We start from the raw sequence: 56,738 nt of genomic DNA, 5'->3' as shown, positions 1-56,738 counted from the left end.
CTCGATGCGGCTTTCGCAACCCGCTGGGCGCTGACCTTGGCCGTCATGGTCGGGCTTGTCCCGACCATCCACGTCTTCTTCCGGGCGGGCCTTCACGACGTAGATGCTCGCCACAAGGGCGAGCATGACGGAGAGGGATCGCCCTTGCCGCTCACTTCTGGGGCAGCGGCTCCAGCCCGGTCTTCTTGATCACCGGCGCGGCCTCCGGCGAACCCAGGCAGGCGATCAGCTGCTTCGCCGCTTCCGGCTCCTTCGACCCTGCCGCCAGCCCCGCCGAGAAGACCGTCACGCGCTGGACCTCCTCGGGCAGCGTGCCGACGAAATCCAGCCCGTCGATCGTGACCAGCTCGCTGACCTGCTGGAAGCCGAGCTCGGCCTCGCCGCGCACCACCACCGTGCCGACGCGCTCGCTGAAGATCTTCTTCGACTTGGCCATGACCTGGCCGCTGGGGTCGAGCTTGGGGAACAGCTCCTCGGAGAGATAGGTTCCGCTGGCGCTGGCGGAATAGGCGATCGACTTCGCCTCCAGCAGCGTCTTCTTCAGCGCCTCCACCGTCGAGATGTCGGGCTTGGGCGCGCCGGCCTTGACCGAGAGGCCGATCGCTGAGCGCACGAGATCGACCCGGCTGCCGGGCATGCCCTTGCCGTCCTTGACCAGCTTGTCGAAGGCGTCGCTGGCCAGAATGACGATATCGGCGGGTTCGCCGCGTGCCAGCCGGTTGGGAATGGCGTCGGGAGCGGCCCCCATCGAGGCGCCATAGGCGCTGACAACCTTCTGGCCGATCTTCACCTCGCAGCCGGCGACGAGTTCCTTATAAGCTGCGGTGAAGCCGCCGGAGCTGATGACATGGACCTCCGCCGAGGCCGGCGAGGTGAGAGCGAAGGGCGAGGCTGTGAGGCTCAGAGCGAGCAGGGCGCTGGCAAGCGGTTTCTTGTTCATGGCAAGCGGTTTCTTGTTCATGGATGGTCCTCCTGCCGCATGATTGCGAAAGCTCGGCGCGATGCAACAGGGATCAATTGCGATCTTATGCGGTATCTGGATACCTTTTGCCGCATGTCGTTTGAAAACATGAGTTTTCCCGGCTGTTCGCGCTGACGGATTGCCTTGACATAGCCGCGGCAGCCCCTTAACCACCGCCTCACATCGCCGCCGGGTTCCCGGCGGCTTGTCCTTTTTTCAAGCTAACCGAAGGGGTGCTGCGATGAAGACCATGTCGCTGAAGCCCGCCGACGTCGAAAAAAAGTGGGTTGTGATCGATGCCTCCGGGCTGGTCGTCGGCCGTCTCGCCACCATCGTGGCGATGCGCCTGCGCGGCAAGCACAAGGCCAATTACACCCCGCATGTCGACTGCGGCGACAATATCGTGATCGTCAACGCCGATAAGGTGGTTCTGACCGGGCGCAAGCTCGACCAGAAGGTCTATTACCACCACACCGGCTATGCCGGCGGCATCAAGGAGCGTTCGGCCAAGTTCATTCTCGAAGGCCGCTTCCCTGAGCGTATCGTCGAGAAGGCCGTCGAGCGCATGCTCCCGCGCGGCCCGCTCTTCCGCCAGATCCTCGGCAACCTGCGCGTCTACAAGGGCGCTGAGCATCCTCACGCCGCCCAGTCGCCGGAGACGCTCGACGTCGCTGCGCTCAACCGCAAGAATGCGAGGGTCTGATCATGGCCGAGGTTCTTCAGTCTCTCGAGCAGCTCGGCCAGGTCGCGAAGTCGACCCAGCCCGACGCTCCCGTCCACGTCAAGAAGATCGACGCCCAGGGCCGCGCCTATGCCACCGGCAAGCGCAAGAACGCGATTGCCCGCGTCTGGATCAAGCCCGGCTCGGGCAAGATCACGGTCAACACGCGTGACCAGGAGGTCTACTTCGCCCGCCCGGTGCTGCGCATGGTCCTGCAGCAGCCGCTGCAGCATGTCGATCGCCTGACCCAGTACGACGTCGTCGTCACGGTCAAGGGCGGCGGCCTCTCCGGCCAGGCCGGCGCGGTGCGCCACGGCATCTCCAAGGCCCTGACCTTCTACGAGCCCGAGCTTCGCGGCCCGCTCAAGAAGGAAGGCTTCCTGACCCGCGATTCGCGTGTCGTCGAGCGTAAGAAGTTCGGTAAGGCCAAGGCCCGCCGCAGCTTCCAGTTCTCGAAGCGCTGATCGTTTTACGACGGTCCGGTATGTGGAAGGGCGGCTCGCAAGAGCCGCCCTTTTCGTTTCTATTGCCCTCCCGCAGCCCTCATCCTGAGGAGCGTCGTCAGGCTTAGTCTCGAAGGATGTTCCAGTGCGCTCTGAAGCATCCTTCGAGACGCGAGCCCCTGGCTCGCTCCTCAGGATGAGGGCTGCGGGTGTTTCATTGAAAAGGAGCCTCCCATGAACCGCCCCGTCCTTCTCGTCACCGGCGGCAGCCGTGGCATCGGCGCCGCGACCGCGATCATGGCGGCCAAGCGCGGCTATGATGTCGCGGTGAACTATCAGAGCAACGCCGATGCAGCCGCCGAGGTCGTCGCGGCCTGCGAGGCCGCCGGGGCCAGGGCCGTGGCGCTCCAGGGCGACATGGCGAGCGCGACCGACATCATCCGCGTCTTCGCCGAAGCGAAGGCGGCGCTGGGGCCGCTCAGCCATGTCGTCAACAATGCCGGCATTACCGGCAAGGCGAGCTCGCTCGCCGAGGCCGATACGGGCGTGATCCGTGCCTGCATCGACGTGAACGTCACCGGCGCGATCCTGGTCGCGCGTGAGGCTGCCCGCGCGCTCGGAGCCAATGCCGAGGCGAAGGGAAGGGCGATCGTCAACATCTCCTCAGCGGCGGTCACGCTCGGCTCGCCCGGCGAATTCGTCTGGTACGCCGCCTCCAAGGGCGCGATCGACTCCCTCACCATCGGACTCGCCAAAGAGCTGGCTCCGGCCGGCATCCGGGTCAACGCGGTCGCGCCGGGCATGACGGAAACCGATATCCATGCGATGTCCTCCGGCGAGCCCGGCCGCGTCGCGCGCATCGCGCCGACGATCCCGCTCAAGCGCGTCGCGACGCCCGACGAGATCGCGGAATCGATCCTGTTCCTGCTCTCGGAGGCCTCGGCCTACACGACGGGCGTGATCCTGCGCGTGGCGGGCGGGCGCTAATCGATTCTAAAAGTTGAGAGCATTGCTCATGCGAAAAACCGGTCCCCACTTTTTCGCGCAATGCTCCCGGACGAACGGCCCTCAGCCGATCATGCCACGGCGCTTCAGGAACAGCATGACGGCCCAGGCGGCCGCCAGGCACATCAGCGTGACATAGCTGAAGCCCGCGGCGTCATCGGCCCAGGGCACGCCCTTGGCGTTCACGCCGAAGAGCCCGGTGATGAAGGTCGCCGGCAGGAAGACGGCGGTCAGGATCGAGAGCACATAGAGCTGCTGGTTCGTCCGGTTGGCCGAGCGGGCGGCGATCTCGTCCTGCAGCAGGCGGGCGCGCTCCTGCACGGAATGGACGTCGTGGTGCAAGCTGTCGACCCGCTGCAGCAGGCGCCCGGCGCAGGCCTTTACGGTTTCCGGCGCGGCGCGGCCCGAGCCGGTCTCGGCGAAGCGCCGGAACAGCAGATGCAGGCCGTTGAGCTGCCGGTGCAATCGCACGGAGGTGCGCCGCACCGCGCCGACGCGCTGCGGGCCGTCGCGGAGGCGGTCGCTCAGGACATGGTCCTCGACGCTGTCGATCTCATCGGTGAGGCGGATGACGGCGTCGGTCACGTCGTCGATGATGTATTCGACGATGTGTTCGAACAGGGAGGAGGGCGAGGCGATGGTCTCGCCCTGGTCCAGCGCCTCGACCGTCATGCGGATCGACTGCAGGGCGCCGCGCCGGCCGGTCAGCAGGAAGCGCTCGCCAATGATCCAGTGCAGCGCGCCGACGCTCTCGGACTTGTCGGCGATGTCGCGGATCAGATCGTGCGAGATGCCCCAGGCGAGCTCGGGCGAATGGTCGAGGCGCTGATGGTTGTCATGCGACAGGAACATCGCCTGCGCCGGCAGTGGCAAGGCGGGCTGCTCATCCAGCCAGGCCGCTATGCGGGTGTGGACGAGATCGAGATGAATCCAGACGAAGCCGGTGGCCGGCGAGGCGAGGCCGGGGAGTTCGTCGCGCGAGATCAGGCCAGGATTTCCCGCCTCGTCGAAGCGATAGGCCCAGACGATGCCGGAGCCGGATTGAAGATCGGCATGGGTGGCCAGTGCGATGTTCATGCGGGGCCTGCCCCATCCAATTGCGCTTGAAATGCAAACCGGCGCCGCGAGCGTTGCCGCCGCGGCGCCGGCCTTACGCTCGGCCTCAGAACACCTGACGCAACACCACGAACAGCGTGCCGGAGATCAGGATGGCGCAGGGCAGGGTCAGCACCCAGGCCATCAGCATGTTGCGCACGGTCGACATCTGCAGGCCCGACTTGTTGGCCGCCATCGTGCCGGCAACGCCCGAGGACAGGATGTGCGTGGTCGAGACCGGCAGGCCATAGACGTCGGCGGCTGCGATCGTGGCGGCGGCGACGAGCTCGGCTGACGCTCCCTGGGCATAGGTCAGGTGCGACTTGCCGATCTTCTCGCCGACGGTGACGACGATGCGCTTCCAGCCGACCATCGTGCCGAGCCCGAGCGCCAGCGCCACCACGACCTTGACCCAGAACGGGATGAACCGGGTCGCGTCGTCGAGTGAGGCCTTGTAGGCGGTCATCACCTTGAGGTCCTCGGCCGTGAAGATCTTCTCTTCCTTCTTGTCGGCCTTGAAGATGTGCTTCATCGCCTCGGAGGCGAGATACATGTCGTTGCGGGCGTTACCGACGATCGCGGCCGGGTACTTGGACGGATGGCCAAAGGTCTCGATCTGCTTGACGATCTCCTTGTTCAGCGCCGAGAGCGCCGGGAAGGTCGAGTCGTCGATCGTCCGATTGGAGACATAGCGCGTCACGTTCTGGCGGGGATCGCCGATGATGGAGTAGCCCAGCGCCTTCTGGTCGATCACGGCGCTGGCGGCGATGGCGGTCTTGCGGAAGGTGTCGACATCGCCGGCGGGAATGGCGCGATTCAGCGCATAGGCCGTGGGCGCGCAGCCGATCAGGATCAGCATGATCAGGCCCATGCCCTTCTGGCCGTCATTCGAGCCATGGGCGAAGGAGACGCCGGTGCAGGTCGCGATCAGAACGGCGCGGATCCACAGCGGCGGCGGCTTGTTGCCCTTCGGCTCGGCATAGAGCTCGGGGCTTTTCACCAGGATCTTCAGCGTCAGGAAGACGAGCGCCGCGGCGATGAAGCCGAATACCGGCGAGATCAGCAGCGACTGGCCGATCTCGATCGCCTTGGACCAGTCGACGCCCGAGGTGCCGCTGTTCGAATTGTAGAGCTGGTTGGCGAGGCCGACGCCGATGATCGAGCCGATCAGCGTATGCGAGGAGGAGGCCGGCAGGCCGAGCGCCCAGGTGCCGAGATTCCAGATGATCGCCGCGATCAGCAGGGCGAACACCATGGCGAAGCCCGCCCCGGAGCCGACATTGAGGATGAGCTCGACCGGCAGCAGCGAGATGATGCCGAAGGCAACCGCGCCGCTCGCCATCATCACGCCGAGGAAGTTGAAGAAGCCGGACCAGACGACGGCGACATTGGCCGGCATGGCATGGGTATAGATCACGGTCGCGACCGCATTGGCGGTATCGTGGAAGCCGTTGACGAACTCGAAGCCGAGCGCGATCAGCATGGCCACGCCGAGCAGGATGAAGGGCAGCCAGGTCGTGGCCGGCGTGCCGGCGGACGAGATGTCCTGATAGAGCGAGAACGCCATATAGGCGAGGCCGGCAGTCATCACGCCGGCGAAGAAGGCGAGGGCGCCGATGCCCTTGGGCGCGTCCAGTTTAGGTTTGCCGGCATCGGGAGCGTGGCCCGTGCTGCTGTCCAGCGTCATACTCGTCATCGTACTGCTCCCCGGAGCCCTGTTAAGGTTTCAGGAAGCTGGGCGATTTTGCCGACAATCTGATGACGGAATACGCTGCGATACCAAACTTAGCGTAGCTTTGTTTTGTAGATCAAAGATTTAGATTTACGACTAAAGTCGTACGACTAAGTTGAATCGCATTGCATTTTGGCGGCGATTACTGCGACTGGCCTAGATCGATGCGCGCCGCCATTGATTTGAGGATCCTTGTATCGCTGCCGGTGAGTGGCCGCGGCGGTACCATGCGGGGCGGCGCACCGGCGGCGGCCTTGGACGCTTTCGCGCCAGCGGAGGTCGCGGGCGGCGTGGTCCTCGCCACTTTCGGCTCGCCGCCATGCCATTTCCGCGCGCCGATGTCGAAGCGGCCGGTGCGCCAGGCGGCGAATTCCTGCTCGCTGCCGAAGAAGGCGTTGCGATCGACATCGCCGGGGACGCCGGGGACCTGGCCTGTCGTGGTGAACTGCCAGAACTCCCATTTCTCGCGGTTGTAGCGATGCTTCAGCGGCGCGGCAGTCGAGCGCAGCCAGTAGGGATAGTCGTTGAACTCGCCTTCGAGCACGTCCTCATGGAAGTTGATGTCGGTGTAGATGATCGGCTTCTTGCCGGTATGGGCCTGCAGCGCCACCAGCATCTCGCGGATCTTGGCGAGGGCCTGATCGCGGGAGATCTTGCGGGTGCATTGCGAGCCGTTCTGCCATTCGACGTCGAGCACGGGCGGCAGGGCGTCGGCATCGCGCGGGATGTGCTTCTTGAACCAGCGCACCTGGTCCTTTGCCGAGCGGCACCACCAGACGAAATGATAGGCGCCACGCGGGATGCCGTGCTTCTTCGCCTCGGCCCAGTTGCGCTTGAAGCTCGGGTCGAGATGGTCGCCGCCCTCGGTCGCCTTGATGAAGGCGAAGCGGGTATCGGCGTCCTTGACCTTGGCCCAGTCGATCTCGCCCTGCCAGCGCGAGATGTCGATGCCCTGGATCGCCTTGCGCCTTGCGTCGCGCACGCCAAGATGCGGATCACTGTCGCCCTTCTTCGGGTAGAGCGCGGCGGCGGGCACGGCTGCGCCTATGAGCAGGCCGAGCGTGGCGAGCACAGCGAAGAGGGTTCGTCCAAAAATCGTCGCTCGCGCGGGCATCCACTTCTCCATTAGCCTTTCCAGATGAGAGCGACGTGGTTAAGGCCCGGTTAGAACTTGCTCGCATCCGAATGGCTTGTTTCAGCTTTGGTTAACCGGGGAGGAGCGGCGGTGGAGCCGGAGCCAGGCAGGCAGGGGCGCGCTACGGGGTTGCGCAGGGCGCTGGCCTATGGCGTCCATGTCTTCACGGCGCTGGGCGCGGCGCTCGGGCTGCTCTCGCTGCAGGCCGTGATCGCGGGCGATCTGGCGCAGGCCTTCGGTTGGCTGGCAGTAGCGCTGCTGGTCGATGCGCTCGACGGGCCGCTGGCGCGCAGGCTCGAGGTCAAGGAGCTGGCCAGGCGCTATGACGGGGCGCAGCTCGACCTCGTCGTCGATTTCATCACCTATGTCTTCGTGCCCGCCGCGATGCTGCTGCGCGCCGATGTGATGACGCAGCCCTGGGGGCTGCTCTGCGGCGTCGTCGTCACGCTGACGAGCGCGCTCTATTTCGCCGATACCGGTATGAAGACCGATGATTGGTGGTTCCGCGGCTTTCCGGCGGTGTGGAACATCGTGGTGTTCTACATCGTCGCCTTCGCACCGCCGGTCTGGCTGGCGCTCGCGGTGGTCCTGATCGCGACGGTGCTGATGTTTGCGCCGGTGGTCTTCGTCCATCCGGTCAGGGTGCGGCGCTGGCGCGGGCTGACGCTCACCGTCTTGGTTTTATGGGGCGGGGCGGCTTTGTGGACGCTCTGGCGGGAGATGCGGCCGGACCTGCCGGCAAAAGGCATCCTGCTGATCGCGGTCGCCTATTTCGTTCTGCTCGGCCTGGGGCGTGCCTGGGAAAGGCGCCGTGGGGCCCGGGTTTGATGACCGGGCGGCGACAACGCTCGTCAGCTCCGCTTGGCCCCGTCAGTTCCGCTTGCCGGTGTTCCTTGCCGGAATATGCAACGAGGAGGGCACCGGCTCGATCGCGCCCGGCACGGTCGCGACGGGGGCGTCCTCGGGTTCGACCGGCTCGGGCATTGAGGGCTGGAGCGAGGGAGCGGGCGCCGGCGGCTCGTTGACGATGCTCGGGCTCGGCTGCGCCGGCGACTGGCGGCGCCTGGCCCAGCTGCGCGTGCCGATATCGAACTCGCCGTTGATCCAGCCGATGAACTGCTCTTCGCTGCCGAAGAAGGCGTTGCGGTCGACATCGCCCCTGATGCCCGGCACGCGGCCCGTGGTGGTGAACTGCCAGAACGCCCAGGGCCGGTTGGCGTAGCGCGTCTCGGGCAGAGCCGCTGTTGAGCGGATCCAGTAGGGGTAGTCGTTGAACTGGCCTTCCAGCACATCCTTGTGGAAGGTGATGTCGGTGTAGATCACCGGCTTCTTGCCCGTGAGCTGTTCCAGCTCGGTCAGCATGAGCTGGATTTTCTCCAGCGCCAGCGCGCGGTCGATCTTCTGCGGGCAAGTCCGGGAATGGCCGTTCCATTCGACATCGAGCACCGGCGGCAGCGCGTCGGGGTCGTTGGGGATCTGCTGCTTGAACCAGATCGCCTGCTCATGGGCCGGGCGGCACCAATAGACGAAATGATAGGCGCCGCGCCGCACGCCGGCCCGGCGCGCTGCCTCCCAGTTGCGCTGGAAGGCAGGGTCGACATGGTCGCCGCCTTCGGTCGCCTTCATGTAGACGAAGCGCGTTCCCGCGCCTTTCACCGCAGCCCAGTCGATCTCGCCCTGCCAACGCGAGATGTCGATGCCTTGCACGGCATAGCGATGCGCGGCGGCGACGCCGGGGTGAGGCCGGTTGTCGCCTTTGAGCGGGTAGTTGCCTTCCATCGCGACGCAGCCGCCCAGCACCGCGAGCGCGGTGGCGACAAGGAGGGAGATGGGTTTGCGGCTGAGCATATGGTGCAGGGTCATCTCCCTGAAAATTGAGGAGAAAGCTTGACGTCCGGTTTACGTTACCGGCTTTTCTCAGGCCTTAGCCTAGATCACGTCGCATCCGGACGGAAACGTCCGAATGCGACGTGATCGATTCCAAGAGTTTAGAGCATTGCTCGTGCGAAAAACCGGTACCCCACTTTTTCGCGCAAGGCTCTAACCCAGGCCGAGCCATAATGTCGCGATCCCGAGGAATGCGAAGAAGCCGACGACATCCGTCACGGTGGTGACGAAGGTTCCCGATGCGATCGCGGGATCGATATCGAACCGGTCGAGCAGGACGGGAATCGCGACGCCGGCGCCGGCGGCAGCGATCAGGTTGACGATCATCGCGATGCCGATGACCACGCCCAGTCCCGTGCTCGAGAACCAGATCGCGGCGACGACGCCGGTGATCAGCGCGAAGCCGACGCCGTTCAGCAGGCCCACGATCATTTCGCGGGTGAAGAAACGGCGCAGGTTCCAGGCGCCGAGTTCCTGCGTCGCCAGCGCGCGCACCGCCACCGTCATCGTCTGGGTCGCCGCGTTGCCGCCCTGGCTTGCGACGATCGGGGCCAGGATTGCCAGCGCCACGAGCTGGGTCATCTGCGCTTCGAACAGGCTCATCACGGCTGCCGCGAGGAAGGAGGTCAGCAGATTGATGAAGAGCCAGCGGAAGCGGCTCTTGGCGATCTGCCGGACGGGGTCTGACAGCTCCTCGTCGGCGTCGACGCCGCCGAGCTGCTTGACGTCGTCGTCGGCCGCTTCCTCGATGACGTCGACGATATCGTCGATCGTCATCACGCCGACGAGCCGGCCGGCCTCGTCGATCACGGGTGCGGCGACGAGGTTGTAGCGCTGGAACATCCGCGCGACATCCTCGACGTCGTCGGTCGCCTTGACGACGCGGTTCTCCTCCCCGACCAGCTCGGCGACCGGCACTGGCCGCTTGGTCCGCAGCAGGCGGTCGAGCTGGACGGTTCCGACGAAATGATGCGCGGGGTCGGCGATGAAGATCTCGAAGAAGCGCTCCGGCACATCCTCCGTCTCGCGCAGATAGTCGATGGTCTGGCCGACGGTCCAGAACGGCGGCACCGCCACGACCTCGCTCTGCATGCGCCGGCCGGCGCTGCCTTCGGGATAGTCGAGGCCCTGCTGCAGCGCGATGCGCTCGGAGGGCGTCAGCTTGCCGAGAACCTCCTGCTTGTCCGCCTCGTTGAGGTCCTCGAGGATGTAGACCGCGTCGTCGGTGTCGAGATCGCGCACGCCCTCGGCGACGGTCTGTGCCGACAACTCCTCGAGAATCTCCTCGCGGACGGCGTCGTCGACCTCGGTCAGGGCTGTGAAGTCGAAATCGGCGCCGAGCAGCGAGATCAGGCGCGGGCGCTCCTCGGGATCGAGCGCTTCCAGCACGGCGCCGAGATCGGCCTCGTGCATGTCGGCGACGACGGCGCGCAGCGTCGTCAGGTCCGAGAGCAGGACGGCTTGCGAGATCTGCTCGATCAGCGCTGGGTCGATCGCGCCGTCCTCATCGCGAATCGGGCGCTCGAGCACCGCGTCCTGAGCCGTTTGCGTGTCCGCCATCGGTCCGGCTCCATGGTCTGAGGAATGGTTTGGATTCGAGGGAAGGGCGGCTGCTCTTGTGTCAGTGCCCTCACGCTCTTGCAATGCAGCATGGCGGTTTCACGGCACATTGCTAGCGCTACGGCATCGGCTTGTCCCGAAAACCGGTTCCCACTTTTCGGCTCTCACCAAAGAGTTGGAGCAGGATCGATGCGAAAAACCGGTTCCCACTTTTTCGCATCCTGCTCCAGGCCGGAAACGCAAACGGCGACCCGCGAGGGTCGCCGTTTGTGGGGCTCTCGCCCAAATCTGGTGCGGTCAAGAGGACTCGAACCTCCACGGGTCTCCCCGCTACCACCTCAAGGTAGTGCGTCTACCAATTCCGCCATGACCGCAGCGGCTCGAAAACTGCCGTGTGAACGCGGCAACTCAGGAACGGCGCGGGTCTAGCAAATCGAATCCGCCGCCACAAGAGCGTTTCGTCAAGAATACGTCACGGTCCGGTTTATCCACCTGTTGCTCCCATCGCGAGGAGCGCTCCCCAGAGGCCAGGCTGAGATGAAACGAGCGGTATCAAGGGCCTCGGATCGCTCGATTCATTTCGCGCCAGGCACCTCAGGATGAAGGCTGTGGCGATCAGGAGAATAGTGCAGCCGCTCAGGCCGCCTCTGCCACGCTCTGCAGCGAGTAGACCGTCGGGCGCTTCAGCATCTGGGTGATCTCGACCGAGATCTTGGAGCCGCTGACCACGACATTGCCTTTGGCGAAGGGGTGGTTGTTGGCGAGAATCTGGACTTCCTCGGTCTCGGTCGCGTTGAGCTCGATGATGGCGCCGCGGCCCATGCGCAGCAATTTGTAGATCGGCATCTGGGTCTGGCCCAGCACGACGGTGAGAACGACAGGAACGAGATCAAGATCAGCCTTCAAGTCCTGCCTCCGAAACCCTACTTCAGAATTCTACCAACGAAACTTGCCAGCAGAGCTTGCCTGAGGGCTATTTTCGAGCGCAAGAGGCGCCTGCCGCTTCCGATGAATGAACGTTGAACAAACAGGGTTAAGGCGAAGTGAAGACGCGCGAGGCGCTGGCGGTTTTGTTTGGGGCAGAGGGCGAGGCCGGCCCGGTCGAATGGGTCGTGGCTGAGGGCCTGACCGGTTATGAGGCTGCCGTCGCCGAGATGGAGGCGCGTGTCGCGCTGATCGCCGACGGGCTTGCGCCCGAGCGCGTCTGGCTGGTCGAGCATCCGCCGCTCTACACCGCCGGCACCTCGGCCAAGGATGAGGATCTGATCGCGCCGGAGCGCTTTCCGGTGCATCGCAGCGGCCGGGGCGGGCAGTTCACCTATCACGGCCCGGGCCAGCGCGTGGCCTATGTGATGCTCGACCTGAAGCGCCGCGACCCCGATCTCAGGCGCTTCGTGGCGGCGCTAGAGGCCTGGCTGATCGGCACGCTCGACGCCTTCAATGTCAGGGGCGAGCGGCGCGAGGACCGCGTCGGCGTCTGGGTGCGTCGGCCCGAGAAGCAGGCGAAGTCTGGAGCGGAGAGCGCGGAGGACAAGATCGCCGCGATCGGCATCCGGGTCCGGCGCTGGGTCTCGTTCCACGGCATCGCGCTGAATGTCGAGCCGGAGCTCACGCATTTCGACGGCATCGTGCCCTGCGGCGTCAGCGACCAAGGCGTGACCTCGCTGGTCGATCTCGGCCTGCCCGTGACGATGCCGGAGGTCGATTCGACCTTGCGCGCACAATTCGAGCGCATCTTTGGGCCGACCATCTTGGCATGACGCCCCGTTGGCAGCACCCGCATAGCCGTTCATAAGGCTGATCCCAAGAACTGACGAGGGAGCGCGACGTGCCGGTCATCGAGAGCAAGGTCGATCTGGATTCGGCCGAGACGCGCGCCAATGCCGAGAACTGGGCCGCCCTGCGCGGCGAATTGCAGGAACGCCGCATGACGGCCGCGCTCGGCGGCAACGCCAAATCGCGCGAGCGTCATACGGCGCGGGGAAAGCTGCTTCCGAGAGAACGTGTGCTGCGCCTGCTCGATCCCGGTTCCGCCTTCCTCGAGATCGGGGCGCTCGCCGCTTTCGAGATGTATGACAAGGAGATCCATGGCGCCGGCATGATCGCCGGCATCGGGCGCGTCTCCGGCCGCGAATGCATGATCGTCTGCAACGACGCGACGATCAAAGGCGGCACCTATTATCCGATGACGGTGAAGAAGCATCTGCGTGCCCAGGAGATCGCGCGCGAGAACCGGCTTCCTTGCATCTATCTGGTCGATTCCGGCGGCGCCAACCTGCCGCACCAGACCGAGGTCTTTCCCGACCGCGAGCATTTCGGCCGGATCTTCTACAACCAGGCAACGCTCTCGGCCGAAGGCATTCCTCAGGTCGCGGTGGTGATGGGCTCCTGCACCGCCGGCGGCGCCTATGTGCCGGCGATGTCGAACGAGACGATCATCGTCAAGAACCAGGGCACGATCTTCCTCGGCGGCCCGCCTTTGGTGAAGGCCGCGACCGGCGAGGTCGTCTCGGCGGAAGACCTCGGCGGCGCCGATGTCCATGCCCGCCTCTCGGGCGTCGCCGACCATTATGCCGGCGACGACACCCATGCACTCGCCATCGCGCGCCGCATCGCCAGCAATCTCAATAGCGTCAAGCGGCCCGATCTCGACATCGCCGAGTCGGTCGAGCCGCTCTATCCTGTCGAGGAGCTGGAAGCCGTCGTCCCGACCGATCTCAAGAAGCAATACGACATCCGCGAGGTCATCGCCCGGCTCGTCGACGGCTCCGAGTTCGACGAGTTCAAGAAGCTCTACGGCACGACGCTGATCACCGGCTTTGCCCGCATCCACGGCATCCCCGTCGGCATCATCGCCAATAACGGCATCCTTTTCTCGGAGAGCGCGTTGAAGGGCGCGCATTTCATCGAACTCTGCTGCCAGCGCCGGATTCCGCTGCTCTTCCTGCAGAACATCACCGGCTTCATGGTCGGCCGCGATTTCGAGACGCGCGGTATCGCCAAGGACGGGGCCAAGCTCGTGACGGCGGTGGCCTCGGCGAAGGTGCCGAAGATCACCGTGCTGGTCGGCGGCTCCTTCGGAGCCGGCAATTACGGCATGTGCGGGCGCGCCTATTCCCCGCGCTTCCTCTTCACCTGGCCGAATTCGCGCATCTCGGTGATGGGCGGCGAGCAGGCGGCGAGCGTGCTTGCGACCGTCCGCCGCGACAATATCGAGGCCGAGGGCAAGAGCTGGACGGCGGCGGAGGAGGAGGCCTTCAAGGCGCCGATCCGCTCGAAATATGAGGAGGAGGGCTCGCCCTATCACGCGACCGCCCGGCTCTGGGACGATGGCATCATCCTACCCTCCGAGACGCGGCGCGTGCTGGCGCTGGCCTTCTCCGCCTGCCTCAATGCCGAAGTGCCGGAAACGAAGTTCGGCGTGTTCAGGATGTGAGGGCGCTGTTCGGGTCGTCCCCGAACCCTCATCCCGAGAGCCTGGCTTGAGATGAAGCCAGTGATTTCAGAAGCTCGCCACGACATTCGTGGCGAGCTCGTATTTTGGTTAGGGCAACGCTCCCTGTCCTGGCTCGGCGCTCACTAGAGCATTTCCGCGTTTCTCCGAATCGCGGAAATGCTCTATCCCTTTGTTTTATCGCATTTTCTTCACGCGAACCGGTATCCACTTCGCTCGAAAATGCTCTAGCGGCGGCGTTTGTACCAGCCACGATGTCGCCCACGATTCCATCCGCGATGGAGACCGCGATTTCTGCCCCGCCCGTAGCCGTGACCTCGATTTCGCGCAGGCTCGATCAACGAATCCTCGGCTTTTGCCGATAGCTGAGCGGCAGCGGCAACCGGCAACGCCTCAGCTGCACTGTGAAGCGTCACGGGCAATAACCCCGCTCCGAACATCATCATCAGAAAAGCTCGTCTTTGCATTGCTTCTCTCCCGATGCCCCCTTTTCGTGCTGGCCACGCTATGAGGAGCATCTGGGTAAACCTGAAGCTCGATCAATTTGTTCCTGAGGCTCAAGGCTTACGCCATCCAGTGGCGCCAGCTATGCCACGAGCCGCGCCTCCTTGCGCAGGAACTTCATCGCGAATTCCTGGGCCGGGATCGGCTTGCTGATCAGATAGCCTTGCCCCTCGTCGCAGCCCATCTCGCGCAGCAGGCTGGCGGTCGCTTGCGTCTCGATGCCCTCCGCGATGACCGAAAGACCAAGCGCCTGGCCGAGATCGATCGTCGCGGCAACGATGGCTGCATCCTGTGAGCCGGGCTCCAGCCGTTTCACGAAGGACTGGTCGATCTTGATCTTGTCGAGCGGAAAGCTTTTCAGATAGGTCAAGCTGCCATAGCCGGTGCCGAAATCGTCGAACGCGATCTTGACGCCGAGTGCCCGCAGCGCCGCGAGCACGCGCAACGTCTTGGCCCCATCGTCGAGGATGATGTCCTCCGTCACCTCGAGTTCGAGCAGCTCGGGGCGCAAGCCATTCTCAGCGAGCCGTCTTTCGACCTCTGCGGCCAGATCGCCGGTCGCGAACTGGGACTGTGCCAGGTTCACGCCGATGCGTATGGCGTAGCCACGGCGCTGCCAATCGGCTGCCCGCCGGCAGGCGGTTTCGAGAACCCAGGCGGCGACATCCTCCGACAGCGAGGTGGTGTTCACCACCGGCATGAACTCGGCGGGCGAGACATAGCCACGTTCGCTATGGCGCCAGCGGATCAGCGCTTCCGCGCCGACGACAGTCCCGGTGCGCAGCTCGATCTGCGGCTGATAGAACAACTCGAACTCGTTATCGGCCAGCGCCGTGCGCAGCTCGGCCTCCAGTGCCTCGCGCCGTTCGATAGCGCCGCGCATCAGGGGATCGAACGGAACCGGAGCCGCGCTCGTTTGGGCCTTGGCGCTGGCCAGCGCGAAATGAGCGTTGCCGATCAGCATCTCGGCATGCTGCGCAGTACTGGTCGAAGCCAGTCCGATCGCGACCGCGATGCGATGCGGACGGTCTCCGACCGTGACGGGCCGATACTGGAAATCGGCGACGATACGCTCGCCCAGTGCCGCGGCCTCACCTGCCTCGCCTGTGAACAGGATCGCGAATTCGTCGCTGCCCAGACGAGCGATCAGGCTCGCCTGCGCGGCAACGACCCGCAGGCGCTCGACAAGGGCGACGACCAGTGCGTCGCCGAAGGAATGGCCGTAGAGATTATTGATCTGCTGGAAGCGGTTCACGCCGACGAGCAGCAGCGTGGCGGTGCCCGGCTCCTTTCGCGAGATAGCATCTTCGAGATGCGCCATCAGGCTGTTGCGGTTGGGCAGGCCGGTCACGGTGTCGCATTCGGCGAGATAGCGGATATGCTCCTGCTGGCGCTTGCGCAGCGAGATATCGCGCAGCACCACGCCATATTGCACGCCGGCGGCGGTATCCCAGCAGGACAGGCTGCATTCCAGATCGAAGGGCTCGCCCGAGCGGCGCAAGCCCATGAGTTCGACGACCGTCCCTCCGCGCTGCAGCAGCCGGGCCAGCGGCACCGCAGTCAGCCTGAACGGTGCCTCGCTCACGCTGCCATCGCCCTGAGCCAGCAGGAATTCGAAGGGCTGGCCGATGGCCGCCTGTTCGGGGTGGCCGAAGATCGCGCTCGCGCCGGGGTTCCAGAGCGTGATCCGGCCGGTTTGATCGACACAGACCAGCCCGTCGCTCAGGCACATGGCGATGCGCTCGAAGCGCCGTTCGGCGGCGAGCCTGAGGAGGCCGCGCAGATCGATCTCATCGATGGCGGTGACGAGTGCGTAGGCAGCGACGCCGGCCAGCAGGAGCGAACTGTCGAAGGCGATCGGGTGGAAGGCCTGGACACAGACCGCCGCGCCTTCGATCGCCAATGCGAGCAGACCCAGCACGAGGATCCGCCGTCCCGCTCGGACCCGGCTCCAGATGGCGGCCATCGCGACGATCAGCGCGGCGAGGCCGCCCAGCGAGACCGCAGGCGAGGTCGTAGTGAGTGTCCGCCCCTGGATGATCGACTCGGCGGCGAGCGCCTGCACCAGCGAGCCTGGGATGATGCGGCCATTGGGCACCGTGAAGCGGTCGCCCAGTTCGGCGGCGGTGCCGGCGATGATGGCTTTCTTGCCATGCAGCGCGGCAAGCGCCGCTGGCGTCTCGCGCAGGATGTCGATGGCCGAAAGGCTCGGCACGGAGGCCGGCTGGATGCCGAAATCGATGCGGAAGGGCGGGGCGTTCTGGTCGTGCCTGCCGGCGAGCATGGCGCCGACGGAGGCAATGAACTCGCCTTCGATCACGGCGCTGTGGCTGTATTGGCGAATGACGCCGTCGCGCTCGGGCAAGACATTGACGAGGGCGAGCCAGGCCTGCTGCGCGAAGAGCGGGATCGGGCGGTTGACGTGAAGCGTGTGACCGTCGCCGCGATCGGCGACGCGCTGGCGGAAGGCCGGCAGGACCACCGAGCCACCGGCTGCCTGCAGGGCTGCGGCGAAGGCTGCGTCCTGATCGGGGCTGGATGGCGTGCTGAAATCGACGTCGAACACGATATCGGTCGCGCCGGCGCGTTCGAGCCGCTGCACCAGCTCGGCGTGGACGCTGCGCAGCCAGGGCCAGCGTCCCAGCGCCTGGATCGAGCGCGGATCGATCTCGACCAGGACAATGTCGCCGGTGGCCTGCCGTGTCAGCAGCCTGAAGCGCGCATCGAGCAAGGTTTCGCGCATCCACGGATGCAGCCCCGACAGGATCAGGAGCGACAGCAGCAATCCGACGAGCAGGTGGGGGCGCAGGCGCTTCACGGGCGGGGCACCGCTCCGTCTGCAATCCGGCGGTCAGTCCTTCTTGCTGTTGCCATTGCCATTGCCGTTGCCATTGCCGTTTTTGGCGAGCCCAAAGGCATTGCCGTTTCCGTTTCCGCCAGCGTTGCTGCTGGTGGATTTGCCGCTCCCTCCGGCGTTGCTGCCGGAGGAGTTCCCATTGCCGTTTCCGCCGGCATTGCTGCTCGAGGAATTGCCGCCGCTCGCGCTGCCGGCCAGGCTGCTATTGCTTCGGTTCCCAGCCGATTGCGCGATGCCTTGGCCATTTACGGCGTTTGCACTCGCAGAACCCGTGCCCGCCGTTCCGGAAGCCGTGCTCGCCGCGCCGGCGCCGGCTGCTCCCCTCCCTCCGACCGCGCTGCCGCTATTGCCCAGATTGTTCTTGTTGCCGCCATTGCCTGGGTTGAGCTCGCCGGTGTTCCACACCGTTGCGCGGCTAGGGGCCTGGCCGTTCGCCTGCGCCTCGCTGCGTGCCATGCCGCGCGTGACCTTGTGGATGTCGAGCTTGACGTCGCCCAGCGGTGCGGAAATGCGCAGTGCGCCGTTCGATCCCCGCGCGATAGCTGACGGAGCGGGCCGGCGCCGGTCGGAAACCTCGTTGAGCACGGGCGCAGTGCCGCGCAGCAGCGGCGTGGCGCCGGGAGCGGGTCGGAGGCCTCCGCCTGGAACCGCAAGGGGAGCAACACGCGCCGCCTGCGGTGTGCCCTGCTCGACACGTGCGAGCGTGCCCTGGCCCGAGAGCTGCAGTCCGGGAACCTGGCCGAAGGAAGCCCGCGCGCTCTGGCCCGGCAGGACGAGCGCGAACTGCCCGGAACGGAAATCCGAGACCTGGACCTGGCCGCGCACAACGTCGACCTTGGCCTGCCCGCTCTGGAGCGAGACGCTGAAGCGCGTGCCCTTCACCACCGCCGCCAGATAAGGGGTCTCGACCTCGAAATGCTGGACATTGCGCTTTTCAACGTCGAGCAGGATCGAACCCGCCTGCTGGATCACCGTCGACATGCCGGGGCGCCCGGCTTCCGGAAGGCTGATCGCCGAATTGGCCGAGATCAGGATGCTTTCTGCGCCGCGAACGAGCAGCACGCGTCCATTGCGCCCGGTCCGGATCGAATCGCCTGGCCGTAATTCCGCCTGCTGCGCTGCAGAAGCCTGCTGGATGCCGCCGCCGGAGACCCAAGCCTCGCCTGAGACTTTGGCGATCCGCCAAAGATTGTCCTCAGCCTGTGCCGCTGGGACGGCTCCGATCGCGACGATGACAGCCAAGGCGAGGCCGGTGGCAAATCGTGCCGCTTTTCGAAGCATGGTTCTCAATCCTTGAGTCGCAGGCGGACTTTGCGCAGGCGCAAACCGCTGACCCAGGAGCATAAAAGACAGGCGTGAAAAGAGGCTTAGCGCCCCAGCCTGTAAATCCTCAAATCTGGAGCGTTTCATTAACCATGTTTTTTTACGGTCGGGAGAGGCCGGAGGGCTGGCTCGAATTCGGACAGGCGACAGGGCATGCGGCGTCGAGCCGAACGACACAAAGTGAAAATCCGTTCGTCAGGAACCGTCTTTGCCGCTGCGATCATCTCTCTGATTCAGGCGCTCGCGCCGGGATCGGCCGGGGCGCAGTCGCCGGCAAGGCCGCTTCAGCCCGTCGAGGCTGCGGCACAGACGCAAGCGCAGCGCCGTGAGGCCGAGCAGCGCCTGAAACCGCTGCCGCCGCTGCCCTCCGTCGCTGCCGTGAACCAGCAACCAAGTGCCGACACCAGGCGGCTGTTCCGACTTCAGGCTGTCGACCTCGACGGAATGTCAGCGCTTTCCGCCGGAGAGCTGGCCACGGCCTATGCCGGTCATCTCGGGCGCGAGATATCCCAGTCCGATATCGTCACTATCGCTGCAGCAATCAGCGAGATCTATCGCAAGGCAGGTTTCCATCTCAGCCGCGCGATCGTGCCGCCGCAGGATCTCAAGCGCGGACGATTGCGCATCCAGATCATCGAGGGCGCGGTCGAGGAGATCGTCGTCAAGGGCGAGCAGGCCGAGGCTTTCGGGGTGAAGCCGCTGCTTTCGCCGATCGCAGCCGAGCGTCCGGCGCGGCTGGCCACGCTCGAACGCCAGCTCCTGCTGGCCAATGACCGACCCGGGCTGCGGGTCACCGATACGGCACTCGACGAGATCACACCCGCAAGCGGCCGCTTCCGCCTGACCGTCTCCGTCCAGTCCTGGCGCGTCTATACCGCGGTCGGCGTCGACAATATGGGCTCTGCCGCCGTGGGGCCCTGGCAGTCCTCGGCCAGCGCCGCTCTGAATTCGCTCGTCATGCCGGGCGACAGCCTCGCCGTATCCGGCTCCTTTGCGCCAGGGGCTTCGCGCGAATTGCGCTATGGCCGTGCGAGCTATGATCTGCCGCTCGGTGTCGAGAGCCTGCGTATCGGAATCTCGGCCTCCCGCAGCGAGGTCTGGCCGGGCGACGAGCGGCGCTGGCTGCGCACGGTCTCCCAGGCCGAGACCTATGAGGCCCGCATCGCCTTTGCGCCCGTGCTGAGCCAGATCCATACGCTCTGGCTGTCCGGCTCGCTTGGCCTGAGCGATGTCAGCGAACAGAACAGCTATGGCCGCCTTTACAGCGACCGCATCGGCCTCGCCAGCCTCTCGGCCGACTACAAGCTGCATGCGACCGAGGGTAGCTGGAGCTATCTCTCCGCGACCTACCGGCATGGCCTCGGCCTCGTCGACGCGAAAGCGGACAGTACGGACTGGCTCTCGCGCTCCGGTGCGTCGAGCCGCTTCTCGCTGCTCAACGCCTCGTTCACGCATTACCAGAGCCTTGTCGAGAACTGGTCGCTGAAGTTTTCGGCCGCGGGGCAGGTCGCGTCCGGGCCGCTCTTGTCCTCCCAGCAATATTATCTCGGCGGCCTGTCTTTCGGTCGCGGTTTTGAGGGTGGTTGGCTGGCGGGCGACAATGCCGTCGCGGGCTCGGCCGAACTGCGTTTCGACCAGCCGCTGAACCTCGGCTTTGCGAAGGGGTACCAGCTCTATGGCTTCACCGAGGGCGGCGTCACGCGAAGCTACAGCCAGCCGAAGGATCTGGTGCAGGGCCTGGCCTCGGTCGGGGTCGGTGTCAGGCTGTTCGTCAGCGACGATCTGCAGCTCGGGATCGCCGTTGCCAGGCCGCTGACCTATAGCTCCCCGCTGCGCTGGGACCGTGGCGCGACCGTGCTGTTCTCGCTCTCGAACGCGCTTCGCTTCTGCCCGGGAACGCAGGATCTGCGCTGCCGGTCGTGAGGGTATTCGGCGCCGCGAACTGACCGTGCAGGAGGCCGCGCGACACAGGCGGGTCAACATCGGCCAACGGGGCGGCTCCGAGCGCAGCCCGTTTGCTGCCACACTCGACGACGGGATTTGCGAGGTCCCATTCGATGTCATCCGGGTCAGGGTTGCGAGGCTATGCTCGATTGCTGGTCTTGCTGGGATGACAGGCCCGGCGCCTTCGCGTATCAGAACAAAATAAGAACGAAAAGAATCGAGTGTAAGCCATGGCAACCGTCGACAGTTTCTTTCTCCAGCCGTTCAGGACGCATCGCAAGCGCCTGGTTCCGGGCCAGCGCGTACTAGCGAGGACGAAGCATCACGCCTTGTCGGACGGCGAACGCCTTGGCCGGACCGCCGAGGGCGTTGCCGTGGTGCATGTCGTCGCTGATGACGAAACCGGCGAGGTCAGCGCGATCGACGTGCTCGCTCGCCACGGAGCGATTCCCGAAGAGTTCGAGGAGCAGATCCGAGCCGTTTGAGTCCCGGATCGGTGCGGCGGAGCTGCGCCCTTGGGTCGGCCGAGGGCAGTGCCTGAGGGTCTCCGGGATGACGGCGTGGTTTGCTCTCTCGTCATGGCCAGCCTTGTGCCGACCATCCACGTCTTCTCTGGTCGAGGGCGTGGTCAAGATGTGGATACTCCGGACGCGCCCCTGCTGTCCGGTTGGGGGGCCTGAGCGGATCATGCACGGCTCTCCCCTCACAGGCGAGATGAAGCGAAGTGCCGAATGAAGGGCGCGGGGAACCCTTCTCCCGTGTGGGAGAAGGGCAGGGATGAGGGCAGGCCAGACAACCAGATCGCACAAGCGGCTCCGCTTCGACTCCTGGGCTTTCAGGATGAAGCCGGCGCTGCGGTGCAGTCGCACCTCGATAATCAGCGGCACACCCTCATCCCTGCCCTTCTCCCATCCGGGAGAGGGGTTCCCCGCGCCTGTCTCATTCGTCCCCGCCCGCTGGAATACCTGCGATGAATGGAGCTTTTCGATCGGGGCTCGCGGCGAACCGGACAGTCGTGGGACGAGCCCGAGCATGACGGTGGGTGCGCGAGGGCGATGATGGTCGCCACCCCAACCCAATCACTTCATGCACCACGCTCCAGGCACCGCCGCCCTTGAGCAGGCCGCCGCCCGCAACGGAATGCGCGGTTGCCCTGCATCGCCGGCTCTTCCGTATGCTGCATGCGCTGCTATGGTCGCGGCCGCCTTCAAACGGTTGAACTGAGAAAAAACGCGAGGATACGCATGTCTGGGCATAACAAGGTCGCCATCATCACCGGAGCGGGTTCGGGCGTCGGGCGCGCGGTCGCGCTCGCTTTCCTGAAGGACGGCTATCGCACGGTCCTGGCCGGGCGCCGGGCGGACGCGCTGGCGGAGACGATCAAGCTCTCGGGCGTGCCCGCCGAGCAGGCGCTGGCCGTACCCACCGACGTCACCGACCAGGCTTCGGTGCAGAACCTCTTCGCCAAGACCAAGGCCGCGTTCGGGCGGCTCGACGTGCTGTTCAACAATGCCGGCGTCAATGCGCCCGGCGGCATCCTGCTGGAAGACCTCTCGCTCGAGCAGTGGCAGGCGGTGGTCGACACCAACCTGACCGGGCCGTTCCTGTGCACGCAGGAGGCCTTCAAGCTGATGAAGGCGCAGGAGCCCAAGGGCGGGCGCATCATCAATAACGGCTCGATCTCGGCTTATGCGCCGCGGCCGAACTCGATCGCCTATACCGCGACCAAGCACGCCATCACCGGCCTGACCAAGACCTCGTCGCTCGACGGGCGCAAATACGACATTGCCGTCGGCCAGGTCGATATCGGTAACGCGCTGACCGAGATGGCGCAGCGCATGACGCAGGGCGTGCCGCAGGCGGACGGTTCGATCAAGATCGAGCAGGTCATGGACGTGAACCATGTCGCGACCTCGGTGCTGCACATGGCGAGCCTGCCGATCGAGGCGAATGTGCAGTTCATGACGGTGATGGCGTCGAAGATGCCATTCGTCGGGCGCGGGTGAGGATTCGTTTCGGAGCGAGGGGCGAAGCGTTCACCGTCATGGTCGGGCTTGTCCCGACCATCCACGTCTTGCGACGCAGGCCGGATGCGTGACAGGTGAGGTGTTCGCTCCGGAGTGCTCCGCTTGTCATCCGTCGGTTCACCTCAGACGTCGGAAGACATGGATGGTCGGGACAAGCCCGACCATGACGAGGAGGGTGTCGCCGGGGCCGTGAGCACCGCCATCGCCCGTGCCTATACCCGCACCATCTGGGGCATCGCGCTCGGCATCCTGGTTTTCGCTGCCGGCGTCGTCGCCTGGGCGCTGGCCGCCGGCAATGCGCAATTGTTCAAGGACGGCGTCGACTGGGTCTATGACGTCGCGCTCTACGGCATCGCGGCGCTGGTTTTCGGCCGCGATGGGCGCGCTGAGAAGCTCGCCGCGCTCACGATCGGCGCGGTGATGGCTGTGGCGGGGTTTCACACGCTCTACGACCTCTGGGACAAGATAGCACGCCCGCGCCCGATCGATCTCTGGGCGCTGGAATTCTCCGCCGCGAGCGCGGTCATCGTCGCCGTCGTGATCGTCGGCCTGCTCTGGCGTTTCCGGCGACAGGATAATCCGGTGATCAAGGCGACCTGGCTGTCCTCCCGCAACGACGTGATCTCGACCACGGGTTTTGCCCTGATGGGGTTGTTCGCACGATTGGCGCCCGTCCGCTGGCCGGAATATCTGTTCGATCTCTTCGTCGCCGGCCTGTGCTTCCAGGCGACATGGGCGATCTGGCGCTCGGTGCGCCGGCTCGAAGCCGCGAAGCCGGATTTGCAGAACAAGGCGGCGACAGGGGCGATCTCCCGGCTATAAAGGCGGCACCCGTTCGAGGATGCCACCCATGTCGATCGCTGCGAAACTGCCCTCCATCCTGATCGCCAACCGCGGCGAGATCGCCTGCCGCGTCATCCGCACCGCCCGGCGGCTGGGCCTGCGCACCATCGCGGTCTATTCCGATGCGGATGCCGAGGCGCTCTTCGTCGAGATGGCCGACGAGGCCTGGCATATCGGCCCGTCGCCGGCGCGTGAAAGCTATCTCGACGCCGAGAAGATTCTGGCTGTCGCGAAACAGGCGAATGCGGCCTGCATCCATCCGGGCTATGGCTTCCTCTCCGAGAACGCCGATTTTGCCGAGGCCTGCGCCAAGGCCGGCATCGTTTTTGTGGGCCCGCCGGCCTCGGCCATCCGGGCGATGGGTTTGAAGGACGCCGCCAAGGCGCTGGTCGAGAAGGCCAATGTGCCGGTGGTGCCGGGCTATCACGGCGTCGAGCAGGGCGCCGATTTCCTGCGCGCGGAAGCGCGGCGCATCGGCTACCCCGTCCTGATCAAGGCGGTCGCGGGCGGCGGCGGCAAGGGCATGAAGAAGGTCGACCGACCCGAGGACTTCGACGATGCGCTCGCCAGCGCCCAGCGCGAGGGCAAGAGCGCTTTCGGCGATGCGCGCGTGCTGGTCGAGAAATATGTGCTCTCGCCGCGCCATGTCGAAATCCAGGTCTTCGGCGACAGCCACGGCAATGTCGTCCACCTCTATGAGCGCGACTGCTCGCTGCAGCGCCGCCACCAGAAGGTGATCGAGGAGGCGCCGGCGCCCGGCATGAGCGACGAGGTCCGCGCCGCCATGGGCAAGGCCGCGACGGAGGCCGCGAAAGCCGTCGGCTATGTCGGGGCCGGCACGGTCGAGTTCATTGCGGACGGCCGCGAGGGCCTGCGCGCCGACCGCTTCTACTTCATGGAGATGAACACCCGCCTCCAGGTCGAGCATCCCGTTACCGAGGCGATCACCGGGCTCGACCTTGTCGAGCTCCAGCTCAAGGTCGCGGCCGGCGAGCCGCTGGGTTTTTCGCAAGCTGACGTCACCGCCACCGGCCATGCCGTCGAGGCCAGGCTTTACGCCGAGGATCCCGAAAAGGGCTTTTTGCCCTCGACGGGCAAGCTCTGGGCGCTGCGGTTCCCGGAAGGCGAGAGCATCCGCATCGATACAGGCGTCGAGGCCGGCGATACGGTGACGCCATTCTACGATCCGATGATCGCCAAGGTGATCGCCCATGGCGCGACGCGCGATGAGGCGCTGGACAGGCTCGGCGCGGCGCTGGGCGAGACCATCGTTGCGGGACCGCGTACCAATCTCGCTTTCCTGAAGGCGCTGACGGAGGCGCAAGGCTTCCGCGAAGGCTCCTTCGACACCGGCTTCATCGAGCGCAATATCGCGGCGCTGGGAGCCGAGCCGCAGCCGCTCGACGCCGCCGCCGTGGCCGCCGCCGCGCTGCAATTGGAGGAGGAGCGGCAGGCGGACGGGCTGCTGGCCGCTGCAGGGCGTTCCGATGGCGAGGCGCGCTCGCCCTGGCTTGTCGCGGATGGGTTCTCATTGATGCCGCAGCCGGCGCTGGGCCTGGCCCTGCTGGTCGATGGCGAGCGCATCGAGGCGCGGATCGACTGGCATGAGGAGGGCGCGCGCGTCAGCCTGCCGGGCCATGAGATAGGGGAGGGCGAGCATGAGATCACGCTGGCGATGGCTGAGCGCGGCAGCTATCTCGCGTTGCATCGCGGCCGCCAGACGGCGGTTGCGCTGTTCGACCCTTTCAGCGTCGACCTCGATGCGGCGGCAGGCGCAGGCGGCATCATCAAGGCGCCGATGCACGGCAAATTGATCGCGCTCTTCGTCACGGCCGGCGAGGCGGTGGTGAAGGGCCAGCGGCTCGCCATCGTCGAGGCGATGAAGATGGAGCACGTGCTGGTGGCCCCGCGCGACGGCACCGTCACCGAGGTCGCGGGCGAGGCCGGGGCGCAGGTGGCCGAGGGCGCGAAGGTCGTGGTGCTGGGGGAGTAGGGCTGGGGGCTTGGAACGGGTGGTGTTCGATCCATTGCCGACATGGCGAACGCGCAGCTTGGCTGCACGGAGTTCGGCCCTATTTCGGCCATTTGCCGACGGCAAGCCGATTATAGATTGGCTTGAGGTCGAGGCGTGGACGGAGCTGCAACTTGCGCAAGATCTGGCGTTATGTGGCCTTGACCCTGATCGGGCTTGTCGCCTTTGTCTTCCTCAACAACACGAACCTGTTTGCGCCCGAACTGTCAGGTCAGCCGGCTCTTCTGGCCCATCGTGGAATCGCGCAGCGCTTTGATCCGGTCGGTGTCACCAATGACACCTGTACCGCTTCCCGCATCTTGCCGCCGACGCATGGCTATCTAGAGAACACGATCGCTTCCATGCGGGCGAGCTTCGAGGCGGGCGCTGACATTGTGGAGCTCGACATTCATCCTACGACAGATGGACAGTTCGCGGTCTTCCACGACTGGACACTGGACTGCCGCACCAACGGCCATGGTGTCACTCGCGAGCAATCCATGTCCTCCCTCAAAACGCTCGACATAGGCTACGGCTACACTGCCGATGGTGGGAAAACATATCCGTTCCGAGGCAGAGAAGTCGGGCTGATGCCGTCTCTTGCCGAGGTGCTGCGGAGCTTTCCTGATCGCCCCTTCCTGATCAATGTGAAAAGCAACGATCCCGATGAGGGGGTGAAGCTGGCGGCGTTCTTGAATGCCCTTCCACCGGAGCGGCGAGCGACCCTCATGGCCTATGGAGGAGACAGGCCGATCGCTGCTTTGCGCTCCTCTGTTCCCGGTCTCAAAACGATGTCGCGCGCTTCCTTGAAGGGATGCCTGCTGCGCTACATTGCATATGGATGGACCGGCGCAATGCCGAAGGAATGCCATTCAACACTGGTGTTCGTCCCGATCAATGTAGCTCCGTGGCTTTGGGGCTGGCCCAACCGCTTTCTGGATCGAGTGGCTTCGGTTGGCAGCTCCGTGTTCGTTGTCGGCCCCTATCACGGCGGCGATTTCTCGACTGGGATGGACAGTAACGAAGATCTTTCCAGGCTGCCGGCGGGCTATGGCGGTGGCGTGCTCACCAACGAGATTGAGACGGTCGCCCCCCGGCTTCGATTGCAACACTGACAAGGCGTGCAGGACGATCAGCCTCCCACACAGCTGCCGTTCCGCCTTTGAACTCACAGCCCAAGCGCGCGCCGCTCGCCCGGCGAGCTCTGGCCAGATTTGCGTTGAGCCGCGCGACGGCACCGTCACCGAGGTCGCGGGCGAGGCGGGGCACAGGTGGCGGAAGGGGCCAGAGTGGTGATGCTGGGGGAGTGAGCCGGCCTCAGCGCTGGGAGCTGGGTGCGAACCGGTAGTGAATCAGGTCGATGACGACGACGTCGTCGCCTGTCCGGTTTCGATAACCGTGACGACGATCGGCGGGGAACCTCAGCGATTGCCCCTGCTTGAGCGGCCTCCACTCCTCCTCCACCAGCAATTCGACTTCGCCGCGCAGCACGGTGACATGTTCCACGACGCCAATGTCGTGCGGCTCGGAGATGCTCTCGAAGGCGGGTGCGAAGGTGAGCTCGTAGAGTTCGAAACCAAATCGCGCCTCGTATGGGAACAGGAGTGCGCGTTGCATCCCTTCCTGCGCCGGGCGCACGCGAAGTTCGCTGGCGTCACGAAGAAGCAGGACATCACCATCCCCGCGATTCGCCTCCAGCAGTGCAGTCATGGGCACGCCTAGACCCGTGGCGATCTTCCAAAGCGTTGCGACGGTCGGTGTGGATTCGCCGCGCTCGATCTGGCCCAGCATTGCCTTGCTGACGCCGGTCCGCGCTGCCGTCTGATCGAGGCTCCAGCCAAGATCGCGCCTGATCGACCTGAGCAGGTTCGGCGTGTCGACGGGGCTGATGGCCTTCATTCCGGGGCAATCTCCAAGTCGTGCGTTATTGCGTACGGACCGTTCGTGCGTTAAAGCGCACGCGTCCGCGCGTCCGCGCATCTGCGGTTCGTAGCATCGGGCCGGAGGATTGTCCCATGCAGCCCGTCAGCGGGAGCCCCACGCCAGATTTCGGCGCCAGGCAGCCGAGCACCAGGCTCGATCTGCAACGCATTCGGCAAGCGCGGCGGGAGATTTCGCGGGTTTTCCGCGACACGCCGCAGTTCCTCTCTTTTGCGCTGAGCGATCTGCTGGGCTGCGAACTCGTGATCAAGCTCGAGACCGCGAACCCGATCGGCTGCTTCAAGGGGCGTGGGACCGAGGTCGCGATGTCACGTCTTGCGAGCAGCTCGGGTCCCATGGCCGCGGTCTGCGCCAGCGCCGGCAACCTTGGACAAGCGCTCGCCTATAGCGGCCGGGCACGCGGTATCGCCGTCAGCGTGATTGCGGGCAAAGGTGCCAATGCCGCGAAGATCGAGCGAATCCAACGGCTCGGCGGTACCGTCGAATTGGTCGATGGCGATATCGAGAACGCACGCGAGCGTGCCCGGGAGATTGCAGCTGGCGGCGATGCGTTCCTCGTGGAGGACAGCGAAAATCTCGACACTTGCGAAGGCGCGGGCACGATCGGCCTTGAACTCGTCGAAGGGTTCGATCGCATCGATACGGTTCTGCTCGCGCTCGGCGGAGGCGCTCTGGCCACCGGCGTGGGGCATGTCTTCAAAACCTTGTCGCCGGCGACGGATGTCGTCTGCATCCAGCCAAGCGGCGCACCGGCCCTGGCGAAGTCCTGGCGAGCTCGATCGATCGTCACCACTGACCGCACCGATACGATCGCCGATGGCGTCGCGGGCCGATTTCCGATCGCTGCGGTTCTCGACGACCTGCTCGCCACCGCAGACCACGTTCCGCTGGTCGAGGAAGCGAGCATCGTCGAGGGCATGCGGATACTCTATCGGCACGCTGCCCTCGTCACCGAACCCTCGGCCGCGCTTGGTATCGCCGCAATCCTGGAAGACCCCGCGCGTTATCGCGGCAAGCGCGTGGCCGCAGTGATCTGCGGTTCGAACGTCCTGCCCGACTCATTCAGGGCATGGATGCAGGCGTAGGTGCGAGCGGCCGGTCTCTGGGATCAAGCAGGCCGCTTGGCCAGGGCGAGGCCGATGCCCAGCGCAATCATTGCGCCGCCCGAGGCTTCCCGCAGGCGCTTGATGAGCGCGGGCCGTGCTGCCGCGCCGTCCCGGATACCGCTGGCGGCAAAGGCGACCACGACGTCGGCCAGGGTGTTGAGCAGGACGGAGATGAAGCCCAGCACCATGAACTGCAACGCCACGCTGCCCGCCATGTCCACGAACTGCGGAATGAAGGCCAGGAAGAAGGCCGCCGTCTTCGGGTTCAGCGCCTCGACGATCACGCCCTCGCGAAAAGCCCGGCGGGGGCCGATCGGAGGCTCGACGGCGCCGCCGGCCAGGACATTCGCCGCGTCGCGGCGGGCGGCCTGGACAGTGCGAACGCCGAGCCAGACGAGATAGGCCGCTCCCACCAGCTTGAGTACGGTGAAGAGTTCGGCGCTTGCCAGTACGAGCGCGGAGACGCCCAGGCTGCCGGCGAGGACATGGACCATTCCACCCAGGCCGGTGCCGAGGCTGGACGCGACGCCTTCAGCGCGACCGCCTGCGAGCGTACGCGCCGCGACGTAGAAGATGCCGGGACCGGGCGTGATCGCCAGCAGGAAGGCTGCGGCGAGATAGAGAGCAAGCTGCGAGACGTCTGGCATGGATCGGCACCGTCGAGAGAGAGGGGGGGACTGGATGAGGGCGGAGGGAAACCTCGAACCCTCTCTCAGGACGGGATTAGGGTGGCGGCCGCGCGCTCGACCGGGCGCTCGCTCGCGGCAAGGCCGGCCGCGACGTTGGCTCTGTCGGCCTCGGGGCGATTCTGGCTCATCTTGCGCTTGCCCTCCAGCCTCGTGATCGGCATGCGGATGCCGACGATCCCGCGCAGCTGCGCCTGGATGAAATCGGGCGGGGCGTCGGAGACGGCCCAGGGCGTGGCACGCTCGCCCTCATGGATGCCGGTCAATCGGGTCACGGCCGCCAGCAGCCTGGCGGGGTCTTCGAAGAACTCGACCGGGCCATAGGCGTGGACCGCGACGTAGTTCCAGGTTGGGACGACCTTCCCGGTCTCCTGCTTGGTCGCGTACCAGGACGGCGTGATGTAGGCGTCCGGCCCCATGAAGATCGCCAGCCCGTCGCCGGTGGCGGGCGTCCGCCATTGCGGGTTAGCCTTGGCGAGATGGCCGTAGAGCACGCCGTGCTCGCCCTCGTTCTCGTCGAGATAGAGCGGCAGCGGCGTGGCCAATACGCCGTCGGGCGTGGCGGTGACGAAATTTGCGAGCCGCGCGGCTCGGATCGTCGCGTGAATGCTGTCCCTGTCGTCGTCGCGGAAGGCTGGAGGCGTGTACATCTGCGAACTCCTTGCGTTGCCGGGACAGATGCCGCCAATCTGGCTTGTTGGGAATAGCCAGTTACGAGGGATTGATGTGGGCCAGTTAGAAGGCGTCGGCCGCAGGATCATCGCGTCGATCAAGGAGCAGATCCATAGCGGCGCCTATCGGCCCGGTGATCGCCTGCCCTCGACGCGCGCTTTCGCGGTGGAGTGGGGAGCATCCCGCACGACGGTGACGGCGGCCTATGGTCAATTGATCGCGGAGGGCTATCTGGTCACGCGGGCCGGGGCGCGTCCGATCGTGGCGGAGGGCCTTGCGGCCAAGGCGACACCGACGCCCGCGCCGACGGCGGCGGCGGTGCGGCATCTCTCGGGCTTCGCGCAACGCCTGCTTGGCTTGCCGCCACCGACACCGGCTCAAGCGGTCAAAGTCGCGGATTTCCGCTATGGGGACCTGGCCGGCGACGATTTTCCCATGCTGGCCTGGCGGCGCGCGCTGACCAAGGTCAGCCTTCGGCGAAAGGCGCGGCTGCGGTATGCCGACCCCCAGGGCGCCAGCGATCTGCGCTCGGTGCTGCAAGGCTATCTCTGGCGGGCGCGCGGCATCAATTGCTCGCCCGACGACATCGTCATCGTCAACGGTTCGCAGCAGGGGCTCGATCTCTGCGCCCGGCTGCTGCTCGATCCCGGCGATGCCTTTCTGATCGAGAATCCCGGATACATGCTCGCCCGTCACGCCTTCGTTGCCGCTGGCGGGATTGCGGTTCCGATCCCCGTCGATGGCGAGGGCCTCTGCGTTGACGGGCTGCCGTCCGGGCGTCTCGTCTATGTCACGCCCTCGCACCAGTTTCCTCTTGGCGGGGTCCTCTCCGCGACGCGCCGGCGCGCGCTTCTGGCCTGGGCTGCAGCCTCTGGCGCCTATGTCATCGAGGATGACTATGATGGCGAGTATCGGCACGACATCGCCCCGATCCCGCCATTGCAGACGCTTGATGCGCAGTCGGTGATCTATGTCGGGACCTTCTCCAAGACGCTCTCGCCGACCCTGCGACTGGGCTATCTCGTTCTCCCCGCCGGGCTGGCTGCGGCGTTCAGCGAGGCCAAGCGCCTCACCGACCGGCACAGCCCGCTCCTGGAGCAGGAGGCGCTGGCCGAGCTGCTGGCCAGCGGCGCCTATGAACGCCATGTCCGCAGCATTCGCCGGAAGAACGCCGAGCGACGCGCCGTGTTGCTCGAAGCCCTGTCAGCCGAATGCGGACCGGCCGTGTCCATCGAGGGAGCCGATACGGGTCTGCATGTCGTCATCTGGATCAACGGCGTTGCTGCGGATCAAGAGGCCGGGATTGTCGAGGCCGCACGGTCAATCGGGCTCGGCATTCATCCTGTCTCGCCATTATACGATCCGAAGCTATCCAAGCCCCAGACGGCAGGGTTCATTCTCGGCTACGCCGCGCTCGACACCGAGATGGTGCGGCGTGGCATCTCGATGCTGGCGAGCGTGCTGACGCGGCGCCAATGAGGCCTTGCCGGCACTTCGACCGAGGGTGGCAAATTACCCGCGGTCGCCGTTTCGTTCCCGAGCTCACGGCGGGGCGCGCGACAGTTTCCCGGAAAGTCCTGACCAGGCCTGTGCAGGGCCGCGCAAGGCGATATCAGCCCTGGCGTCGCCAATCGTTCGCCAGCAGCGCGTAGAGCAAATCGTCGCGCCAGACCTCGCCGACGCGCAGATTGTCGCGCAAGAGGCCTTCACGGCTGAAGCCGAGTTTCTCGATCAGCGCGATCGAGGCGGTATTGTCGGGGTGGATAAAAGCCTGAAGGCGATGCAGGCCGAGTTCGGCGAAGCAGAAGTCGAGCAGCACTGATACGGCTTCCGCGGCAAAGCCCTGCCGGTGGCGCGCCGGGTTGATGATATAGCCGATGCTCGCGCGCCTGCTGCGGATATGGCCGTCATGGTAATTGACCAGCCCGAGGCAGCGATCATCGCCCGCCTCAGTCACTGCCCAGAAGCGATAATAGGATGGCGTGCAGTCGATGAAACTGCGCACGGCCCGCTCGGTTTCGATGGGCCTGGTATAGGTCGGCAGGTTCCAGAAGCGCATCGCCGCGGGGTCGGCGAAGCATTCATGCATCGCGCCCGCGTCATCGGCGCGAAACTGGCGCAAGCGCAGCCGCGGGGTCGACAGCACCGGGTGCGGTATGGATTGCTTTGCCATCGGGGCCTGCCAGGAAACACAACCCTGCCACCGAATGGTCGAGCCGGCCAGTCCCGGGAGATCGTGGGGTCAACTTGCGTGGGATCAGCTTGCGGCCCAACTCGGACGGTCGAGGGCGGTGGCAAACACGGCCCCACCGCTCTCGTGGACTGGACCTGACTATTGCGGAGCCCGGAGCTAAAGCTGAGATTCAGCTCCGGGCAGCTGTTTTCAGCCCGCGATCCCGTCTTACTGCTTGAAGCCGATCAACACGCCATCGGCGCCAAGAGAGAGCTGAAGCCCTTGCCGGCGCGCAGCCAGTCGCAGGGTCACGCCCTTGTCGTTCTGCAGCCAGACGCTGCCGCGTCCCTGATTGCCAACAGCCCAGCCTTCCTTCAGCTGGACATAGGCACCGGCGAGATCGGCCCTGTTCTTGAGTCCGTAGACCGTTCCGGAGGCGACGGTGCGCGATGCGCCGATCGAACCCAGGCCGATGCCGCCGACCGTGATCGGATAAGAGTGGCCGCGGTAACGCAGCGTACCACCGCCAACCTCGCCGGAGGCGACAAAGCCCGCCTGAACCTGCTCGATGCTAACGGTGCCGGTCGCCGGACCGAGCGAGCGCGACTGCGCCATGGCTGGCGACGCCAGCATGAGAAAAGCGGCTAAGGAAACTGCCGTTTGCCTGATCGTTGTCATTGTTCTGCTCCTCGCGCCTGATTGGCGATGTGACTGATCAACGCGCGAAACGCGATTTCGATCCCGACGGGAGCGGCGTGGGTCGAATCTCCGGTTCCGGGCCATGTCCTGTGCCTGCAGGTGGCGCTTCGCCGGCATCGGGCAAACCGGCTTTCAGGCGAGGCAGATTGCGCGAGGTAATTTTCGTAAAATTTAAAGATTCTATGATTCTTATTCAGATAAACTCATTTTATATGACATCTCTCTTCGAGATTTTGTTAGTAATTCTTATGTATAATACCCAAGTATTGATTTTATTTCGAGATATTCTTCCATTCCCTCGAGACCGTACTCGCGCCCGTTTCCAGACTGTTTGTATCCACCGAAGGGAGCATTGGGGTCCCAGGCCGGATAGTTGATATGCACTTGGCCGGATTGGATCTGCGAGGCGACGGCTCTGGCCGTCGCCAAATCCGCCCCCTGCACGTGAGCGCCGAGGCCGTAGACGGTATCATTGGCGATGCGGACCGCTTCTTCGATCGTATCATAGGGCATGATCGACAAAACGGGTCCGAATATCTCCTCCTGCGCGATCCGCATCTCCGGGAGCACGTCGGAGAAGATCGTGGGCCTCGCATAATAGCCGACATCCAGGCCATCCGGCCTTCCGGTCCCGCCCGTGACGAGCTTGGCCCCCTCCGCCACCCCGATCGCAATCATCTGCTGGATGCGGTCGAACTGGGCGCGATTGGCGATCGGACCATGGGTGGTAGCCTCCGATGTCGGATCGCCGACGATCATCCCCGCGGCGGTCTCAGTTGCCAGCTGTTCGACCTGTTTCAGTTGCGACCGGGGCACGATCATGCGGGTCGGCGCGCTGCAGGACTGGCCCTGGTTGCGGAACGCCGCGGCAACGCCCGGAGGGACCGCGCGCGCCATGTCGGCATCCGGCAGGATCACGTTGGGGGATTTGCCGCCGAGCTCCAGCGTCACGCGCTTGATCGTCTGGGCCGCCGCCTGAGCCACGAGAATGCCGGCCCGCGTCGAGCCGGTGATGGAAATCATGTCGACGTCGGGATGCGCCGAAAGGCCTGCCCCGACGACCGCGCCAGCGCCGTTCACCAGGTTGAAGACGCCCGGCGGAATGCCGACATCGTGGATCACCTCGGCAAACAGAAACGCATTCAGGGGCGACAATTCGCTGGGCTTCAGAACGACCGTGCATCCAGCGGCCAGGGCCGGGCCGACCTTGGCGGTGATCTGGTAGAGTGGCCAGTTCCAGGGCGTGATCAGGCCGCAGACGCCGATCGCCTCCCGCGCGATCGCCGTCTTCCCGCGCTGGGCCAGGAAGGGATAGGTTGCGAGATTGTCGCGGGCCACACGGATGTGTTCCGCGGCCAGCGGCACATGGGCCGTGCGGGCATAAGTGATGGCCGCGCCCATCTCCATCGTCAGGACCTGCGCGAAAAACTCCTGGCGTTCGAGGATGAGAGCGTGAACCCGGTCCAGGAGCCGAGCCCGCTCGGCCGGGCCGGTTCGAGCCCAGCTGACGGACGCAGCCCTGGCCGCAGCGACGGCGTGGTTCAGATCTGCCGCATTCCCAAGCGCGATGTCGGCGACGCCCTGTTCCGTCGCGGGGTTGACGATGATGGCGCGGTCCGCACCGCTGCCGCGGACCCATTCGCCGTCGATGTAGAACCTGTCGAGCCGCCCGGACTGTTTCAGGTGCTGAAGAGGGGAGATCATCGCAACGATCCTTTAGCTGGTGTTCGACAGCCCCTGAAAACGCGGTGCGATATTGCTCCGAGGTACAGCAGGCATCGTTGGATGACGGCGTCAGAGATTCCAGGGGCGGCATGGGCATGGAATGGGAATGGCGCTCACCAGCCGCGGATACGCGGCCAGCGCGCTTCTATCGCGCCGCCATTGCCCGAAACCACATGGTAGACCTCGTGTTGAGAGGCGGTGGCACAGGCATGGTTCGGCAGGATCCGGACCTTCGATCCGATCGGCAGATCGGGCAGGGGCCGTCCGCTTCCGGGCCTCATGGCGAGGATGCCGTGCTCCTGGCTGGCGGAGGGGACGATCAGGTCATTATAGACGCGCCCCTCGATATCGCAGACCAGGCCGTAGCCTTGGTCGACCTTCTGGGCGGCCGTGCCACGATCGCGCGAGAGCGCCATCCAGCCGGCATCGACCAGGATCCAGCCCTTCTCCGGCTTTGTCCCGATCACCGTGGCCAGAACGGAAATCGCGATATCATCCGTCCGGCAGACGCCGACGCCGTGCATGACGAGGTCGAAGAACATGTAGACGCCGGCGCGCAGTTCCGTGACCCCAGCGAGATCCTCGGCGAAATGGGCGGTCGGCGTGGAGCCGGCGCTCACGATCGAGCAGTCATGACCGGCTGCTCGCAATGAGTCGGCGGCAGCGACGGCCTCAGTCCGCTCATGCTCAGCCGCCGCCACGAGCGCATCGGGGGTATGGAGCGCGTAGGACTCGCCCGCATGGGTCAGGATACCCGCCAATCCGACGCCTGCCGCGGCCATGCTCGCCGCGACGTCGAGCAGCTTGGGATCACGAGGCGTCAAGCCACCGCGATGGCCGTCGCAATCGATTTCGATGAAGGCCCGGGCCGTGACGCCGGCATCCCGGGCAGCCTGGCCCAACGCCTGCGCCTGCTCGGGCGAATCCAGCAGCAGCTTCAAATCGACCCCGGATCGGCGAAGGAGCATCGCCCTGGCCGCCGCCGCTGGCGAAATGCCGACGCCATAGGTGATGTCGGTGAAGCCATGGGCCGCGAAATACTCGGCTTCTGCGAGCGTCGACACGGTGATCGGCCCCGGCTCGTCGGGATAGGCGCGGCGAGCGACGTCGATCGATTTCGCCGTCTTGAGGTGAGGACGCAGCACGACCCCATGGGCAGCGGTACGGTCGCGGAGACGTCCGATGTTCCGATCCAGGCGTTCCCGGTCCAGCAGCAGCGCCGGTGTCGCGAGTGAACGAACCGTGTCGGCCTCCAGCGACCCTGCCGCCTGGACAGCAACCTCGTCAGATCCTGTCGTCATGTCGTATCCCCTAACCGAAAGACTGGTTCGCTATCGCGAACGTCCGGAGCGGCCCGCCGGCAACGGGCCTGTGCCCCAGCACCATCGTGGTTGCCTCGCCGACGCGTTCGACACCTTGGGCATCGAGCCAGGTGCCGAGACCCGACCCCGCCGGCACGTCGAGCCGCACGAATGCACCAGCGAGCTTGTGCAGCAGCGCTTTGATGAGTTGGCGTGCATCGCTGGCGTTTTCGGCGACCACGGGGCCGATGACTTGGCCACGCCCGAACGCCCTGGCGATCGCGTAGCCTGCGAGCCGGTCGCCACGCTCGATCACCACGACCTCGCCGGCAGCGAGCAGGTGATCGAGGAGGGCCGGCCTGGACAACCCGGTCGCATCGCAATCGAGTTCCGCGATGGTAACGAAGTCGACAGGCCGACCCCGGCGTATATCGGGAGGTTGCGCGAAGCCGCCTTGCTCTAGCAGGACGCCCTGATGCTGATGGATGGTGCCGACAGCCATGAAGCCTCGCTTCTGATAGAGGGGCAGCCCTTCCGCGGTGGAGTTCAGCATGAGCGACCGCGGTGCGGCTGCGGCCAGGAGCGCATCGAACAGCCTGGCGCCATGACCGCGGCCCTGCTCGGATTTCGCGATAATGATCATTCCGGCCGACGCGAAATCATCGCCATATGGCCACCACATCGCAGTGCCGATGAGCGCGCCCGCCTTCTCCAGCGCGAGTCCCTGGCCGATCCGGGCGGCGAACTCCCAATCCTGAAGCCGGTAGGGCCAGGACATCTGCCGGGAGAGCCCGACCGCTGCTGCCAGATGGGACGGCGCGAACGGCATGATGGCCCCCGTCGCGTCATTGCCGTCCTGCAAGCTTGAAGTGACGTCCGCCATTTCATCTCTCATCGACGAGCCGCGCACCGGCGCAGACACCTGGATCCGATTCCCGAAGCCTCAGCCTGTCCAGCAGACCCGCAGGCGGACAGCCTGCGCCTGGCACTCAGTCAATTCCAGTAATTGTACATTTTGTCCAGAGTTAGACATTTGATACGAAACCAGCGATAGGATGGCAAGTTCATTTTTGGCGCAGCTTCGCGCTGCCTGTCTTCGTGCCTTGTTCCTGCGGCTGTCTTTGGGGCCTAAGCAGATTCCGGAAAACTGTCCCACGGTTTTCCGACAAAAATCTCCGACAAATCAAAGACCTAAGCAGAGCATTCGTTGGCGTGCCAAGGAATGTCTGCTTAGGCGCGAGGCCAGGCCGGAACCGTGTCGATGTCCCTTCAGCCCCAACCGAGAAGCCGAGCCGGATCATGATATTCGTCAGCGAAGAAGAATCGGCGCGCCTGATCACGCATGAACTGGCGTTCTCGGCGGTGCGGGCGGCCTTGATCGCCGCAGCCTCGGACGACAGCCGAGTTTTCCCGGCCGTGCTCGGCAGGGCGTGCGATCCCGTCAACACCTTCTCCGTCAAATCGGGCTCGACGGCCGGTCTCACCGGCCTGAAAGTCGGTTCGTTCTGGTCCCGGAATCCGGAAGCGGGCCTGCCGCGCCATAACTCGGCAATCATTCTGCTCGATCAGGCGAGCGGCCGCCTGAGGGCGGTGATCGAAGCGGGCCGAGTCAACGCCTATCGCACGGCCGCGGCCGACGCCGTGGCGGCAGAGCTGCTGGCGCGGCCCGATGCCGAAACGCTGGCTTTGTTCGGCGCCGGGAACCAGGCCCGGCACGAGCTGTCCGCGCTCAGGCGCATACGCCCGATCAAGCGCGTCTATGTCATCGCCCGTTCCGCATCGCGCGCCGGGGCGCTCATCCGTGAGCTTCAGGACGAGGGCCTTGAGGCCATGCCGGCGACAGCGGAGGAGGCTTGCCGCGCCGCCGACATCATCGTGACCGCGACCCCGGCGCGCGAGCCGCTGTTCGAAGCGCAATGGGTGCGGCCGGGGACCCATGTCGCGAGCATGGGATCCGACGCTCCCGGCAAACAGGAACTACCGCCCCAGCTGTTCGCGAGCGCGCGACTATTTTGCGACCTGCCGTCGCAATCGACGATGATCGGCGAGTTTCAGCATGTCCGGGCGCAGATCGAAGCGGGGGCGCTCGTGCTCGGCCAGCTCGGCGCCGCTCTCGACGGCCGAATTCCGGGACGGGTGACCTCTGACGAGATCACGGTCTTCGACAGCTCCGGCATTTCGATCCAGGATCTTTATATCGGCCAGATGATCGTCGACGCCGTGAGTTGAGCCGGCGAGGCTGGCGCCCTCAGGCGAGGGCGCGTGCATCGAGACTGGCCTGCGGCGCAGGCCAGCCAAATCCGCGGCGAATGCCGCTAAGACGCCATTGGCCGTTCAGCGTTGATCCCAGCGGTCGAGCACGCCGTAGAAAGCGACCGCCAGGGGCAGGAACCACGGCCGGCCGCGATAGAAGGGGCGCGAGCGGAAAGGAAGGCTGGCATATTCCGTATGCGCGTCGTCGGAGCCGAGCATTCGCTGGGCGACCTTGTGGCCGAGCCAGCTTGCGCGCGCCACGCCCGTGCCGTTGTAGCCGCAGGCGAAGAACATCCCCTCATGCTCGCCGACATGGGGAAACTTGTCGAAGGTGAAGCCCAGCTGGCCATGCCAGTAATGGCTGATCTTCCTGGTTTCGAGCTCCGGGAAGACCCGCAGGAGCAAGCCGCGCAGATAGGTCGCGTTGGCGAGCGAGACCGCCTCGTCGGGCTTCGTGTTCAGCACACGACCACCGAAGATGATCCGCGTTCCATCCGGGGACGGGCGGTAATAGGTGACGACACGCTGGCTGCCGGCCAGCATGCGGCGCTTGGGCATGAGCCGGTCCATGACATCGGCAGGAAGCGCCTCTGTGGCGATGATGCCGCTCGCGACCGGGATGATCCGGCGCTGAAGGTAAGTGGACAGCGCGCCGGTATAGCCGTTGGTGGCGATCAGCACCTGCTTCGCGACCACCTTGCGGCCACGCACGGTGAAGCCGAACCCACCGGACTGCGCAGCCAGATCCGAAACCCGGGCATGGCTGAAGACCGCCGCGCCGGCACGCTCCGCCGCCTGCGCCAGGCCCTGCACATAGCGGGCGGGATGGATTCCGCAATATCCGGGCATTGCGATGCCGCCGTGATAGAGATCGGTCCCGACCTCGCCATGCTGCTCGGCGCGCGCAACCATATAGGCGTCGCAGGGCATGACGGCCTTGATCCTGTCGATGTATCGCCCGAGCCCGTCATAGATCCGCGGCGTCATCGCCCCGCGAAAATACCCGACGACCTTCAGGTCGCAGTCGATCTGTTCCCTGGCGACGACGTCCTTGACGTGCTGCAGCGACCGGAAGCTTTCCTCGACGATGGCGCGCGCTGTCTGCGGCCCATGCGCCATCCCGCTGTCGAAAAAAGCCCAGCCTGGCCCGAGCAGGCCGCCATTGCGGGAGGAGGCGCCCCAGCCGGGGGCTTCCGCCTCGAAGACCGCCACCTGCTTGCCTGCCTTCGCCAGGGTCAGTGCCGCGTTCAGGCCGGTGAAGCCGCCGCCGATGACGGCGACCTCCACCTGCGCCGGAATATCGCCCTCCGCCACCGGCTCCGGCTTGGCGGCTTCCCACCAGTAAGGAGTGTCGACAGCGTCGGCGGCGAAGAACGAACCAGTCAGACGAGCCATCTTCGAAAACCTCAGGAGGGAAGGATGCGACGCAGGAAGTCCTGCGTCCGTGCATTCTGCGGTCGTGAAAGAACGTCCTTGGGCGTTCCCTCCTCGACCAGGAGGCCGCGATACAGGAACAGGACCCGATCGGCGACGTCGCGGGCAAAACCCATCTCAATCGATCTCCTTCGCCGCCATCACCTCTTGCTTGCCGGCGGGACGTCGCCCGCCTCAGCGAGGTCAACGTATATTCGTTCATTGCCAGAAACTAGACATTTTATTCAGAAATTGACAAAATTTGTAGAATGCCGAATAACGCATTGCGACGCTGTCGTTTTTGCAGAAAATGCGGGGAGTTCATTGAGCCGCTGGCGGGTTCGGTGCACATAGCGATCGCGACATGAGGGGCGCGACCGCCCTCAAGGCGCCCAGCGTGGAACTCGACCTGATTGTCGGCCAGGGCGCGCCACGCCGGCGCAACGACTGCGTGACCGCACGCTTGGAGCGAAGGACGATGAAGAAAGACGATACGATCTTCTTCGAGCAACTCGAGCAGATCGCCCAAGGGTTGGCTGCGACATTCGCGCCGTTCTGCGAGGTCGTGCTGCATGACCTCAGAGATCCGCAGCATGCGATCCTGGCCATACACAACAATCTGTCCGACCGGGAGATTGGAGAGCCCGCGACCGAGCTCGGCCTGGCTCGCATCGCCGATCCCGCTTTCCCGCAGGTTATCGCCAACTATTCGAACTCATTCAGCGATGGGCGGCGCGCGAAAAGCACCTCGATCGGGATCAAGGACTCTCAAGGTAGATACGTCGCCGCCCTTTGCCTCAACCTGGACCTCACGCTCTTCAACAGCGTGCAAAGCGCCATGGCGGAATTCACGAAAGTCGATGCGCGCCAGCCTCCGCTCGAAACGCTGAATCGAACCAATGCGGATGCCCTTCGCGCCGCGATCGACCAGTTCGCCGCTCGCAAATCGAAGACCCCGCGCTCCCTGCGGGCCGCTGAGCGCAAGGCTCTTCTGAAGGAGCTCAAAGAGGCCGGTTTCATGGATGTTCGTCATGCGACCGATACGGTCGGAGCTTATCTCGGCGTCTCGCGATCGACCGTCTATACCGACTCGCGCGAGGTCGGCAGAGCCTCGGGGGAGGGCGGCCTCTAATCCATCGATGGCCGCGACCCTGCCTGCGCCGGGATCCAATGGCCTTGTGCGAATTTGCGCGGGAAACGTCGGGCCCCGATCCTGCGGAGATCATCTCCAGCTGTCGGCCGTCGATCGGCCTCGCCGATCGCAGCCATGGCTTTCTGAACCTTTCCAAACCCGACCGAAAAGGCTGTCCCATGTCCCTCCTCGCCACCTCCCTCCTCGTCAAGCTCGACCTCAATCCGGCCAGCGAGCCCAAGCATTCCAAAGCGGCCGCAGACCGTCTCATCTCCGGCGACCCCTCGTTCAAGACCTGGGCCCAGGACGAGTCGCGCAAGGACCCGGTACGAACGGGCGTCTGGGAAGCCACTCCCGGCGAGACCCACTCGATCAAGGGCGAGACCATGGAGTTCTGCTACATCCTCTCCGGCGTGGTGGAGCTGATTGAGGAAGGCCAGCCGCCGCGCATCTTCCGCGCCGGCGACAGCCTGGTGATGAAGCCGGGCTATGTCGGCGTCTGGAAGACGATCGAGACTGTCCGAAAGATATACGTCATCGTCGGGTGACGATGCGCCGCCACGTTTCACCCCGTCTTCGGCCGCTTCGGCGCGGCCATTTTCGGAGGCGATGAATGCAATGTCGTCCTTACGTCGCGACCCTGCCTCTGCCGGATGGGGCGCATTCCGCTGGACGGACCCTGCCGGACGCCTTGCCGCCGACGATCTTCGCCGTGAGCGCAGGGCACGGATGCGGTGGCCTGGGCTGTCCCGGCTCGTGCGCGAACGAGGCAATCGCGTCCAGCTGAACCTCGCATCAGCCGCCGCGACCCGGCGGTCGTTTATCGAGCGGCAAGACCTCGATCGAGCGGGAGTATCGGCCGTCAAGTGCGGCGACAGGGCGGCTTGGTCAGGTCCGGCGTGCAAAGCGCGCCGCTGTCGCAGACGATCATACTGTCGCAGACGATCACCTGTCCGGCGATCGGCTCACTCCGCTCAGCGATCATCATCGGGTCCCGGTGTTTCGTGGGGCGCATGAGGGCGTTCCGGTCCCGGTGCGCCTGTGCGCTCCGGCAGGTATCGTCAAAACCGGTGCCCGCGCTGCCGTTTGTCGCTTTTGGAACATAACCTGTCGCATCGAGACGCATCGTTGAGTGTTCGCATCTAAACTCTAGGGCCCGGAACATAGGGACCCCAAGCCATGAAACGTCTTGCCATTCTTGCGCTCACCTGCGCCGCGACAGTTGCGGCATCCCTTGCCGCCCTGCCGGCTTTTGCCCAGGATTCACTGGCCAAGATCAAGGAGAAGGGCGTCCTCTCCGTCGGCGTCAAGAACGACTACAAGCCGTGGGGCTTCCTCGAGCCGTCGGGCAAGATCGTCGGGCTCGAGATCGATCTCGCCCAGGCCGTTGCCGACAAGATCGGCGTCAAGCTCGAGATGCTGCCGGTCATCGCGGCCAACCGCATGGAGTTCCTGAAGCAGGGCCGGATCGACATGGTCATCGCCACGATGGGCGACACGGCCGATCGTCGCAAGATCATCGGCATGGTCGAGCCGAACTACTATGCCGGCGCCACCAATGTGCTGGCTCCCAAGAGCGTCGGTCTCAAGAGCTGGACCGACCTCAAGGGCCGCAAGGTCTGCGCCGTGCAGGGCGCCTATTACAACCGTCGCGTCACCCAGATGTATGCCCCCGAGCTGGTGGTGTTCCCCTCAGTGCCCGATGCGCTGAATGCGCTGCAGGGCAACAACTGCGCCGCCTTCCTCTTCGACGACACGCTGATCGTCTCCACGCTCTCGGGCGGCGACGCGAAGTGGGCCGGCTACGAGATGCCGCTGGTCTCGGAAGACCCGCAGCTCTGGGCCATCGGCATCCGGCTGGAGGACATGACCGGCCCCTTCGGCACGCTCGTCAAGGAGATGTCGATCGATTGGCACAAGAGCGGCAAGCTGCTCGAGCTCGAGACAAAATGGGGCATCAAGCAGAGCCCTTACCTGATCGAGACCAACAAGAAGCTGAAGGCGGCCTCCTGACCTCTCGCCGGGCTCTGCCGATGCCACAAACGCGACGTCATCCCGGGCTTGTCCCGGGAGCCATCATCGAGCGCTGCGCGCTACGATGGGTCCCGGAGCTGCGCGGAGCCTGTCCTCGCGCCGATCATGCTTGGGCCGATGATCCTTGGGCCGGCCGAAGGCCGGACCCGAGGGCTGCGTCCGGGATGACGCGGCGGGGGGCCGCAACGGCGAGCTTCGATCCATGATCGCCGCCTTCTTCGAGCGCCTGAACGAGACGCAGGGGCTGAACTTCTCGGTCTTCTACGACGCGTTCGACGCCTCCCGCTTCCTGACCGGGCTGTGGACGACGAGCTATATCTGCGTCGTCTCGATCCTCGCCTCGCTGGCGCTGGGCCTCGCCGGCGTCTGGGTCGCCGGTGGCGGGTCGCGCCTCGGCCGGCTCGTCGTGCGCGGCTATGTCCAGTTCTTCCGCAACACGCCGCCGCTGGTGCAGCTCTCCTTCTTCTATTTCGCCGTTGGCGGGCTGCTGCCGCGGGTGTCGGACGGTTTCGGCGGACTGTCGCCGCCGGTCTCCGGCACGGGCTGGGCGATCATCGCGTTCTCGCTGTTCGCGGGCGCCTTCAATGTCGAGATCTTCCGGGCCGGCATCGAGGCGGTGCCCGCGACCACGGTCGAGGCCGCGGAATCGCTCGGCTACACCCGTCTGCAGCTCTACATCCACGTCGTCCTGCCGCTGGCCTTCCGGATTTGCCTGCCGGCGCTGAACAACAATCTGGTCAACCTCGTCAAGACGACGACGCTGGCCTACGCCATCGGCGTGCCGGAGCTGCTCTATGCGGCCTCGCAGATCTGGTCGGAGAGCTTCAACGTTCGCGAGATGATGAATGTGCTGCTGGTGACCTATGTGCTGCTCGTCGGCGTGCTCGTCCTGGTGATGGGGCGCTGGGAGAAGGCGATGCGCATTCCCGGCTACACGACATGAGGCTGGTGGGGACAGACCTTCCCGTGCTCCTGCCTTATCGCGCGCCGGCCCCGAGCGCGCCGTCGGGCCTGGCGACGCCGGTGCTGCTTGGCGGGGGTACGCTTGCCGCCTTCGCCATCCTGTTTGGCGCGTCGCTCGCCTTGGCGCAGGTGACGGCGCGCCCGGCGGGTGAGAGCGCGGTCACCGTGCTGCTGCGCTGGGCGCCGCTGATTTTCCAGGGTTTCCTGTTCAACATCCTGATCAGCTTCCTCTCGATGGCGCTCGGCACGGTCGTCGGCGTGCTGGCCGGCGTCGCGCAGGTCTCGCTCGTTGCGCCGCTGCGCAAGAGCGCCTGGGCGGTGACCCAGTTCTTCCGCAACGCGCCCTGGCTCGTGCTGCTGTTCTACGCGATGTTCCTGCTGCCCTTCGAGTTCAGGATCTTCGGCCTGACCATCGCCTTCCCGGCCTGGGTCAAGGCGATCATCGGGCTGGCGCTGCCGGTCGCGGCCAATGTCTCGGAGATCGTGCGCGGCGGCATCCGCTCGATTCCCTCGGGCCAATGGGAATCGGCGGAGGCGCTGGCCTTCACCCGGCGCCAGACGATGTGGATGATCATCCTGCCGCAGGCGTTCAAGCGCATGATCCCGCCCTGGATGAACCTCTATGCCATCCTCACCATGGCGACGACGCTGATCTCCGTCGTCGGCATCCAGGACGGGCTGACCATCACCCGCGCGGCGCTCGTGGCAGAGAGCCGGCCGGAGCTGATGATCCCGATGTACCTGCTGCTGCTCCTGATGTTCTTCGCCTATTGCTATCCGATCGCGCGGGCGACGCTGGCCCTGGAGCGACGCTTCAACGTGAAGGCTTAGAGGGATATGGCAAGCCGGCATCAACTGGGCGAACCCGTCGTCGTGGTCGCGGGCGTGGAGAAGTCCTTCGGTGCCTTTGCCGTGCTGAAGGATGTCGGCCTGACGGTGCGACGCGGCGAAACCGTCTGCATCATCGGCCCCTCGGGTTCGGGCAAGTCGACGCTGCTGCGCTGCATCAACGGGCTCGTGCCGATCAGCAAGGGCTCGATCACGGTGGCCGGCCGCGAGGTCAACGATCCCGCGCTCGACAAGCTCGGCTTGCGCCGCGATGTCGGCATCGTCTTCCAGCAGTACAATCTGTTTCCGCACAAGACCGCGCTGCAGAACGTGATGATGGCGCCGATCCATGTGCTCAGGCAGGACAAGGTCGCGGTCGAGGAGAGGGCGCGCAAGCTGCTCGCCAAGGTCGGCCTGTCCGACAAGCTCGCGAGCTATCCCGGTGAATTGTCGGGCGGCCAGCAACAGCGCGTCGCCATCGCGCGCTCGCTGGCGATGAACCCCAAGGTCATGCTGTTCGACGAGGTCACCGCCGCGCTCGACCCCGAGACGAAGAAGGAGGTTCTGGTGACGATCCAGGATCTCGCCGCCGAAGGCATGACCTGCATTCTCGTCACCCATGAGATGGGCTTCGCCCGCGAGGTCGCCGACCATGTCTATTTCACCGATGGCGGGCTGATCGTCGAGCATGGGCCGCCGGCCGGGCTGTTCGGCGCCCCCCGGGAAGAACGCACGAAAGCCTTCCTCGACAAGGTGCTCTGACCCAGGCGCCCTGACGAGCCGCGCCGTGTCGCATTCGGCGCGCGCATTGTCGCAAATCGACCGGCTGACACGGGGCGACCGGGAAACAATGTCGGCATTCTGGAAGCGAAACGCGCCGATCCTGGAAACAAGACGCACATGGCCCCGACCATTCCGCCCGATCCGAAATCAGTCGCCGGCAAGGCCTTGCAGATCGAGGAGCGCACGCAGCTTCTGGTGATCGGCGCCGGTCCCGCCGGGCTTGCCGCCGCCATCGAGGCGGCCGGGCAGGGTCTTTCGGTCGTGCTCATCGACGAGAACCCGGTTTCCTTCAAGACCATGGGCGACGAGGTACCGCTGCATTACGGGCAGGGGATGTCGGGGCTCGCGCGCAATCGCAACGCCATGCTGGAGGCCTTCATCGCCTCCGAGCCGCAAATCGAGATCGCCTTCGAGGCCGGCGTTGATCTCCGTCTCGGCACGGTCTGCTGGGGGCTCTACGCCAATGGTCCGTCGGTGAGCTGGCTGCCGGGCCTGGTTGCCGGGCTGAACGACGAGGACCGCTCCTGGCTGCTCCAGGCCGACCATGTCGTGGTCGCCGCCGGGCGCCGCGACATGGGGCTCGGCTTCCCCGGCTGGGAGAAGCCCGGCGTGATGGGGGCAACCGCCGCCGCCGCATTGGCATCGCGCTACGGCGCGCTGGCGCCGCGCCGGATCGTGGTTCTGGGCTCGTCCACCGAGGCGCTGATCGCGGCGGATGCGCTGCGCCGGGCCGGTGCCGAGATCGCCGCCATCGTCGAGCAGGCGGCCGAGCCGCTGGCCTCGCCCGATCTGGTTGACGGGCTGCGCGCGGGCGGCACCGAAATCTTGACCGGCCATGTCGTGCGCGAGGCGCTGGGCCGCGAGAGTGTCGAGGCGGCGCTCGTCAGCGCGGTCGATGCGGCCGGCCGCGCCACCGGCATGGAACGCGAGCTCGCCTGCGACGGCATCGTGCTTGCGGTCGGGGCGACGCCGGTCGTCGATCTCATCGACGCGCTCGGTTGCAAGGTCGCGTTCCAGGCGCAACGCGGCGGCTATGTCCCGCTCGTCGATGCCGATCAGCGCACCAGCCTTCGTCAGGTCTTCGCGGTCGGTGACGGCGCCGGCATCTGGCCGTCGAAGTCGATGAATCGTGGGATCGCGGAGGCCGAGGGCCGGCGCGCGGTCGCGGCCATCGTCCGGGAGCTCGGGCTCGACGACGGCCGGGCCGTACCCGACGCCGTCGCGCCCGACGCCGCGAGCCATGACATCGGCGCCTATCGTCTCGCCTGGGTGCGCGCCAGCGTCATCGAAGCCAAAGCGGAGTTCCATGTCTGCCAATGTGAGGAGGTGACGGCCCGCGAGATCCTGGAGGTTCGTCCGCCACGCTATCTCGACTGGCAGAACGAGCGCCGCAACGACCGCTCGCTTTCGGCGCTGCTCGGCGAGGAGCCGCCCAATCCCGACCAGATCAAGCGCCTGACCCGAGCCGGCATGGGTCCCTGCCAAGGTCGCCGCTGCCGCGAGCAGGTCGCGGCGCTGCTGGCGCTGGGCGCGGCGATGCCCTTGTCGTCGATCCCGCTGGCGAGCTACCGGGCGCCGGTCCGGCCACTGCCGCTCTCGGTCGCGGGCCAGATCCCGGAGCCGCCGGAGCAGGCCGAGCACTGGGACACCTGGTTCGGCATGCATGCGCAATGGCGTCCGTTCTGGGACGTGCCGGAGCTCTATACGGTCGCGGGCAACGACGCGACCGGCCCCGTGGCGAGCGAGTGAGGCCAGGCGTGAGCGAGATCAAGGGAGCCTCGGTCGTCATCGTCGGTGGCGGTGTCACCGGCCTCAGCGCGGCCTGGTGGCTGGCGCGCGAGGGCGTCGACGTCCTCGTCGTCGAGAAGGGCATGATCGGCTGGGAGGCGTCGGGCCGCAATGGCGGCGGCTGCTCGCACCACCATTCGCCGCTCTTCCTCGAGGAGCAGCGGCTCTGGCCGCAGCTGGACGAATTGCTGCGCTATCCCACCGAGTTCAGCGCCAGCCGCGTGCGCCTGGCATCGAGCGAACAGCAGATGGCGCTCTATGGCCGGGCGCTGTCGAATGCGAAGCGGCAAGGCTTCGAATCCGAGATCCTCGACGTCAAGCAGATCAGGGAGCTCGTGCCGCTGGCCGGCGAGAACATGGTCGGCGGCTATTTCTACAAATTCGGCGGCCACGCCAATCCGCATCGCACCCTGCAGGCCTATGCCTGGGCGCTGCAGGACCATGGCGGGCGCGTGATGCAGCACTGCGCCGTGACCGGCTTCCAGCTGACGGGCGGCAAGGTGAGCTGCGTCGAGACCGAGCGCGGGCTCGTCGCCTGCGACCATCTCGTCATCGCCGCCGGTCCCCAGACCGGGCGACTGTCGGCCATGCTCGGGCAGGAGGTGCCGGTGGCTTCGGCCCGCTGCGAGATGGTCGTGACCGAGCCGCTGCCGCTGATGCCCTATGGCGGCGTCGACGGGAACGGCCTGTATGGACGCCAGACGCTGCGCGGCAACCTCGCCTATGGCGGCGGCCCGCATGAATGGCTCGACATTGCCGGCAATGCCGCGCCGGCCAAGCCGGCGACGCCGCTGATGGGCCATATTGGCCGCCGGCTGGCGGAATTGCTGCCCAAGGCGTCCCATGCCCGGATCATCCGCTCCTGGGCGGGCGTGATCGAGAACACGCCCGATGGCCGGCCGGTGATCGACCACCTCGCCTCGAAGGACAATGTCGTGGTGGCGACGCTGTCGAGCGTTGGTTTCGGACTCTCGCCGGCGAGCGGCCGCGCGATCCGCGACCTGGTGATCGACGGCGCCTGCTCCTTTACCGATATCTCCTCGTTCAAGCTGTCGCGTTTCGCGCAGCTTGAGCCGAACTGGCGCGAATTGCAGGGCTGGCAGGCTCTGGCCGCGCAGGAGGCGATCGCGGCGTGAGCTCTACCGCCGTCATTGCGAGCGCAGCGAAGCAATCCAGGGGGCGTAGAACTCTACGATGCTGGATTGCTTCGCTTCGCTCGCAATGACGTATGCGGCAATTGCGAGCTATCCTACAGCGCGATCGTCACATCCGAGCGTGGCCGCGACGAGCAGGCGAGGATGAAGCCCTGCGCTTCCTCCTCCGCCGAGATGCCGCCCTCATGCTGCATGACGACCTTGCCATCGACCAGGCTGACGCGGCAGGTGCCGCATAAGCCCGAGGCGCAGCCGCAGGGGATGACGATGGTCTGGCGGGTGGCGGCCTCCAGCAGCGTCTCGTCGGCGCGGGCGCGGAAGCGCTTCTCGCCCATCTGGACGGCATAGCCCGTTTCCGGCGCGTTATCGGGAACCGGCGCGGGCGCGGCGGGCGCGACGGCACCGAAATGCTCGATCTGGAAATGTCTGGGCAGGCCACCCTCGGCGGCGTGGATCAGCCTGGCCTCGTCCATGAAGCCGGCCGGGCCGCAGCAGAACACCTCGCGCCGGCCGAAATCCGGCACTGCGACCGAGACCAGCCGCCGGTTGAGCCGGCCGGAGAACCCGAACCAGCCCGGCTCCGGCCGACTGACCAGCATCGCGACCGTGAGATTGGGCATGGCGCGCTGGAGCGCGGCGAGCTCGCCTGCGAACAGGATGTCGGCGGGCGTCCGCGCCGCGTGCAGCCAAGCGATATCCGTGCCGGCTGCGACCTCGGCCAGATGACGCAGCATCGCCATCAGGGGGCTGGCCCCCGAGCCGGCCGAGACCAGCGCGATCCTCTCGGTTTGCCGGGAGGCAATGGTGAAGCGCCCGCGCGGCGCGCGCGCCGCGATCATGTCGCCGAGTGAGAGCCGATCATGCAGCCAGCGCGTCGCGCGGCCCTGCGCATGCGCCTTGATCGTCATCGCCAGCATGTCGCTGCCTGGAGCCGAGGCCAGCGAGAAGGTCCGAAACAGGGTCTCGCCATCGACGCTGAGTCGAAGCGTCATCGACTGTCCCGCCTCATGGGTCCGCATGGCTTGATCGGGCCGGAACAGGAAGGTCTTGATGTCGCGCGTTTCGGGCCGGATTTCGACCACGGTCAGCCCCAGGAAATCCGCCTCGCTCATTCCGCCGCGATCCTGACGGGCGAGGGTGCACCGACGAAGGCCTCCATCTTGCCGGCATACCAATTGGCGAAATGGGTCAGCATGAACTCGGATGGCGCATAGGGTCCGGGCCGATAGGCCATCGAACGGATGCCGCGATGATTGACCTCCGCGAGCTCGGCGTCCTGTGCGTTGGTCGCGATCCAGACCTCGGTGAGGCGCTCGATCTCGTAATCGACGCCCTCGACCGCATCCTCATGCACCAGCCAGGTGGTGCGAACCGCCGTCCGATCCTGGCCGAGCGGCAGCACGCGGAAATGCAGGATGTGGTCGGACAGGAAGTGGTTCCAGTTGTTGGGTGCCCGGAACATCCGCACCGAACCGAGATCGGGCTCGGTGAAGTCGCCCAGCAGCTTCCTGCAAGCCGGTCCGCCATCCCCGGTGAAGGAGACCGCGCCCTCATGGAAGGGCAGGCGGATGCAACGGAACTCCTCGCCGCCATCGGCGGGCTTGTGCGGCAGCCCCAGCGCGTCCCATTTTGCGGTCTTGGCGTCCATCAGCTGCTTGAACTGGGCCGGCCCGCGCGGATCATCGGGCAGCGCGAACTCGACCAGCGTCACCAGCAGCTCAGGATGGTTGCCGGCGCAGTGATAGCATTCGCGATTGTTCTCGATGACGAGCTTCCAGTTGGCCTCCTCGATGATCGTCATCTCGAAGGCAACCTTGGTGCGGTCGGGCATATGCGGGGCGATGTAGGGCGTCACGCCGGCGCGGAAGCGGGCGAGATCGGGCGGGCTCTGCGCCAGGCAGATATAGACCATGCCGCAGATCACCTCGACATGGACGGGGTGCAGCCCGTATTCGCCGCGGTCGAAATCATCAGGCATCTGGCGCGCATTCAGCAGCGAGCCGTCGAGCTCATAGACCCATTGGTGGTAGGGGCAGACCAGCCGCGTCGCGCGACCCTTTTCCTTGCCGCAGATGCGCGAGCCGCGATGCCGGCAGGAATTGTGGAAGGCGCGGACGCCGCCGTCGCGGTCGCGCAGCACGACGATCGGGTTGTCGCCGACGGCGAGCGTCAGATAGTCGCCCGGCCGTTTGATCTCGCAGGAGTTGCAGGCGAACAGCCACTCGGTCTCGAACACGGCCTTCAGATCGGCCTCGTGCAGCGCCGGGTCGACATAGAAGGCCTGCGGCAGGCTGAAGCCCTCGCGGCGTTCGGCCAAGAGGCGGCTGATGCGGTCGCGGTCGATCATGGCTGCCGGGCCCTCGAAGCTCTGGGATTCCTGATGATCATCAGCGAGATCGGACCGCCGCGGCCGGGGCATTGCGACGTCGCGGACAAGCTTTGCGACGCTGTTTGTCGTATTCATTGTAACAATGTCGGAAAGTCGCTTTTCTGGCGCTGCCTTGGCGGGGATGATGCCAGCGGGGCTGGTGGAGGGTGACATGGCGAGGGACACGGCCGCAGGCACGCGCATCGTCACCCTGCTTCTCGTCGAGGGCTTCTCGATGATGAGCGTCGCATCGGCGATCGAACCGATGCGCTCGCTCAACCGGCTGATCGACCGCGAGGCCTGGCGCTGGCGGCTGGCGAGCCTCGACGGCGAGGTCCTGGCGGCCTCGAATGGCATTCCCCTGCCGACGGAAGCGGTCGAGACGGCGCTCTCCGGTTCGGATTACCTGTTCGTCTGCGGCGGCCTGCGCATCCAGTCGGTCGATGAGCGGCGCTATCTCTCCGTCCTGCGCAAGGCCGCACGCAGCGGCATCGCCGTCGGCTCGCTGTCGACGGGAACCTATCTGCTGGCGCGGGCCGGCCTGCTCGATGGTTATCGCTCGACGATCCACTGGGAAAACCGGCCGGCCTTCCAGGAGGAGTTTCCCGATCTCATCTGCACGGACAAGCTCTACGAGATCGACCGCGAGCGATTGACCTGTTCCGGCGGGACGGCCGCGATGGACATGATGCTGCACCTGATCATCGAGCGCCACGGTGCCGATTTCGCACGCCGCGTCGCCAACCAGTTTCATCATGACCGCATCCGCGACGAGCGCGACAACCAGAGCGGCGGCCGGCAGGAGCGTCTCGCCAGCCTGCCGCCGCCGGTGCGCGCCGCGATCCGCCTGATGCAGCGCCATGTCGAGGACACTCTCTCGATTGCCGAGATCGCCGAGAAGGCCGGCATGAGCGCGCGCCAGATCGAGCGCCTGTTCCTGCGCTATCTCGAGATGTCGCCAGCGCGCTACTATCTCTCCTTGCGCATCGATCGCGCGCGCGAATTGCTGCTCTACTCGGACAGGCCGATCCTCGAGGTCGCGATCGCGGCCGGCTTCACCTCGACCTCGCATTTCGCGCATTGGTTCAAGCGGCTGCAGGGTGTGCGGCCGTCGCAGTTGCGCGGAAGGGTCGCAAGCGAGGCGGAAACGGCGTCGCAGCTGACCGCTCCCAAGGACGCGACGTTATCCGCGCCAAGCGAAGCGCAGCGCCGGGATCCACCGTAGAGCGCAGCGCTCTCCAGGACGACGCGGTGGTTCGGCCGTTCCGGCTTCTGATCGGGCAGGATTGATCTCGCGTCGAATCCACGACGTTTGATGTCGTATCCCCGGCCCAAGGCTGGAACGGTTCTGATCGACACTTCCCTGACAAGGCGGATAACCGTCGAAGGGGAACAGCGTGGAGACGATCGCCTTCATCAGCGCGAATCTGCCGGTGATCGGGCAGCGCATGCTCGAGCACATCTCGCTCGTCAGCGTCTCCGTCGGCGTCGCGATCCTGACCGGCGTCCCGCTCGGCATCCTGATCACGCAGAGCCGGACATGGGCCGACCGCGTGCTCTATGTCGCCTCGGTCATCATCACGATCCCCTCGATCGCGCTGTTTGGCATCCTGATCCCGGTGTTGTCGCTGATCGGGCAGGGCATCGGCTATCTGCCGGCGGTGATCGCGCTGATCCTCTACGCGCAGCTGCCGATCATCCGCAACACCTACACCGCCATCATGAATGTCGACCCGGCGTTGCGCGAGGCGGCACGCGGCATGGGCATGACCACGCTGGAGCGCTTGCGCCGGGTCGAGCTGCCGCTGGCCCTGCCGGTCATCGTCAACGGCGTGCGCAGCGCCGTGGTGCTCAACATCGCGATCGCCGCGATCGCGACCTATATCGGCGCCGGGGGGCTGGGTACCTTCATCTCGCGCGGCATCTCGCAGACCGACATCCGCCAGCTCCTGACCGGTGCGCTCTTCGTCAGCCTGCTCGCGATCATCGCCGACTACGCCCTGCTCGGCGCCCAGCGCCTGATGACGTCACCGGGATTGAGGCTGCGATGATCCGGCTCGAGCAGGTCTCCAAGCATTTCGGCACGATGGTCGCGGTCGACCGCATCGACATGGAGGTGCCGGCCGGCGCGGTCTGTGTGCTGCTGGGGCCTTCGGGCTGCGGCAAGACCACGACGATGAAGATGATCAACCGGCTGATCCCGCTGACTTCGGGCCGGATCTTCGTCGACGGCCGCGACACCACCGGCGTCGACGAGGTCACGCTCAGGCGCTCGATCGGCTACGTCATCCAGCAGATCGGCCTGTTTCCCAACATGACGGTCGAGGACAACATCTGCGTGGTGCCGGACCTGCTCGGCTGGCCGCGCGACAAATCCCGCAAGCGCGCCTCGCAGCTGCTCGACATGGTCAATCTCGATCCCAGCGTCTTCCTCAAGCGCTATCCCAAGCAGCTCTCCGGCGGCCAGCAGCAGCGCGTCGGCGTGGTCCGGGCGCTCGCCGCCGACCCGCCGGTGCTGCTGATGGACGAGCCCTTCGGCGCGATCGACCCGATCAACCGCGAGGTCATCCAGGACGAGTTCATGAAGCTCCAGGCGGAGCTGAAAAAGACCATCGTCTTCGTCAGTCACGACATCGACGAGGCGGTGAAGATGGCGACCCGGATCGCGATCTTTCGCGACGGCAAGCTGATCCAGTACGACACGCCCGACAATATCCTGGCCCATCCGATCGACGCCTTCGTCTCGGAATTCGTCGGCTCGGACCGCACCCTGAAGCGCCTGCGGCTGATCAGGGTGACGGATGCGATGATGACTGATCCTCCCCGCGTGAAGGCTGACGATACGCTGGAGACCGCCGTCAGGCTGATGGACCAGCACGGCCATGTCTCGATCGTGATGGTCGGCCCGCGCGGCCGGGCGCGCGGCGTCATCCGGCACGATGCCGCGCGTGATCTCAAGGGCGTCGTCGGCGAGCATCAGGAGCCGCTGCCGGGCGTCGTCAACGTCAAGGACGACCTGCGCTCCGCCGTCTCGCAGATGTTCACCCATGGCGTCACCTGGCTCGCCTGCGTCGACGATGACGGCTTCTACAAGGGCTACATCACCCAGAAGAGCATCACCCAGGTGCTCGGCGCGACCTACAGGGACCGCTGAGATGGCCGCGACCGGGCTCCAGACCGCATCACGCCTGCTGCTCATCGCAGGCGTGTTTGCGCTCGGGGCCTGGCTGCAATCGACCGGGCTCCTGCCTTCGATCCTGAAGCATCGCAGCGACGTGATCTACCTGATCCGTCAGCATCTGGCGCTGGCCGCGATCTCGGGAGCCATCGCCATCGTGGTCGGAATCCCGCTCGGCATCGTGCTGACGCGGCCCCGCTTCGAGGGCTTCGCCGACGCGGTCACGCAGATCGTCAATCTCGGCACCACCATCCCGACGCTGGCTTTGCTGGCGCTGTCGATGTCGTTCCTCGGCATCGGCGCCCCGCCCGTCATCTTCGCACTCTTCGTGCTGACGCTGCTGCCGATCGTGCTCAACACCATCGCCGGGCTGCGCTCGGTCCCCCAGCCGCTGATCGAGGCGGCGCGCGGCATGGGCATGACACCGGCCCAGATCCTGCGCCGGGTCGAACTCCCCAACGCCGTCTTCGTCATCCTGGCGGGCATCCGCACGGCGCTCGCGATCAATATCGGCACGGTCCCGCTCGCCTTCCTGATCGGCGGCGGCGGCCTCGGCGAACTCATCTTCACCGGCATCGACCTGATGGAGCCGAGCATGCTGCTGGCGGGCGCGATCCCGACTGCGCTGCTCGCCGTCACTGTGGATTTCCTGGTCGGCCAGATTCAGTTCTGGCTGGTTCCAAAGGGCGTCAACCCGTTGCGCTGAGCGCAACGACTCCGATTTCGCACCTCAACCAAAAAAGGGGATCTCGACCATGTTGAAACGCACCTTCCTCGGCCTCGCCGGCGCGGCATTCGCACTGGCCGCCACGCCGCTCTCCGCCCAGCCCCAGACTATCGTCGTCGGCGGCAAGAACTTCACCGAGCAGCAGATCATGTCGGAGATGACGACGCAGCTGCTCAAGGCCAAGGGCTTCACCGTCGACAAGCGCGCCGGCCTGGGCACCGCGCCGCTGCGCCAGGCCCAGGAAGCCGGCCAGATCGACGTCTACTGGGAATATACCGGCACCTCGCTGATCACCTTCAACAAGGTCACCGACAAGATGGATGCCGCCGCCACCTACGCCAAGGTCAAGGAGCTCGACGCGGCCAAGGGCCTGGTCTGGCTCAACCCGTCCAAGGCCAACAACACCTATGCGCTTGCCATGCGCAAGAAGGACGCCGACGGCCGGGGCATCAAGTCGCTCTCCGATCTCGCCGCGAAGGTGAAGGGCGGGCAGCCGACCAAGTTCGGCTGCAACGCCGAATTCTATGCGCGGCCCGACGGGCTCGGCCCGCTGCAGACCGCCTATGGCTTCGAGTTCGGCCGCGAGGCCACGGTGCGGATGGATACCGGCCTGGTCTACCAGGCGCTGCGCGATTCTCAGGTCGATGTCGGGCTGGTCTTCGCCACCGATGGCCGCGTCCCGGCCTTCGATTTCGTCATCCTGACCGACGACAAGGGCTATTTCCCGACCTATGCGATGACGCCGGTCATCCGCAAGGAAACCCTCGACAAGAACCCGAAGCTCGGCGAAGCGCTGAACGCGCTCTCGGCCAGGCTCGACGATGCGACGATGGCCAAGCTCAACGCGGCGGTCGATGTCGACAAGAAGAGCGTCGAGGAGGTCGCGGCCGGCTTCCTCAAGGCGCAGTCGCTGACCTGAGCGCCCGGCGGCAAGGGTCTTCGCGCCTTTGCCGCCATCGCTTGTAACAACCCCTTGCCGCCAGCCCCTATCGCCATGACCCGCCTGACAGTCGCCGCCGCGCAGATCGCCTGCCAGCCGGCCGATATCGACGTCAATCTGGCGAGCCATCTCGCCATGATCGAACAGGCGCGGCGTCGCGGCGTCGACCTTCTCGTCTTTCCGGAATTGTCGCTGACCGACTATCTCGCCCAGCCGGACTGCGCCGCGCTGGCGCTCGGGCGCGACGCGGCGCCCCTGTCTCTCCTGGCCAGGGCCGCTGCGCCCATGGCGGTCTCCGTCGGTTTCATCGAGGGCGACGCGCAGGGCCGCGTCTTCAACGCGCAGGCGCTGCTTGCGGGCGGCGGCATCGCCGCGGTCCACCGCAAGCTCAACCTTCCCGGATATGGCTCCCTGCGGGAGGACCAAGTTTACGATGCGGGCGAGGTGCTGCTGCCTGCCGATCTCGGCCAAGGCTGGCGGGCCGCGACGCTGATCTGCGCCGATAGCTGGAACCCGGCGCTGCCCTGGCTGGCGGCGCTCGCAGGCGCGAACCTGCTGCTCGTGCCGGTCGCATCGTCGCGCGGTGCGGTCGCCGGCGGCTTCGACAATCCACGCGGCTGGGAGATCAACCTCGCCCACACCGCCATGACCTATGGCCTGCCCACGATCTTCGCCAATCACTGCGGCCAGCGTGGCGGCTTCGATTTCTGGGGTGGCTCGCGCATTCTCGATGCCCGCGGCATCGCGCTCGCTCAGGCCGGCGACGGGCCCGGACTGATCGTCGCGGAGGTCGATTTCGCCGCTGGCGTCGCTGCGCGCCAGAACCTGCCGACGATCCGCGACAGCGACCCTGTTCTGATCCATCGCCTGCTGCAAGAGCACCTGCTGGGAACGCACCTCTCCTGCGCGAAAGCCTGACCGATGTCGCCGCTCGCCTTCATCCACGACCTGCGCTTCGCCGACCTGCCGGGCGAGGTGGCGCATCAGGCGCGTCGTTGCCTGCTCGACCTCGTCGGTGTCGCCGTGGCCGGGCGGCAGACCGAATTGTCACGCATCGTCCACGGCTTCGCCATTCGCCAGATGGGTGCGAGCCAAGGTGATGCAAGGTTGGGCGGTGCGCGCCTGATCTTCGATGGCCGTCGTGCCAGCGCGGCCGGCGCGGCTTTCGCCGGCGCCTCGACGATCGATTCCTTCGACGCCCATGACGGGCATCCTTTGACCAAAGGCCATGCCGGTGTCGCGATCCTGCCGGCGCTGCTGGCCGTCGCCGACGCCGAAGGGCTCATCGCGGCCGATGGGCTGGATGGCGGCGAGCTTCTGACCGCCCTGGTCGTCGGTTATGAGATCGCCATCCGCGCCGGCATCGCCCTTC

50 protein-coding genes, 1 tRNA gene and 2 pseudogenes (1 of these 53 cut by a window edge) are annotated in these 56,738 nt (G+C 65.7%); 30 read left to right on the top strand and 23 right to left on the bottom strand.

Features of this window, described 5'->3' with window-relative positions:
- Window positions 1-151: 151 nt before the first annotated feature.
- Window positions 152-961: a substrate-binding domain-containing protein gene (locus BHK69_RS22870; RefSeq protein ID WP_069692105.1), complete on the bottom strand. Its 810-nt coding sequence runs from the start codon at window positions 959-961 to the stop codon at window positions 152-154.
- Between the two features lie 241 nt (window positions 962-1,202).
- On the opposite strand from BHK69_RS22870, the gene rplM reads away from it, so the two are divergent.
- The 3 genes from rplM (at window position 1,203) to BHK69_RS22855 (ending at window position 3,112) form a co-directional block, all read left to right on the top strand.
- Window positions 1,203-1,664 carry a 50S ribosomal protein L13 gene (rplM, locus tag BHK69_RS22865; RefSeq protein WP_069692104.1) on the top strand — a complete coding sequence of 154 codons (462 nt, stop codon included), beginning with the start codon at window positions 1,203-1,205 and terminating at the stop codon, window positions 1,662-1,664.
- Window positions 1,665-1,666: 2 nt separating this feature from the next.
- Window positions 1,667-2,146 (top strand): 30S ribosomal protein S9, encoded by a 480-nt coding sequence (rpsI, locus tag BHK69_RS22860; RefSeq protein ID WP_069692103.1) that lies wholly within the window; start codon window positions 1,667-1,669, stop codon window positions 2,144-2,146.
- Between the two features lie 213 nt (window positions 2,147-2,359).
- Window positions 2,360-3,112 carry an SDR family oxidoreductase gene (locus BHK69_RS22855; RefSeq protein WP_069692102.1) on the top strand — a complete coding sequence of 251 codons (753 nt, stop codon included), beginning with the start codon at window positions 2,360-2,362 and terminating at the stop codon, window positions 3,110-3,112.
- A gap of 81 nt (window positions 3,113-3,193) precedes the next feature.
- Here BHK69_RS22855 and BHK69_RS22850 read toward each other — a convergent pair whose 3' ends face one another.
- From BHK69_RS22850 to BHK69_RS22840, 3 genes are all read right to left on the bottom strand, one after another.
- Window positions 3,194-4,207, bottom strand: coding sequence for a CorA family divalent cation transporter (locus tag BHK69_RS22850; RefSeq protein ID WP_083269632.1), 1,014 nt, complete (start codon window positions 4,205-4,207; stop codon window positions 3,194-3,196).
- A gap of 85 nt (window positions 4,208-4,292) precedes the next feature.
- Window positions 4,293-5,921 (bottom strand): inorganic phosphate transporter, encoded by a 1,629-nt coding sequence (locus BHK69_RS22845; protein ID WP_069692101.1) that lies wholly within the window; start codon window positions 5,919-5,921, stop codon window positions 4,293-4,295.
- Window positions 5,922-6,099: 178 nt separating this feature from the next.
- The gene (locus BHK69_RS22840) at window positions 6,100-7,071 is read right to left on the bottom strand and encodes a glycoside hydrolase family 25 protein (protein WP_083269891.1); all 972 of its coding nucleotides are present in this window, start codon (window positions 7,069-7,071) and stop codon (window positions 6,100-6,102) included.
- 111 nt (window positions 7,072-7,182) lie between these two features.
- Here BHK69_RS22840 and BHK69_RS22835 point away from each other — a divergent pair, with 111 nt between their 5' ends.
- Window positions 7,183-7,920, top strand: coding sequence for a CDP-alcohol phosphatidyltransferase family protein (locus tag BHK69_RS22835; protein ID WP_069692099.1), 738 nt, complete (start codon window positions 7,183-7,185; stop codon window positions 7,918-7,920).
- A gap of 258 nt (window positions 7,921-8,178) precedes the next feature.
- Here BHK69_RS22835 and BHK69_RS22830 read toward each other — a convergent pair.
- The 4 genes and pseudogenes from BHK69_RS22830 to BHK69_RS22815 form a co-directional block, all read right to left on the bottom strand.
- Window positions 8,179-8,955, bottom strand: a pseudogene (locus BHK69_RS22830) (glycoside hydrolase family 25 protein); the annotation flags it as partial.
- Between the two features lie 177 nt (window positions 8,956-9,132).
- Window positions 9,133-10,539, bottom strand: coding sequence for a magnesium transporter (mgtE, locus tag BHK69_RS22825; RefSeq protein ID WP_069692097.1), 1,407 nt, complete (start codon window positions 10,537-10,539; stop codon window positions 9,133-9,135).
- Between the two features lie 289 nt (window positions 10,540-10,828).
- Window positions 10,829-10,913 (bottom strand) — tRNA-Leu (locus BHK69_RS22820).
- Between the two features lie 262 nt (window positions 10,914-11,175).
- Window positions 11,176-11,445 carry a FliM/FliN family flagellar motor switch protein gene (locus BHK69_RS22815; protein WP_083269630.1) on the bottom strand — a complete coding sequence of 90 codons (270 nt, stop codon included), beginning with the start codon at window positions 11,443-11,445 and terminating at the stop codon, window positions 11,176-11,178.
- 137 nt (window positions 11,446-11,582) lie between these two features.
- Between BHK69_RS22815 and lipB the strand changes: the two genes are divergently transcribed.
- Both lipB and BHK69_RS22805 read left to right on the top strand, forming a co-directional pair.
- A complete protein-coding gene (gene lipB / locus BHK69_RS22810; protein ID WP_069692096.1) occupies window positions 11,583-12,299 on the top strand; it encodes a lipoyl(octanoyl) transferase LipB in 717 nt (238 codons plus the stop codon).
- Window positions 12,300-12,367: 68 nt separating this feature from the next.
- Entirely contained in the window at window positions 12,368-13,975 is a 1,608-nt protein-coding gene (locus tag BHK69_RS22805) for a carboxyl transferase domain-containing protein (RefSeq protein WP_069692095.1), read from the top strand.
- 604 nt (window positions 13,976-14,579) lie between these two features.
- Here the strand turns inward: BHK69_RS22805 and BHK69_RS22800 are convergent.
- Both BHK69_RS22800 and BHK69_RS22795 read right to left on the bottom strand, forming a co-directional pair.
- The gene (locus tag BHK69_RS22800) at window positions 14,580-17,315 is read right to left on the bottom strand and encodes an EAL domain-containing protein (RefSeq protein WP_069692094.1); all 2,736 of its coding nucleotides are present in this window, start codon (window positions 17,313-17,315) and stop codon (window positions 14,580-14,582) included.
- 33 nt (window positions 17,316-17,348) lie between these two features.
- Window positions 17,349-18,854, bottom strand: a complete 1,506-nt coding sequence (locus tag BHK69_RS22795; protein ID WP_148663547.1) for a FecR domain-containing protein — start codon at window positions 18,852-18,854, stop codon at window positions 17,349-17,351.
- A gap of 3 nt (window positions 18,855-18,857) precedes the next feature.
- Here BHK69_RS22795 and BHK69_RS22790 point away from each other — a divergent pair, with 3 nt between their 5' ends.
- The 6 genes from BHK69_RS22790 (at window position 18,858) to BHK69_RS22765 (ending at window position 26,617) form a co-directional block, all read left to right on the top strand.
- Complete coding sequence (locus tag BHK69_RS22790) at window positions 18,858-20,600, top strand: ShlB/FhaC/HecB family hemolysin secretion/activation protein (RefSeq protein ID WP_069692092.1); 1,743 nt, start codon at window positions 18,858-18,860, stop codon at window positions 20,598-20,600.
- Between the two features lie 251 nt (window positions 20,601-20,851).
- The gene (locus BHK69_RS22785) at window positions 20,852-21,106 is read left to right on the top strand and encodes a hypothetical protein (protein ID WP_069692091.1); all 255 of its coding nucleotides are present in this window, start codon (window positions 20,852-20,854) and stop codon (window positions 21,104-21,106) included.
- 759 nt (window positions 21,107-21,865) lie between these two features.
- Window positions 21,866-22,627, top strand: a complete 762-nt coding sequence (locus BHK69_RS22780) for an SDR family oxidoreductase (RefSeq protein ID WP_069692090.1) — start codon at window positions 21,866-21,868, stop codon at window positions 22,625-22,627.
- Between the two features lie 159 nt (window positions 22,628-22,786).
- Window positions 22,787-23,470 (top strand): cation efflux transmembrane domain-containing protein, encoded by a 684-nt coding sequence (locus BHK69_RS22775; protein WP_069692089.1) that lies wholly within the window; start codon window positions 22,787-22,789, stop codon window positions 23,468-23,470.
- Window positions 23,471-23,498: 28 nt separating this feature from the next.
- Window positions 23,499-25,484 carry an acetyl/propionyl/methylcrotonyl-CoA carboxylase subunit alpha gene (locus BHK69_RS22770; RefSeq protein ID WP_069692088.1) on the top strand — a complete coding sequence of 662 codons (1,986 nt, stop codon included), beginning with the start codon at window positions 23,499-23,501 and terminating at the stop codon, window positions 25,482-25,484.
- Window positions 25,485-25,636: 152 nt separating this feature from the next.
- Window positions 25,637-26,617, top strand: coding sequence for a glycerophosphodiester phosphodiesterase family protein (locus tag BHK69_RS22765; protein ID WP_069692087.1), 981 nt, complete (start codon window positions 25,637-25,639; stop codon window positions 26,615-26,617).
- A 202-nt stretch (window positions 26,618-26,819) separates the two neighbouring features.
- Here the strand turns inward: BHK69_RS22765 and BHK69_RS22760 are convergent, their stop codons facing one another.
- Entirely contained in the window at window positions 26,820-27,401 is a 582-nt protein-coding gene (locus BHK69_RS22760) for a helix-turn-helix domain-containing protein (protein ID WP_069692086.1), read from the bottom strand.
- Window positions 27,402-27,517: 116 nt separating this feature from the next.
- Here BHK69_RS22760 and BHK69_RS22755 point away from each other — a divergent pair, with 116 nt between their 5' ends.
- Window positions 27,518-28,528: a threonine ammonia-lyase gene (locus tag BHK69_RS22755; protein WP_069692085.1), complete on the top strand. Its 1,011-nt coding sequence runs from the start codon at window positions 27,518-27,520 to the stop codon at window positions 28,526-28,528.
- 23 nt (window positions 28,529-28,551) lie between these two features.
- On the opposite strand, the gene BHK69_RS22750 is transcribed toward BHK69_RS22755, so the two are convergent.
- Together BHK69_RS22750 and BHK69_RS22745 are read right to left on the bottom strand one after the other, a co-directional pair.
- Window positions 28,552-29,196 carry a LysE family translocator gene (locus tag BHK69_RS22750; protein WP_069692084.1) on the bottom strand — a complete coding sequence of 215 codons (645 nt, stop codon included), beginning with the start codon at window positions 29,194-29,196 and terminating at the stop codon, window positions 28,552-28,554.
- A 65-nt stretch (window positions 29,197-29,261) separates the two neighbouring features.
- Window positions 29,262-29,885 (bottom strand): FMN-binding negative transcriptional regulator, encoded by a 624-nt coding sequence (locus tag BHK69_RS22745; RefSeq protein WP_069692083.1) that lies wholly within the window; start codon window positions 29,883-29,885, stop codon window positions 29,262-29,264.
- A 76-nt stretch (window positions 29,886-29,961) separates the two neighbouring features.
- Here BHK69_RS22745 and pdxR point away from each other — a divergent pair, with 76 nt between their 5' ends.
- A complete protein-coding gene (gene pdxR / locus BHK69_RS22740) occupies window positions 29,962-31,386 on the top strand; it encodes a MocR-like pyridoxine biosynthesis transcription factor PdxR (RefSeq protein ID WP_244548291.1) in 1,425 nt (474 codons plus the stop codon).
- A 133-nt stretch (window positions 31,387-31,519) separates the two neighbouring features.
- Here pdxR and BHK69_RS22735 read toward each other — a convergent pair whose 3' ends face one another.
- The 5 genes from BHK69_RS22735 to BHK69_RS22715 form a co-directional block, all read right to left on the bottom strand.
- Window positions 31,520-32,080: a GNAT family N-acetyltransferase gene (locus BHK69_RS22735; RefSeq protein ID WP_069692081.1), complete on the bottom strand. Its 561-nt coding sequence runs from the start codon at window positions 32,078-32,080 to the stop codon at window positions 31,520-31,522.
- A gap of 228 nt (window positions 32,081-32,308) precedes the next feature.
- Complete coding sequence (locus BHK69_RS22730) at window positions 32,309-32,758, bottom strand: hypothetical protein (protein WP_069692080.1); 450 nt, start codon at window positions 32,756-32,758, stop codon at window positions 32,309-32,311.
- 267 nt (window positions 32,759-33,025) lie between these two features.
- The gene (locus BHK69_RS22725; RefSeq protein WP_069692079.1) at window positions 33,026-34,483 is read right to left on the bottom strand and encodes an aldehyde dehydrogenase family protein; all 1,458 of its coding nucleotides are present in this window, start codon (window positions 34,481-34,483) and stop codon (window positions 33,026-33,028) included.
- A gap of 134 nt (window positions 34,484-34,617) precedes the next feature.
- On the bottom strand, window positions 34,618-35,805 hold the full coding sequence (locus BHK69_RS22720; protein WP_069692078.1) for an alanine racemase: 1,188 nt from the start codon (window positions 35,803-35,805) through the stop codon (window positions 34,618-34,620).
- A gap of 10 nt (window positions 35,806-35,815) precedes the next feature.
- Window positions 35,816-36,715 carry a GNAT family N-acetyltransferase gene (locus BHK69_RS22715; protein WP_244548290.1) on the bottom strand — a complete coding sequence of 300 codons (900 nt, stop codon included), beginning with the start codon at window positions 36,713-36,715 and terminating at the stop codon, window positions 35,816-35,818.
- Between the two features lie 389 nt (window positions 36,716-37,104).
- On the opposite strand from BHK69_RS22715, the gene BHK69_RS22710 reads away from it, so the two are divergent.
- Window positions 37,105-38,034 (top strand): ornithine cyclodeaminase family protein, encoded by a 930-nt coding sequence (locus BHK69_RS22710; RefSeq protein ID WP_069692076.1) that lies wholly within the window; start codon window positions 37,105-37,107, stop codon window positions 38,032-38,034.
- 105 nt (window positions 38,035-38,139) lie between these two features.
- Here BHK69_RS22710 and BHK69_RS22705 read toward each other — a convergent pair whose 3' ends face one another.
- Window positions 38,140-39,453 carry an NAD(P)/FAD-dependent oxidoreductase gene (locus BHK69_RS22705; RefSeq protein ID WP_069692075.1) on the bottom strand — a complete coding sequence of 438 codons (1,314 nt, stop codon included), beginning with the start codon at window positions 39,451-39,453 and terminating at the stop codon, window positions 38,140-38,142.
- Window positions 39,454-39,464: 11 nt separating this feature from the next.
- Window positions 39,465-39,611 (bottom strand): annotated as a pseudogene (glnQ, locus tag BHK69_RS31660) (glutamine ABC transporter ATP-binding protein GlnQ); the annotation flags it as partial.
- A 224-nt stretch (window positions 39,612-39,835) separates the two neighbouring features.
- On the opposite strand from glnQ, the gene BHK69_RS22700 reads away from it, so the two are divergent.
- Together BHK69_RS22700 and BHK69_RS22695 are read left to right on the top strand one after the other, a co-directional pair.
- Window positions 39,836-40,603 (top strand): helix-turn-helix transcriptional regulator, encoded by a 768-nt coding sequence (locus BHK69_RS22700; RefSeq protein WP_342029736.1) that lies wholly within the window; start codon window positions 39,836-39,838, stop codon window positions 40,601-40,603.
- 179 nt (window positions 40,604-40,782) lie between these two features.
- Window positions 40,783-41,151, top strand: a complete 369-nt coding sequence (locus tag BHK69_RS22695) for a cupin domain-containing protein (RefSeq protein WP_069693897.1) — start codon at window positions 40,783-40,785, stop codon at window positions 41,149-41,151.
- A gap of 314 nt (window positions 41,152-41,465) precedes the next feature.
- Here the strand turns inward: BHK69_RS22695 and BHK69_RS32310 are convergent, their stop codons facing one another.
- Entirely contained in the window at window positions 41,466-41,729 is a 264-nt protein-coding gene (locus BHK69_RS32310) for a hypothetical protein (RefSeq protein WP_148663546.1), read from the bottom strand.
- Between the two features lie 53 nt (window positions 41,730-41,782).
- On the opposite strand from BHK69_RS32310, the gene BHK69_RS22690 reads away from it, so the two are divergent.
- From BHK69_RS22690 to BHK69_RS22665, 6 genes are all read left to right on the top strand, one after another.
- Entirely contained in the window at window positions 41,783-42,616 is an 834-nt protein-coding gene (locus tag BHK69_RS22690; RefSeq protein WP_069692074.1) for a transporter substrate-binding domain-containing protein, read from the top strand.
- A gap of 223 nt (window positions 42,617-42,839) precedes the next feature.
- Entirely contained in the window at window positions 42,840-43,580 is a 741-nt protein-coding gene (locus tag BHK69_RS22685) for an amino acid ABC transporter permease (protein WP_069692073.1), read from the top strand.
- Between the two features lie 23 nt (window positions 43,581-43,603).
- On the top strand, window positions 43,604-44,431 hold the full coding sequence (locus tag BHK69_RS22680; protein ID WP_244548289.1) for an amino acid ABC transporter permease: 828 nt from the start codon (window positions 43,604-43,606) through the stop codon (window positions 44,429-44,431).
- A gap of 6 nt (window positions 44,432-44,437) precedes the next feature.
- The gene (locus BHK69_RS22675; protein WP_069692071.1) at window positions 44,438-45,190 is read left to right on the top strand and encodes an amino acid ABC transporter ATP-binding protein; all 753 of its coding nucleotides are present in this window, start codon (window positions 44,438-44,440) and stop codon (window positions 45,188-45,190) included.
- Between the two features lie 138 nt (window positions 45,191-45,328).
- Window positions 45,329-46,960 carry an FAD-dependent oxidoreductase gene (locus BHK69_RS22670; protein WP_069692070.1) on the top strand — a complete coding sequence of 544 codons (1,632 nt, stop codon included), beginning with the start codon at window positions 45,329-45,331 and terminating at the stop codon, window positions 46,958-46,960.
- An 8-nt stretch (window positions 46,961-46,968) separates the two neighbouring features.
- A complete protein-coding gene (locus tag BHK69_RS22665; protein WP_069692069.1) occupies window positions 46,969-48,135 on the top strand; it encodes an NAD(P)/FAD-dependent oxidoreductase in 1,167 nt (388 codons plus the stop codon).
- Window positions 48,136-48,248: 113 nt separating this feature from the next.
- Here the strand turns inward: BHK69_RS22665 and BHK69_RS22660 are convergent, their stop codons facing one another.
- Both BHK69_RS22660 and BHK69_RS22655 read right to left on the bottom strand, forming a co-directional pair.
- Window positions 48,249-49,265, bottom strand: a complete 1,017-nt coding sequence (locus BHK69_RS22660) for a flavin reductase family protein (RefSeq protein ID WP_069692068.1) — start codon at window positions 49,263-49,265, stop codon at window positions 48,249-48,251.
- On the bottom strand, window positions 49,262-50,500 hold the full coding sequence (locus BHK69_RS22655) for an aromatic ring-hydroxylating oxygenase subunit alpha (RefSeq protein WP_069693896.1): 1,239 nt from the start codon (window positions 50,498-50,500) through the stop codon (window positions 49,262-49,264). The genes BHK69_RS22660 and BHK69_RS22655 overlap by 4 nt, the downstream gene beginning before the upstream one ends.
- A 193-nt stretch (window positions 50,501-50,693) precedes the next feature.
- On the opposite strand from BHK69_RS22655, the gene BHK69_RS22650 reads away from it, so the two are divergent.
- The 7 genes from BHK69_RS22650 to BHK69_RS22620 all read left to right on the top strand — a co-directional run.
- The gene (locus BHK69_RS22650; protein WP_083269889.1) at window positions 50,694-51,746 is read left to right on the top strand and encodes a GlxA family transcriptional regulator; all 1,053 of its coding nucleotides are present in this window, start codon (window positions 50,694-50,696) and stop codon (window positions 51,744-51,746) included.
- A 172-nt stretch (window positions 51,747-51,918) separates the two neighbouring features.
- Window positions 51,919-52,572, top strand: coding sequence for an ABC transporter permease (locus BHK69_RS22645; protein ID WP_069692066.1), 654 nt, complete (start codon window positions 51,919-51,921; stop codon window positions 52,570-52,572).
- Window positions 52,569-53,675 carry an ABC transporter ATP-binding protein gene (locus BHK69_RS22640; RefSeq protein ID WP_069692065.1) on the top strand — a complete coding sequence of 369 codons (1,107 nt, stop codon included), beginning with the start codon at window positions 52,569-52,571 and terminating at the stop codon, window positions 53,673-53,675. The genes BHK69_RS22645 and BHK69_RS22640 overlap by 4 nt, the downstream gene beginning before the upstream one ends.
- Window position 53,676: 1 nt before the next feature.
- The gene (locus BHK69_RS22635) at window positions 53,677-54,405 is read left to right on the top strand and encodes an ABC transporter permease (RefSeq protein WP_069692064.1); all 729 of its coding nucleotides are present in this window, start codon (window positions 53,677-53,679) and stop codon (window positions 54,403-54,405) included.
- A gap of 49 nt (window positions 54,406-54,454) precedes the next feature.
- Window positions 54,455-55,345 carry a glycine betaine ABC transporter substrate-binding protein gene (locus tag BHK69_RS22630; RefSeq protein ID WP_069692063.1) on the top strand — a complete coding sequence of 297 codons (891 nt, stop codon included), beginning with the start codon at window positions 54,455-54,457 and terminating at the stop codon, window positions 55,343-55,345.
- A gap of 75 nt (window positions 55,346-55,420) precedes the next feature.
- Complete coding sequence (locus BHK69_RS22625; protein WP_069692062.1) at window positions 55,421-56,284, top strand: nitrilase-related carbon-nitrogen hydrolase; 864 nt, start codon at window positions 55,421-55,423, stop codon at window positions 56,282-56,284.
- A 3-nt stretch (window positions 56,285-56,287) separates the two neighbouring features.
- Window positions 56,288-56,738, top strand: partial view of an MmgE/PrpD family protein gene (locus BHK69_RS22620; RefSeq protein WP_069692061.1) — the beginning only. Its footprint extends 965 nt past the window's final position; only the first 451 of its 1,416 coding nucleotides appear in the window; the start codon lies at window positions 56,288-56,290; its stop codon lies beyond the right edge, outside the window.

Source organism: Bosea vaviloviae (assembly GCF_001741865.1).
Lineage (GTDB): Bacteria > Pseudomonadota > Alphaproteobacteria > Rhizobiales > Beijerinckiaceae > Allobosea > Allobosea vaviloviae.
The sequence above is the reverse complement of the archived record's forward strand: the minus strand, read 5'-3'. Positions and strand labels throughout refer to the sequence as shown.

Bases quoted from the DNA above. Each gene is read 5' to 3' on its own strand.
- BHK69_RS22870 (WP_069692105.1), bottom strand. From the start codon at position 961: ATGAACAAGAAACCGCTTGCCATGAACAAGAAACCGCTTGCCAGCGCC.
- rplM (WP_069692104.1), top strand. From the start codon at position 1,203: ATGAAGACCATGTCGCTGAAGCCCGCCGACGTCGAAAAAAAGTGGGTT.
- rpsI (WP_069692103.1), top strand. From the start codon at position 1,667: ATGGCCGAGGTTCTTCAGTCTCTCGAGCAGCTCGGCCAGGTCGCGAAG.
- BHK69_RS22855 (WP_069692102.1), top strand. From the start codon at position 2,360: ATGAACCGCCCCGTCCTTCTCGTCACCGGCGGCAGCCGTGGCATCGGC.
- BHK69_RS22850 (WP_083269632.1), bottom strand. From the start codon at position 4,207: ATGAACATCGCACTGGCCACCCATGCCGATCTTCAATCCGGCTCCGGC.
- BHK69_RS22845 (WP_069692101.1), bottom strand. From the start codon at position 5,921: ATGACGAGTATGACGCTGGACAGCAGCACGGGCCACGCTCCCGATGCC.
- BHK69_RS22840 (WP_083269891.1), bottom strand. From the start codon at position 7,071: ATGCCCGCGCGAGCGACGATTTTTGGACGAACCCTCTTCGCTGTGCTC.
- mgtE (WP_069692097.1), bottom strand. From the start codon at position 10,539: ATGGCGGACACGCAAACGGCTCAGGACGCGGTGCTCGAGCGCCCGATT.
- BHK69_RS22785 (WP_069692091.1), top strand. From the start codon at position 20,852: ATGGCAACCGTCGACAGTTTCTTTCTCCAGCCGTTCAGGACGCATCGC.
- BHK69_RS22780 (WP_069692090.1), top strand. From the start codon at position 21,866: ATGTCTGGGCATAACAAGGTCGCCATCATCACCGGAGCGGGTTCGGGC.
- BHK69_RS22775 (WP_069692089.1), top strand. From the start codon at position 22,787: ATGGATGGTCGGGACAAGCCCGACCATGACGAGGAGGGTGTCGCCGGG.
- BHK69_RS22770 (WP_069692088.1), top strand. From the start codon at position 23,499: ATGTCGATCGCTGCGAAACTGCCCTCCATCCTGATCGCCAACCGCGGC.
- BHK69_RS22760 (WP_069692086.1), bottom strand. From the start codon at position 27,401: ATGAAGGCCATCAGCCCCGTCGACACGCCGAACCTGCTCAGGTCGATC.
- BHK69_RS22755 (WP_069692085.1), top strand. From the start codon at position 27,518: ATGCAGCCCGTCAGCGGGAGCCCCACGCCAGATTTCGGCGCCAGGCAG.
- BHK69_RS22750 (WP_069692084.1), bottom strand. From the start codon at position 29,196: ATGCCAGACGTCTCGCAGCTTGCTCTCTATCTCGCCGCAGCCTTCCTG.
- BHK69_RS22745 (WP_069692083.1), bottom strand. From the start codon at position 29,885: ATGTACACGCCTCCAGCCTTCCGCGACGACGACAGGGACAGCATTCAC.
- BHK69_RS22735 (WP_069692081.1), bottom strand. From the start codon at position 32,080: ATGGCAAAGCAATCCATACCGCACCCGGTGCTGTCGACCCCGCGGCTG.
- BHK69_RS22730 (WP_069692080.1), bottom strand. From the start codon at position 32,758: ATGACAACGATCAGGCAAACGGCAGTTTCCTTAGCCGCTTTTCTCATG.
- BHK69_RS22725 (WP_069692079.1), bottom strand. From the start codon at position 34,483: ATGATCTCCCCTCTTCAGCACCTGAAACAGTCCGGGCGGCTCGACAGG.
- BHK69_RS22720 (WP_069692078.1), bottom strand. From the start codon at position 35,805: ATGACGACAGGATCTGACGAGGTTGCTGTCCAGGCGGCAGGGTCGCTG.
- BHK69_RS22710 (WP_069692076.1), top strand. From the start codon at position 37,105: ATGATATTCGTCAGCGAAGAAGAATCGGCGCGCCTGATCACGCATGAA.
- BHK69_RS22705 (WP_069692075.1), bottom strand. From the start codon at position 39,453: ATGGCTCGTCTGACTGGTTCGTTCTTCGCCGCCGACGCTGTCGACACT.
- BHK69_RS22700 (WP_342029736.1), top strand. From the start codon at position 39,836: ATGAGGGGCGCGACCGCCCTCAAGGCGCCCAGCGTGGAACTCGACCTG.
- BHK69_RS22695 (WP_069693897.1), top strand. From the start codon at position 40,783: ATGTCCCTCCTCGCCACCTCCCTCCTCGTCAAGCTCGACCTCAATCCG.
- BHK69_RS32310 (WP_148663546.1), bottom strand. From the start codon at position 41,729: ATGCGTCTCGATGCGACAGGTTATGTTCCAAAAGCGACAAACGGCAGC.
- BHK69_RS22690 (WP_069692074.1), top strand. From the start codon at position 41,783: ATGAAACGTCTTGCCATTCTTGCGCTCACCTGCGCCGCGACAGTTGCG.
- BHK69_RS22685 (WP_069692073.1), top strand. From the start codon at position 42,840: ATGATCGCCGCCTTCTTCGAGCGCCTGAACGAGACGCAGGGGCTGAAC.
- BHK69_RS22675 (WP_069692071.1), top strand. From the start codon at position 44,438: ATGGCAAGCCGGCATCAACTGGGCGAACCCGTCGTCGTGGTCGCGGGC.
- BHK69_RS22670 (WP_069692070.1), top strand. From the start codon at position 45,329: ATGGCCCCGACCATTCCGCCCGATCCGAAATCAGTCGCCGGCAAGGCC.
- BHK69_RS22660 (WP_069692068.1), bottom strand. From the start codon at position 49,265: ATGAGCGAGGCGGATTTCCTGGGGCTGACCGTGGTCGAAATCCGGCCC.
- BHK69_RS22655 (WP_069693896.1), bottom strand. From the start codon at position 50,500: ATGATCGACCGCGACCGCATCAGCCGCCTCTTGGCCGAACGCCGCGAG.
- BHK69_RS22650 (WP_083269889.1), top strand. From the start codon at position 50,694: ATGGCGAGGGACACGGCCGCAGGCACGCGCATCGTCACCCTGCTTCTC.
- BHK69_RS22640 (WP_069692065.1), top strand. From the start codon at position 52,569: ATGATCCGGCTCGAGCAGGTCTCCAAGCATTTCGGCACGATGGTCGCG.
- BHK69_RS22635 (WP_069692064.1), top strand. From the start codon at position 53,677: ATGGCCGCGACCGGGCTCCAGACCGCATCACGCCTGCTGCTCATCGCA.
- BHK69_RS22630 (WP_069692063.1), top strand. From the start codon at position 54,455: ATGTTGAAACGCACCTTCCTCGGCCTCGCCGGCGCGGCATTCGCACTG.
- BHK69_RS22625 (WP_069692062.1), top strand. From the start codon at position 55,421: ATGACCCGCCTGACAGTCGCCGCCGCGCAGATCGCCTGCCAGCCGGCC.